Source organism: Microbispora sp. H10830, assembly GCF_014161375.1.
GTDB lineage: Bacteria > Actinomycetota > Actinomycetes > Streptosporangiales > Streptosporangiaceae > Microbispora > Microbispora catharanthi.
In genome coordinates, this window is the sequence record NZ_JABBWX010000003.1 from 569,951 (window position 1) to 625,926 (window position 55,976).

53 protein-coding genes (2 of these 53 running past the window's edge) are annotated in these 55,976 nt (G+C 71.8%); 26 read left to right on the forward strand and 27 right to left on the reverse strand.

Going from position 1 to position 55,976, the window contains the following annotated elements; all coding sequences use genetic code 11:
• The 3 genes from HHX35_RS11850 to map form a co-directional block, all read right to left on the reverse strand.
• On the reverse strand, positions 1-160 hold the start of the coding sequence (locus HHX35_RS11850; protein WP_220505266.1) for a VC0807 family protein. The gene continues 524 nt to the left of window position 1, outside the view; the window shows 160 of its 684 coding nt (coding positions 1-160); its start codon is at positions 158-160; its stop codon lies off the left edge, out of view.
• A gap of 106 nt (positions 161-266) precedes the next feature.
• Positions 267-905 carry a LysE family translocator gene (locus HHX35_RS11855; protein ID WP_182898855.1) on the reverse strand — a complete coding sequence of 213 codons (639 nt, stop codon included), beginning with the start codon at positions 903-905 and terminating at the stop codon, positions 267-269.
• 51 nt (positions 906-956) lie between these two features.
• Complete coding sequence (gene map / locus HHX35_RS11860; RefSeq protein ID WP_182898856.1) at positions 957-1,724, reverse strand: type I methionyl aminopeptidase; 768 nt, start codon at positions 1,722-1,724, stop codon at positions 957-959.
• A 54-nt stretch (positions 1,725-1,778) separates the two neighbouring features.
• Here map and HHX35_RS11865 point away from each other — a divergent pair, with 54 nt between their 5' ends.
• Positions 1,779-2,054 (forward strand): helix-turn-helix transcriptional regulator, encoded by a 276-nt coding sequence (locus HHX35_RS11865; RefSeq protein ID WP_142562592.1) that lies wholly within the window; start codon positions 1,779-1,781, stop codon positions 2,052-2,054.
• 42 nt (positions 2,055-2,096) lie between these two features.
• Here HHX35_RS11865 and HHX35_RS11870 read toward each other — a convergent pair whose 3' ends face one another.
• A complete protein-coding gene (locus HHX35_RS11870; protein WP_182898857.1) occupies positions 2,097-2,966 on the reverse strand; it encodes a hypothetical protein in 870 nt (289 codons plus the stop codon).
• A 63-nt stretch (positions 2,967-3,029) separates the two neighbouring features.
• Here HHX35_RS11870 and HHX35_RS11875 point away from each other — a divergent pair, with 63 nt between their 5' ends.
• Together HHX35_RS11875 and HHX35_RS11880 are read left to right on the forward strand one after the other, a co-directional pair.
• Positions 3,030-3,575 (forward strand): TetR/AcrR family transcriptional regulator, encoded by a 546-nt coding sequence (locus tag HHX35_RS11875; protein WP_182898858.1) that lies wholly within the window; start codon positions 3,030-3,032, stop codon positions 3,573-3,575.
• A gap of 309 nt (positions 3,576-3,884) precedes the next feature.
• Positions 3,885-4,403 carry a hypothetical protein gene (locus HHX35_RS11880; protein ID WP_182898859.1) on the forward strand — a complete coding sequence of 173 codons (519 nt, stop codon included), beginning with the start codon at positions 3,885-3,887 and terminating at the stop codon, positions 4,401-4,403.
• A gap of 6 nt (positions 4,404-4,409) precedes the next feature.
• On the opposite strand, the gene HHX35_RS11885 is transcribed toward HHX35_RS11880, so the two are convergent.
• Entirely contained in the window at positions 4,410-5,624 is a 1,215-nt protein-coding gene (locus HHX35_RS11885; protein WP_259404963.1) for a serine hydrolase, read from the reverse strand.
• 112 nt (positions 5,625-5,736) lie between these two features.
• A complete protein-coding gene (locus tag HHX35_RS11890) occupies positions 5,737-6,615 on the reverse strand; it encodes a LysR family transcriptional regulator (protein ID WP_182898860.1) in 879 nt (292 codons plus the stop codon).
• Between the two features lie 76 nt (positions 6,616-6,691).
• Between HHX35_RS11890 and HHX35_RS11895 the strand changes: the two genes are divergently transcribed.
• From HHX35_RS11895 to HHX35_RS11910, 4 genes are read left to right on the forward strand one after another with little or no spacing between them, the layout of a single operon-like run.
• Positions 6,692-7,642: a threonine/serine dehydratase gene (locus tag HHX35_RS11895; RefSeq protein WP_182898861.1), complete on the forward strand. Its 951-nt coding sequence runs from the start codon at positions 6,692-6,694 to the stop codon at positions 7,640-7,642.
• 33 nt (positions 7,643-7,675) lie between these two features.
• Positions 7,676-8,308 carry a TetR/AcrR family transcriptional regulator gene (locus tag HHX35_RS11900; RefSeq protein WP_182898862.1) on the forward strand — a complete coding sequence of 211 codons (633 nt, stop codon included), beginning with the start codon at positions 7,676-7,678 and terminating at the stop codon, positions 8,306-8,308.
• Position 8,309: 1 nt separating this feature from the next.
• Positions 8,310-8,780: a thioesterase family protein gene (locus HHX35_RS11905; RefSeq protein ID WP_182898863.1), complete on the forward strand. Its 471-nt coding sequence runs from the start codon at positions 8,310-8,312 to the stop codon at positions 8,778-8,780.
• Entirely contained in the window at positions 8,774-9,151 is a 378-nt protein-coding gene (locus HHX35_RS11910; protein WP_182898864.1) for a hypothetical protein, read from the forward strand. Before HHX35_RS11905 ends, HHX35_RS11910 begins: the two co-directional genes overlap by 7 nt.
• A gap of 15 nt (positions 9,152-9,166) precedes the next feature.
• Here the strand turns inward: HHX35_RS11910 and HHX35_RS11915 are convergent, their stop codons facing one another.
• Entirely contained in the window at positions 9,167-9,919 is a 753-nt protein-coding gene (locus HHX35_RS11915) for a hypothetical protein (protein ID WP_182898865.1), read from the reverse strand.
• Between the two features lie 30 nt (positions 9,920-9,949).
• Positions 9,950-11,779, reverse strand: a complete 1,830-nt coding sequence (locus tag HHX35_RS11920) for a substrate-binding and VWA domain-containing protein (RefSeq protein WP_310739037.1) — start codon at positions 11,777-11,779, stop codon at positions 9,950-9,952.
• Positions 11,780-11,946: 167 nt separating this feature from the next.
• On the opposite strand from HHX35_RS11920, the gene HHX35_RS11925 reads away from it, so the two are divergent.
• Complete coding sequence (locus HHX35_RS11925; protein WP_182898867.1) at positions 11,947-12,876, forward strand: hypothetical protein; 930 nt, start codon at positions 11,947-11,949, stop codon at positions 12,874-12,876.
• 86 nt (positions 12,877-12,962) lie between these two features.
• Here HHX35_RS11925 and HHX35_RS11930 read toward each other — a convergent pair whose 3' ends face one another.
• The 4 genes from HHX35_RS11930 to HHX35_RS11945 all read right to left on the reverse strand — a co-directional run bounded on the left by HHX35_RS11930 (position 12,963) and on the right by HHX35_RS11945 (position 18,618).
• The gene (locus tag HHX35_RS11930) at positions 12,963-13,565 is read right to left on the reverse strand and encodes a TetR/AcrR family transcriptional regulator (RefSeq protein ID WP_182898868.1); all 603 of its coding nucleotides are present in this window, start codon (positions 13,563-13,565) and stop codon (positions 12,963-12,965) included.
• 66 nt (positions 13,566-13,631) lie between these two features.
• Positions 13,632-15,980 (reverse strand): YhgE/Pip domain-containing protein, encoded by a 2,349-nt coding sequence (locus tag HHX35_RS11935; protein ID WP_182898869.1) that lies wholly within the window; start codon positions 15,978-15,980, stop codon positions 13,632-13,634.
• Complete coding sequence (locus HHX35_RS11940) at positions 15,977-16,816, reverse strand: ATP-binding cassette domain-containing protein (protein ID WP_220505267.1); 840 nt, start codon at positions 16,814-16,816, stop codon at positions 15,977-15,979. The genes HHX35_RS11935 and HHX35_RS11940 overlap by 4 nt, the downstream gene beginning before the upstream one ends.
• A 314-nt stretch (positions 16,817-17,130) precedes the next feature.
• Complete coding sequence (locus HHX35_RS11945) at positions 17,131-18,618, reverse strand: APC family permease (RefSeq protein WP_220505268.1); 1,488 nt, start codon at positions 18,616-18,618, stop codon at positions 17,131-17,133.
• A gap of 218 nt (positions 18,619-18,836) precedes the next feature.
• Between HHX35_RS11945 and HHX35_RS11950 the strand changes: the two genes are divergently transcribed.
• Positions 18,837-21,236 carry a LuxR C-terminal-related transcriptional regulator gene (locus HHX35_RS11950; protein WP_182898871.1) on the forward strand — a complete coding sequence of 800 codons (2,400 nt, stop codon included), beginning with the start codon at positions 18,837-18,839 and terminating at the stop codon, positions 21,234-21,236.
• 17 nt (positions 21,237-21,253) lie between these two features.
• On the opposite strand, the gene HHX35_RS11955 is transcribed toward HHX35_RS11950, so the two are convergent.
• Positions 21,254-21,604: a carbohydrate-binding protein gene (locus tag HHX35_RS11955; protein ID WP_182898872.1), complete on the reverse strand. Its 351-nt coding sequence runs from the start codon at positions 21,602-21,604 to the stop codon at positions 21,254-21,256.
• A gap of 715 nt (positions 21,605-22,319) precedes the next feature.
• Between HHX35_RS11955 and HHX35_RS11960 the strand changes: the two genes are divergently transcribed.
• Positions 22,320-23,597 (forward strand): pectate lyase, encoded by a 1,278-nt coding sequence (locus HHX35_RS11960; protein WP_182898873.1) that lies wholly within the window; start codon positions 22,320-22,322, stop codon positions 23,595-23,597.
• Between the two features lie 112 nt (positions 23,598-23,709).
• On the opposite strand, the gene HHX35_RS11965 is transcribed toward HHX35_RS11960, so the two are convergent.
• Complete coding sequence (locus tag HHX35_RS11965; protein WP_182898874.1) at positions 23,710-25,062, reverse strand: M20/M25/M40 family metallo-hydrolase; 1,353 nt, start codon at positions 25,060-25,062, stop codon at positions 23,710-23,712.
• A 242-nt stretch (positions 25,063-25,304) separates the two neighbouring features.
• On the opposite strand from HHX35_RS11965, the gene HHX35_RS11970 reads away from it, so the two are divergent.
• Together HHX35_RS11970 and ald are read left to right on the forward strand one after the other, a co-directional pair.
• Positions 25,305-26,687: an aspartate aminotransferase family protein gene (locus tag HHX35_RS11970; protein WP_182898875.1), complete on the forward strand. Its 1,383-nt coding sequence runs from the start codon at positions 25,305-25,307 to the stop codon at positions 26,685-26,687.
• Between the two features lie 67 nt (positions 26,688-26,754).
• On the forward strand, positions 26,755-27,870 hold the full coding sequence (ald, locus tag HHX35_RS11975; protein WP_182898876.1) for an alanine dehydrogenase: 1,116 nt from the start codon (positions 26,755-26,757) through the stop codon (positions 27,868-27,870).
• 16 nt (positions 27,871-27,886) lie between these two features.
• On the opposite strand, the gene HHX35_RS11980 is transcribed toward ald, so the two are convergent.
• The 3 genes from HHX35_RS11980 to HHX35_RS44575 are packed head-to-tail and all read right to left on the reverse strand — an operon-like array spanning position 27,887 to position 30,731.
• The gene (locus tag HHX35_RS11980) at positions 27,887-29,398 is read right to left on the reverse strand and encodes a tetratricopeptide repeat protein (protein WP_182898877.1); all 1,512 of its coding nucleotides are present in this window, start codon (positions 29,396-29,398) and stop codon (positions 27,887-27,889) included.
• A gap of 59 nt (positions 29,399-29,457) precedes the next feature.
• Positions 29,458-30,528 carry a sulfite exporter TauE/SafE family protein gene (locus HHX35_RS11985; protein ID WP_182898878.1) on the reverse strand — a complete coding sequence of 357 codons (1,071 nt, stop codon included), beginning with the start codon at positions 30,526-30,528 and terminating at the stop codon, positions 29,458-29,460.
• A gap of 2 nt (positions 30,529-30,530) precedes the next feature.
• Positions 30,531-30,731, reverse strand: coding sequence for a hypothetical protein (locus tag HHX35_RS44575; RefSeq protein WP_143737724.1), 201 nt, complete (start codon positions 30,729-30,731; stop codon positions 30,531-30,533).
• Between the two features lie 257 nt (positions 30,732-30,988).
• Here HHX35_RS44575 and HHX35_RS11995 point away from each other — a divergent pair, with 257 nt between their 5' ends.
• The 6 genes from HHX35_RS11995 (at position 30,989) to murQ (ending at position 37,798) form a co-directional block, all read left to right on the forward strand.
• On the forward strand, positions 30,989-32,806 hold the full coding sequence (locus HHX35_RS11995) for an ABC transporter substrate-binding protein (RefSeq protein WP_182898879.1): 1,818 nt from the start codon (positions 30,989-30,991) through the stop codon (positions 32,804-32,806).
• 3 nt (positions 32,807-32,809) lie between these two features.
• Positions 32,810-33,817 carry an ABC transporter permease gene (locus tag HHX35_RS12000; RefSeq protein ID WP_182898880.1) on the forward strand — a complete coding sequence of 336 codons (1,008 nt, stop codon included), beginning with the start codon at positions 32,810-32,812 and terminating at the stop codon, positions 33,815-33,817.
• Positions 33,814-34,722 (forward strand): ABC transporter permease, encoded by a 909-nt coding sequence (locus HHX35_RS12005; RefSeq protein ID WP_139578572.1) that lies wholly within the window; start codon positions 33,814-33,816, stop codon positions 34,720-34,722. The genes HHX35_RS12000 and HHX35_RS12005 overlap by 4 nt, the downstream gene beginning before the upstream one ends.
• Positions 34,723-34,724: 2 nt before the next feature.
• Entirely contained in the window at positions 34,725-35,756 is a 1,032-nt protein-coding gene (locus HHX35_RS12010; RefSeq protein WP_182898881.1) for an ABC transporter ATP-binding protein, read from the forward strand.
• On the forward strand, positions 35,753-36,757 hold the full coding sequence (locus HHX35_RS12015) for an ABC transporter ATP-binding protein (protein WP_182898882.1): 1,005 nt from the start codon (positions 35,753-35,755) through the stop codon (positions 36,755-36,757). Before HHX35_RS12010 ends, HHX35_RS12015 begins: the two co-directional genes overlap by 4 nt.
• Positions 36,758-36,823: 66 nt before the next feature.
• Positions 36,824-37,798 (forward strand): N-acetylmuramic acid 6-phosphate etherase, encoded by a 975-nt coding sequence (gene murQ, locus HHX35_RS12020; protein WP_182898883.1) that lies wholly within the window; start codon positions 36,824-36,826, stop codon positions 37,796-37,798.
• 118 nt (positions 37,799-37,916) lie between these two features.
• Here murQ and HHX35_RS12025 read toward each other — a convergent pair whose 3' ends face one another.
• Positions 37,917-38,816, reverse strand: coding sequence for a MurR/RpiR family transcriptional regulator (locus HHX35_RS12025; protein ID WP_182898884.1), 900 nt, complete (start codon positions 38,814-38,816; stop codon positions 37,917-37,919).
• A gap of 243 nt (positions 38,817-39,059) precedes the next feature.
• On the opposite strand from HHX35_RS12025, the gene HHX35_RS12030 reads away from it, so the two are divergent.
• Positions 39,060-40,625 (forward strand): glycoside hydrolase family 10 protein, encoded by a 1,566-nt coding sequence (locus tag HHX35_RS12030; RefSeq protein WP_182898885.1) that lies wholly within the window; start codon positions 39,060-39,062, stop codon positions 40,623-40,625.
• Between the two features lie 153 nt (positions 40,626-40,778).
• Here the strand turns inward: HHX35_RS12030 and HHX35_RS12035 are convergent, their stop codons facing one another.
• Complete coding sequence (locus tag HHX35_RS12035; RefSeq protein ID WP_310739038.1) at positions 40,779-41,498, reverse strand: carboxymuconolactone decarboxylase family protein; 720 nt, start codon at positions 41,496-41,498, stop codon at positions 40,779-40,781.
• A gap of 76 nt (positions 41,499-41,574) precedes the next feature.
• Here HHX35_RS12035 and HHX35_RS12040 point away from each other — a divergent pair, with 76 nt between their 5' ends.
• Together HHX35_RS12040 and HHX35_RS12045 are read left to right on the forward strand one after the other, a co-directional pair.
• The gene (locus HHX35_RS12040) at positions 41,575-42,204 is read left to right on the forward strand and encodes a TetR/AcrR family transcriptional regulator (protein WP_182898886.1); all 630 of its coding nucleotides are present in this window, start codon (positions 41,575-41,577) and stop codon (positions 42,202-42,204) included.
• A gap of 20 nt (positions 42,205-42,224) precedes the next feature.
• Entirely contained in the window at positions 42,225-43,379 is a 1,155-nt protein-coding gene (locus HHX35_RS12045) for an anhydro-N-acetylmuramic acid kinase (RefSeq protein WP_182898887.1), read from the forward strand.
• A 17-nt stretch (positions 43,380-43,396) separates the two neighbouring features.
• Here the strand turns inward: HHX35_RS12045 and HHX35_RS12050 are convergent, their stop codons facing one another.
• A complete protein-coding gene (locus tag HHX35_RS12050) occupies positions 43,397-44,317 on the reverse strand; it encodes an NmrA/HSCARG family protein (RefSeq protein ID WP_182898888.1) in 921 nt (306 codons plus the stop codon).
• A 174-nt stretch (positions 44,318-44,491) separates the two neighbouring features.
• Between HHX35_RS12050 and HHX35_RS12055 the strand changes: the two genes are divergently transcribed.
• The gene (locus HHX35_RS12055) at positions 44,492-45,091 is read left to right on the forward strand and encodes a helix-turn-helix domain-containing protein (protein ID WP_310739039.1); all 600 of its coding nucleotides are present in this window, start codon (positions 44,492-44,494) and stop codon (positions 45,089-45,091) included.
• 51 nt (positions 45,092-45,142) lie between these two features.
• Positions 45,143-45,961, forward strand: a complete 819-nt coding sequence (locus HHX35_RS12060) for a MerR family transcriptional regulator (protein WP_182898889.1) — start codon at positions 45,143-45,145, stop codon at positions 45,959-45,961.
• On the opposite strand, the gene HHX35_RS12065 is transcribed toward HHX35_RS12060, so the two are convergent.
• Genes HHX35_RS12065 through HHX35_RS12080 form a run of 4 tightly spaced genes read right to left on the reverse strand, consistent with a single transcriptional unit; the run spans position 45,958 to position 50,651 of the window.
• Complete coding sequence (locus tag HHX35_RS12065; protein WP_182898890.1) at positions 45,958-48,399, reverse strand: DUF4132 domain-containing protein; 2,442 nt, start codon at positions 48,397-48,399, stop codon at positions 45,958-45,960. The genes HHX35_RS12060 and HHX35_RS12065 overlap by 4 nt on opposite strands.
• Positions 48,399-48,791, reverse strand: coding sequence for a hypothetical protein (locus HHX35_RS12070; RefSeq protein ID WP_182898891.1), 393 nt, complete (start codon positions 48,789-48,791; stop codon positions 48,399-48,401). Before HHX35_RS12070 ends, HHX35_RS12065 begins: the two co-directional genes overlap by 1 nt.
• Before the next feature lie 43 nt (positions 48,792-48,834).
• Positions 48,835-49,497 (reverse strand): response regulator transcription factor, encoded by a 663-nt coding sequence (locus tag HHX35_RS12075; RefSeq protein ID WP_182898892.1) that lies wholly within the window; start codon positions 49,495-49,497, stop codon positions 48,835-48,837.
• A complete protein-coding gene (locus HHX35_RS12080) occupies positions 49,494-50,651 on the reverse strand; it encodes a histidine kinase (RefSeq protein ID WP_310739040.1) in 1,158 nt (385 codons plus the stop codon). Before HHX35_RS12080 ends, HHX35_RS12075 begins: the two co-directional genes overlap by 4 nt.
• Positions 50,652-50,822: 171 nt before the next feature.
• On the opposite strand from HHX35_RS12080, the gene ggt reads away from it, so the two are divergent.
• Positions 50,823-52,595: a gamma-glutamyltransferase gene (ggt, locus tag HHX35_RS12085; RefSeq protein WP_182898893.1), complete on the forward strand. Its 1,773-nt coding sequence runs from the start codon at positions 50,823-50,825 to the stop codon at positions 52,593-52,595.
• Between the two features lie 5 nt (positions 52,596-52,600).
• Here ggt and HHX35_RS12090 read toward each other — a convergent pair whose 3' ends face one another.
• A complete protein-coding gene (locus tag HHX35_RS12090; protein ID WP_182898894.1) occupies positions 52,601-54,076 on the reverse strand; it encodes an NAD(P)/FAD-dependent oxidoreductase in 1,476 nt (491 codons plus the stop codon).
• A 226-nt stretch (positions 54,077-54,302) separates the two neighbouring features.
• Complete coding sequence (locus HHX35_RS12095; protein WP_167538797.1) at positions 54,303-54,476, reverse strand: hypothetical protein; 174 nt, start codon at positions 54,474-54,476, stop codon at positions 54,303-54,305.
• 138 nt (positions 54,477-54,614) lie between these two features.
• On the opposite strand from HHX35_RS12095, the gene HHX35_RS12100 reads away from it, so the two are divergent.
• Both HHX35_RS12100 and HHX35_RS12105 read left to right on the forward strand, forming a co-directional pair.
• Complete coding sequence (locus HHX35_RS12100) at positions 54,615-55,415, forward strand: SURF1 family protein (protein WP_182898895.1); 801 nt, start codon at positions 54,615-54,617, stop codon at positions 55,413-55,415.
• 44 nt (positions 55,416-55,459) lie between these two features.
• Positions 55,460-55,804 carry a DUF3817 domain-containing protein gene (locus HHX35_RS12105; RefSeq protein ID WP_240809292.1) on the forward strand — a complete coding sequence of 115 codons (345 nt, stop codon included), beginning with the start codon at positions 55,460-55,462 and terminating at the stop codon, positions 55,802-55,804.
• A 70-nt stretch (positions 55,805-55,874) separates the two neighbouring features.
• On the opposite strand, the gene HHX35_RS12110 is transcribed toward HHX35_RS12105, so the two are convergent.
• A protein-coding gene (locus HHX35_RS12110) for a hypothetical protein (protein ID WP_139578541.1) crosses the window boundary here: on the reverse strand, positions 55,875-55,976 show its 3' portion. The gene runs 93 nt beyond the window's last position; 102 of the gene's 195 nt are visible here — the last part of the coding sequence; its start codon lies off the right edge, out of view; its stop codon occupies positions 55,875-55,877.

The following is a 55,976-nucleotide window of genomic DNA, read 5'->3' on the forward strand; positions in this document are numbered from 1 at the left end:
CGGCCAGCGCGGTGACCTCGCTCGTGCCCAACGCGCCGTGCAGGAGGTAGTAGCACGCCATCGGCGCGGCGACGTCGACCGCCAGCGGCATCAGCAAGGTGCGGAGGGTGCCCCGCCGGGGCTGCGCGGCTCTCACCGGGGCGGTCAGGGTCTCGGTCATCGGCTCCTCCAGGGCGTCTCCGTGTGCGTCAAGCGTCTCGGAAACCGGAGGAGCCGGGCAGATTCAGCGATCCCGATTGCGGCAGTACAAATGTCCCGGGTAGCCGTCAGAGCTTCTTGGCACCCTCGGTCGCGAGCGCGGCCACGGCGCCGAGACCGAGGTAGACGACGCCGCTGCCCTTGTCGAGCCGCCGCCGGGCGCGCGCCGAGGAGCGCAGCCGCCCGGCCAGAACCGAGGCCAGCAGGGCGTACGTGCCGTCGCTGGCCATGCCGAGCGCGACCCACACGGCCCCGAGCACGAGCACCTGCGGCGCCACGGGACCGCGCGCCGGGTCGACGAACTGCGGCAGGAACGCGAGGTAGAACATGGCCGTCTTCGGGTTCAGCACGTTGACCACGAACCCCTCGCCGAACAGCCGTCGGGGCGAGGCCACCTTGACCTCGGCCTCCTCCGCCTCCGTCCGCCGCACGAGCTTGCGGACGCCCAGGTAGAGGAGGTAGGCCGCGCCCAGGTACTTCACGACGGCGAACGCCGTGGCCGAGGCGGCGAGCAGCGCGGTGATCCCGAACGCCGCGGCGGCGATGTGGACGAGCGAACCGGTGTGGACGCCGAGAACGGACACCAGCCCCGCCGCACGCCCCTGGGCCACGCTGCGGGTGACGATGTAGAGCACGGCGGGTCCCGGAACCAGGAGCAGCGCCAGCGTCGCGGTCGCGAACAGGGCGAGCGTGGGCAGAGTCGGCATGGCTCGGATGGTACGGACACCGCGCCGTTCGGGCACGTGGATTTTCACGCCCTAGAGCAGGGTCAGCACGCGGGGGCCGTCCTCCGTGATCGCGATGGTGTGCTCCATGTGGGCGGCCCGGCTGCCGTCCACGCTGTGCAGCGTCCAGCCGTCGGCCGCCGTGTGGTAACCGTCCCGGCCTCCGGCGATGAACATCGGCTCGATGGCCAGCGCGAGGCCGTGCCGCAGGGGATAGCCCCGGCCGGCCCGGCCGTGGTTCGGCACCGACGGGTCCTCGTGCATGCGGCGGCCGATGCCGTGGCCGCCGAAGTCCCTGGGCATGCCGTACCCGGCCTTCTGGGCGACCGCGCCGATCGCCGCCGAGATGTCCCCGATGCGGTTGCCCACGGTCGCGGCGGCGATGCCGGCCTCCAACGCCCGGCGCGTTGTGTCGACGAGCTCCAGGTCGCCGGGCCGAGGCGTGCCCACGATGAACGTGACGGCGGCGTCGGCCGCCCAGCCGTCCAGTACCGCGCCGCAGTCGACGCCGACCACGTCGCCGTCCCGCAGCCGGTAATCGGTCGGGATGCCGTGCACGATGGCGTCGTTGACGGACACGCAGATCACGGCGGGGAAAGGGGTCGGCGCGAAGTGCGGCCGGTAGCCGAGGAACGGGGAGCTCGCCCCGGCCTCGCGCAGCACCGCCCGCGCCGCCTCGTCCAGGTTGGTGAGTCGCACTCCCACGGCCGCGGCCCGCCGTACGGCGTCGAGCGCGCGGGCCACGACGCGTCCCGCCTCTCGCATCGCGTCCAGCGCGGCGTCGGTCTTGATCTCCACCATGACATGCCCTCCCGGGGTGGCACCAATAACTATACCGGTATTAGTATCACGGTCATGGTTAGAGTGCCCCTGACCCCCGAGGAGCGGCAGCGGGGGGAGCGGTTCGGCGTCCTGCTCCGGCAGGCGCGCGGCGAGCGCAGCATGGTCGAGGTCGCCGCGGCGGCCGGGCTGTCGGCCGAGACGCTGCGCAAGATCGAGACCGGCCGCGCGCCGACCCCGGCCTTCTTCACCGTCGCCGCGCTCGCCGCCGCGCTGGGCCTGTCATTGGACGAACTGGCCGCGGCCTGTGCCGAAGGTCCTCAGGCCGCCGAGTTCCGCCAAGCCGGCTGACGGCTCGCCGGCGTCGCCCGGCAAGGGTGCACGGTGCGGCCCCTACGGCGGGCCGGGTGCCAGGCCCTTGCCGAGCGCGCGGCGCCGTACCGCGACGAGCATGAGCCTCCTGATCAGGCCGCTGCCCGGCCGGATCACTCGCCAGTATCGGCGCATGGCCCGGTGCGCGGCCGGGCTCGTCGTGACCACCCTCGTCTCGGTCACCAGCAGCGTTCGCCCGCCACCCAGGGTGTGCAGGGTGAAGGAGAACGTGCCCTTCGCGTAGCCCGGTCGCGCGAAGGCCGTGAAGTCGGCCGGCCCGGCGAGGCGGGGCTCGTTCACCCTTGCGGGTGGTCGCCACCACCGGCCGGCCAGGCCGACCGTGACCTCGTGTCCAGGCCTCTCCCGCAGGGGGACGAAGCCGCGCGTGAACCGCAGCGACGCCAGCGCGGCCCACACGCGGTCGGCGCTCGCCTCGATGGCGACGGCGTGCCGTTCGGCGAACTCGGGGTCGGGCAGGATCGGCGGTGCCCCCGAGACCTCCCGGTCCAGGTTGTCGAGCAGGGCCTCCACCACCGCGTTGTGCTTGCGCCGGATGGCGAGCGGCCACAGCAGGCGCATCGCCCCCAGCGTGCGTCCTGTGATCTCGTGCCGGACCAGCGTGCCGCCCTCGGCCGGAGCAAGGGTGAATCCGTGGCCCCCGCTGAAGGCGTCCGGGGTGTCGAACCAGAGCCGGCTGCCGGGCTCGACAACCCCGACCCGGTATCTCATCGGGCCGTGCCGTACGGGTGCGCCCTCGGCGAGGCCCTCCGGCAGTGCGAACGTGCCGGGGAGCGGCCAGAGGCGGTCGCGCTCGGATCCGAGTGTGCCGAGCACGCTCCATACCTGGTCCGGAGTTGCGGAGACGACTCGTTCGTGCACGTTGTGCACCATCGCTGACCTCCATACGGTTGCGTATGGTCTCGACTATACGCTGGCGTATGGAAGACTGGCGGGATGGGGAGGGTGAGCGCGCAGGACTGGGCGAGGGCGGCGCTCGACGCCCTCGCCGAAGACGGCTTCGCCGCCGTGGCCGTGGAGCCCGTGGCGGCCCGGCTCGGGGTGACGAAGGGCAGCTTCTACTGGCACTTCGCCAATCGTCGGAAACTCATCGAGGCCGCGCTCGCGCTGTGGGAGGCGGACTCCGAGCAGATCATCGCGAATCTGTGGGAGATCACCGACCCGGCCCGGCGGATGCGCACCCTCCTCGGGGCCGCCTTCGGTGACACACGTGACGCCGCGATCGCCTTCCGCCTGATCGGCGCGGCCGACGACCCCGCTGTCGCCGAGGTCGCGCGCCGCGTCACCGCGCGCCGCCTGGACGTCATGCGGCAGACGCTCGAGGAGCTGGGCCAGCCCCCCGACCTCGCCCGGCGGCGCGTCCTCGCGGGGTACGGCGTCTACGTCGGCGTCGCCGCGCTCCGCCGGATCGGCATGCTCGACGACCCCGCCGAGTTCGTCGAGACGGCCGTCGCCGAGATGGGTCTCGACCTCCCGCCGTGATCCCCCGGCCCCGCTCGGAAGGAGCCGGTCCGCCGCCTCACGCGGCATCGTCGTCGACGGCCGCGAGTCCGGCGGGCCGGGATGCCGGCCGCTGAATCTTTCACCGGTCGTCGCCGGCTGGGCGGTCCGTGTCCGGCGGCGTTTCCCTCAGGTAGACGGCGGGCGGCCGGTCGCGCGCCCGCGGTCTCGGGCCGCCGCCGCAGGGGCGGTTCCTGTACAGGCCGCGAGGCAGACCGGACGCTGGGAGCATCGCCGGCGAGTGGTGGCAGCCGGCCCGAGGCGGTTGGTCAGCTCACCATGGAGGTGCCGATGCGATTCCCCCACGGCCGGTTACGTCGCTCGGCCGTCCTCGCGGTCGTCGTGGCCACCGCGTCCGCGGTGACCGGGCTCGTCCCGGGCACGGCCGACGCCGCGCCGCGCGGATCGGCCGGCGAGGTACGCCTGCTGCCGAGCCCGGTTCCCACTCCCACGCCGAGTGTGAGCGCCACGCCGAGCGTCATCGTCACGCCCGCCCAGGTGGTCGTGCCCGAAGGAGGCTCGGCGCTCATCTACGTACGGCTCAGCCAGAGGCCGTCGTACGGCTGGGTGACCGTCGACAGCCAGCGGCTGTCCGGCGACTCGGACCTGCTGATCGGCCCCCGGCTGCTCTTCCCCGCGGACCGGTACAGCGAGTGGCAGTCCCTCCTCGTCTTCGCCGAGGAGGACGACGATGCGACGGACGGCACCGCCACGTTCGAGTCCCGGATCAGTCAGCTGCCGGGCAGCGGTGTCGCCGAGTGGAGCGCCGTGGAGCTGGACAACGACGCGCCCACGCCGAGTCCCAGCTGAGCCTCGTCAGAAGTAGCGCGAGCCGAGGTCGCCGGCGGGCCAGGAGCGCACCTTCCCGATCTGGGTGTTGAACAGGTCGGCGAGCACGTCGAAGTCGGGCGAGCCGCTCTCCTCCCGCCGGTTGAACAGCGCGGCGTAGGTGACGCCGTTCTGCAGGCGCGCGATGTAGGTGTAGGTGCCGGGCTGTGAGCCGTCGTGCCAGGTGTTGACGTGTCCCGTCACCTGGCGCACCCACAGGCCGGCGCCATACCAGGAGCCGTACTGGTTCGCGCCGATCTCGGGCTTGGCGAGCATCCTGGCGATGGAGGTCGAGTTGAGCACCGTGTTCGGCGCGTCGAGCACCTTCGCCAGGCGCACCAGGTCGGCCGCGGAGGCGATCCAGCCGCCGTTGGGGCCCTGGCAGGCCATGCTGAACCCCCCGCCGTACGGCGCGGGCAGGACCTGGCCGGACTGGTCCAGGATGGTCTGACCCGTGTAGCGCGACTCGTAGATCACCTCACCGGAGGCGGCCTGCGTCCGGAGCGTACGGCCCAGCCGCGGACGCGTGATGCCGAGAGGCGCCAGGACCTTCTGCCTGACGTAGGCCTCGTAGCCCATCCCGGAGACCTTCTCGATGATCCGGCCCAGCAGCAGATAGCCGTAGTTGCTGTAGGCGAACTTCGTGCCGGGGGCGAAGTCGAGCGGCCGGGCGCTCGCGTACGTGACGATGTGGTCCTGGGTGATCGGCAGCGGCACGCCGAGCGCCTTGGCGATGGTGAGGTCCATGTGCAGGTAGTCGCCGGAGACGTCCCGGTCCCAGCCCCCGGTGTGCTGCAACAGCCGCCACACCGTCACGTTCGCCAGCCGGGAGTCGGCCGAGGTGGACAGGCCGAGGAGCTTCGCGGCCGAGGCGGTCAGGCTGAGCTTGCCCTCCTGGGCGAGCCGCATGATCGCGATGGCGGTGATGTGCTTGCTCAGGCTCGCGATGCGGAACAGCGACGTGGGCGACACGGCGGGAACGGCATGGCTGCCGTCGGAGTATCGGTAGCCCCTGGCGAGCACCAGCCTGCCGCCCTTGGAGACGGCGAGCTGGCCGCAGGTGATCCCTCGCTCCTTGATGTAGGTCTTCATCAGCGTGTCGAACCCGGCGAGCGAGGCCGGCGCCACCCCGGTGGCCTCCACGACGGGCGCGGGGAGCATCCTCGAACCGAACGTGAGGGCGGGCACCGCGATGGCGCCCATTTGGAGGAAGTTCCTCCTGCTCAGACCTCCCTGATCCTCAGATGTGGACGCGAACAGCGACATTTTCTGCATGTCCAATTTCTAGTGGATCAACGTCGTCGCCGCAGACATATCACGCATCTGTTTGGGGCAGGAGGGCCGCGACCAGGGCGGCGACGGCGGGCGGGTCGGGAGGCTCGCCGTACGTCGCGGCGTAGACCCGGCGGTCTGACCCCGGCAGCTCGGACACCCGCACGTCCGGGTGGCGGTGGGCCGACAGCGCCAGCCGGGGGAGGAGCGCCACGCCCAGCCCGGCCGCGACCATGGCCTGCACGGCCACGTAGTCGTCCGTGGTGAACGAGACGCGCGGCTCGAAGCCCGCCTCGGCGCACAGCGCGAGCAGGTGCGCGCGGCACCGCTCGCACCCCGCGATCCACGGCCCGTCCGCGCACGCCGCCAGAGTTCCCGCGCCGCCGTACGCCGCGGGGGTGACGAGGAGACTCGGGTCGTCGAGCAGGTGGACGAGGCGGACGCCGTCGTCCTCGGGAGCGGTCTCGCCATAGCGGAAGACCACGGCGACGTCCACCCGGCCGGCCCGCAGCAGGCGCAGCGCCTCGGGCGGCTCGGCCTCCATCAGCCGCAGGTCCAGCCCCGGATGGTCCTGCGCGAGCCGCGCGGCGGCGGCCGGGACGAACGTGCCGAGAGCCGAGGGGAACGCGGCCAGCCGTACGCGTCCGGCCCGCAGCCCGAGGTGCGCGGCGAGCTCCGCGGACGCCGCGTCGAGGCGGCCGAGGATCTCCGCGCCCCGTTCGGCGAGCAGGCGGCCCGCCTCGGTGAGGCGGATGCCGCGCCCCACGCGCCGCACCAGCTTCGCGCCCGTCTCCGCCTCCAGCCGGGCGAGGTGGTGGCTCACCGAGGGCTGCGAGTAGTGCAGCTCCCGCGCCGCGGCGGTCACCGTGCCGGTCCTGGCCACGGCCACGAGCACCCGCAGTCGTACGACGTCGAGCGGCATTCATCAATCCCGTCTATGGTTTCGCCTCGGAACTTCAGTTGGACCTATTGTCCCGTCGGCGGCCAGGCTGGGAGCCATGACCGACATCCGCGACATCCTGGACGCCCGGCGGCTCATCGCCCCGCACCTGCCCGAGACTCCCATGTGGTCCTATCCCGTGCTCGACGCGGCGGTCGGCGCCGAGGTCCATGTGAAGCACGAGAACGTCCAGCCCACGGGGGCCTTCAAGGTGCGCGGCGGCATCACGCTGCTGGCCCGCATGGCCGATCGCCGTCGCGGGGTCGTCACGTACTCGACCGGCAACCACGCCCAGTCCGTCGCGTACGCCTCCCGCCTGTACGGCGTGCCGTGCGCCGTCCTGATGCCGGAGAACCCGAACCCCGCCAAGGTCGCCGCGGTCGAGGCTCTCGGGGCGACCGTCGAGGTCCGGGGCGCGACGATGGTGGAGGCCGCCGAGCACGCGCGCGACCTCGCCGAACGCGCGGGACGCAGGCTGATCAGCCCGGCCGACGAGCCGGACATCCTGGCCGGGGTGGGCACGCTCTACGTCGAGATGTTCACCGCCCGGCCGGACCTGGAGGCGGTGTTCGTGCCGGTGGGCAGCGGCAGCGGGGCCGCCGCCGCGTGCCTCGCCGCCGCCGCGCTCGCGCCGGGCTGCCGGGTGATCGCCGTCCAGTCGGCCCAGGCTCCGGCCGCGCACGACTCCTGGCGGTTGCGGGAACCGGTGACCAGGCCCATAAAGACCGTCGTGGAAGGGCTCGCCACCGGTTCCGCGTTCGCGCTCCCGCAGGCCGTGATGCGGGATGGTCTGGCCGACTTCGTGCTGGTGGACGACGACGACATCCTGCGGGCCCAGCGGCTGCTGCTCACCGAGGCCCACACCCTGGCCGAGGGGGCGGGGGCCGCCGCGCTCGCCGGACTCCTGGCCCGGCGCGAGGAGTTCGCCGGGCGCAAGGTCGCCGTTGTGTGCACGGGCGGCAACGCCGGCCCGGCCGAACTCGCCCGTCTCCTGGTGTCAGCCGAGTAGACGACCGACCGGTCGTTCGTATAGTTTGCCCGGGTGACACAAGACGGCCGGCGGCTGCGCGGGTTGCGCAGCCGCGAGACGATCCTCCGGCAGGCGGTGGAGCTGTCCTCCGTCGAAGGGCTCGACGGGCTCTCCCTGGGGCGGCTGGCGACGGCGACCGGCGTCAGCAAGTCCGGGCTCTTCGCGCACTGGCGTGACAAGGAGCAACTGCAGCTCGACGCCGTGGAGTGGGCCGTCCGGCAGTGGACCGAGCAGGTGGTGGGGCCCGCTCTGCGCGCCCCCGCGGGCGTACGGCGCCTGTTCGCGCTGCACGAGGCGCGGCTGGCTTTCTACGGCGATGGCGTGCTGCCCGGCGGGTGTTTCTTCTTCGCCGTGCAGGCCGAGTTCGACGACCGTCCCGGAGCCGTCCGCGACCGGCTCTCGCGCGCCATGCGCGAGTGGCAGGGGCTCATCCGCCGGCTGGTCGCGGAGGCCGTGACGCTGGGCGAACTGACCGGCGGCGCCGATCCGGCCCAGCTGGCCTACGAGATCGACGCGCTCGGCGAGATGGTGATCATCCATTCCCGGTTGCACGACGGGGCGCAGGCCCTCGTCCATGCCCGCCGCGGCGTGCTGCAGCGCCTGCGCGCGCTCTGCCCCGACCCCGCACTTCTCCCGGAGGACTGACATGACCGCAGGTGGCGTCCACGAGACCGTCCAGGTGTATTTCGACGACCTCGACGCGATGGGGCTGCTGCACAACTCGCGCTACGCCGTGCTGGTCGAGCGGGCGATCGGCGCCTACTGGCACCGGCTCGGCTGGGCGGCCGACCCCGCCCGGTCGGCCTTCAGGGACGTGCTGATGGCCGTACGCGAGTTCAAGGTGACCTACCACGTGCCCATCGCGGAGCCGGGCGAGCAGCTGGTGCACTTCTGGCTGGAGCGGATGGGACGCACCAGCGGGGTGTACGGCTTTCGCGTGCTGTCCGCGGACCGCGCCCCGGACCAGGCCACCGTGCACGCCGAGGGCTACCGCGTCAACGTCAACCTGGATCCGGCCACTTTCCGGCCGACGCCGTTCAGCGACGAGATCCGCGAGGCCGCCGCGCCTCTGCTGCGCACGGCGCTCGCGGTGCTGCCGGAGGCGGCGCCGTGCTGAGGTCGCGCTGGATCGCCGGGCCCGCGGCGGAGCGGCCGGGACCGCTGGTGGCCGCGCTGACGGACTTCCGGACGGACCGGATGCTCGACCTGCCCGGCATCGCGCGGCGCGGCCTGTCGCTGAGTCGCCTGTGGCCGTCGCTGCCCGGCGCGGTCGGCATGTGGTTGTGGGCGGACATCCCCGGCCGCCGGGTCGGTTCGCTGTCGGTGTGGCGCAGTGAGAGCGATCTGCGGGAGTTCGTGCGGTTGCGCGCGCATGTCGAGATCATGCGCGCGTACCGGCATCGGGGCACGCTGCGTTCCCGCACGTGGCAGGTCGGCGCAGTGGACAAGGCGGTCCTGTGGCACGCGATGACCGCCTCCTCGGGCTGAGCGAGGAAACAGGGCTCAGGGGCCGATGTCGTGCCGGGCGGACTCCTCGACCTCGTGCAGGCTCTGCCGGGTCAGTTCGAGCTCCGAGGTCAGCTCGTCGAGCGCCTGGGCGCCGCCGCCCGCGCCGTCGGAGGCCGCCGTCATGGCGGAGATCTCGACGGCCCGTGCGACCAGGCCCTCCAGGCTGATGGCGCCCGACTGCAGCCGGGCCAGCACCCGCTCCCGCGCGCCCGACAACCTGTCGTACACCTCGCGCTGCGCGTCCAGGGCGGCGATCGACCGGTCGAGCTCGCCCGCGACCTCCTGCCGGGCCGTCCGCCGCGCCTGCGTGAGCCGTTCGCGCTCCTGCTCCAGGAACCGGGGGTCGAAGCGGGCCAGCGCCGAGCCGGTGACGGAGGCGTGCCCGGCCAGCCGGCGCAGCGTGCCGATGGTGTCGTCCACCTGCGGGCGCATCGCCGCGATCCGGTCGAGCAGGAGCTGCCCGCGCATCGAGGCGGTCAGGTCGGCGAACGACGCGGCGGCCCGCTCCGCCCGCCGCAGCCACGCCTCCTCGGCGCTCCCCTTCGCGACCGGCGGTGCCTGCGGTTCCGTACGGCTCTCGCCTCCGGTGGACTGCCACGCGGAGGCGAACGCCTTGATGAGCCAGGCCGCGACCCCGGCGACGGGCACCCCCACAACAGGGACGCCGACCGCCCAGGCCGCGCCCGCGGCGGTGGCGCCCAGGAGCAGCGCCCAGGGGTCGCGGAGTTCCTCGGTGAAGCGGGACAAGGGGGCTCCCAGGTCGGACGGTGGGGTCGATCAGAAGTTGGAGATGACGGCGGTGAACACCTCGTCGATGCTTCCCGGCTTGCGCGAATCGTAGGCCGCCGCGTCCGTGGCCTGCGAGATGCGCCGCAGGACGTTGAGGTCGGCGTCGCCGCCGTACGCGATGGTGAACATCCGCACGGTCTCCTGCCCGGCCTCCTTACGCAGGTCGGGCAGCAGGTTCTCGAGCGAGATGGAGTGGTTGTCCTCGTTCTTGCCGTCCGTCAGGAACACGACCGCGTTGATCGCGTCGCCGCTCTGGTGCCGCATCACGTACTGGTACGACGCGAGGGCCGTGTCGTACAACCCCGTGCCGCCGTTGGGGATCAGGCCGTTGATGCGGCTCTTGAGCCGCGACTGGTTGCCCCTGCCAAGGGGGACGAGCTCGCGGTAGTCCTTGTCGCCGTCCTGCTTGAGGCTGAACAACCACAGGCCGACGCGGTCGTTGGGTCCGAACTGCGGCAGCGCGTTGATCGCGGCCTGCTTGGCGAGGTCGAGCTTGGTCTTGCCGGTGCCTGCGACGTCGGCGCCCATCGAGCCGGAGACGTCCATCACCATCAGCACGTTGGCGGGCTTGCGCAGCTCGGCCCAGCTCTTGAGGATCCGGTCCAGCACCTGCGGAGTCGGGGTGCTGAGGGTGGTCGCCGGCTGTTTGGGGTCGAGGCCGTTGGCGGTGGTGATGAGGTCGCCCGGCTTGCTGTCGAACGACCGGAAGGCGTACTTCTCGAACTCCCGCTGCCGATCGGGCTCCCGCAGATACTTCAGGAAGTCCGCCGCCGCGGCCTTCTTCGCGGCGTCCGCCCAGGACAGCACGGCGTACGGGTGGTCGGAGAAGAGCGTGCCCTCCTTTGGGTAGATCGCGACCAGCGGCACCTTCGGCTTGGCGTGGTCGCCGAGTGTCTTGGGATCGCCCGTCGGGTTGCCCCGGTTGTAGTCCCACACCGACTTCTCCTCCACCGTCACGGCGGAGATGTACGACATGGCCGTTCCCGAGTCGTCGGCGTGCTGGAGGTTGGACAGGAAGGTCAGAGTCGTGTCGCCGTAGTGGACGATGGACCGCTCGACCCCCTTCACGAAGTCACGTGTCTTCGCCGCGGCGACGTCCCGTTCCGTCAGGTCGCCCGACAGCCCGGTGGCGGCGAAGTACGCTCCGACGGTCGCGTTGAGACCGGAAGTGGAGAAGTTCGGGTTCGTCTTGCCGAGGCGGAACTTGCCCCACTCCGGGTGGTCGTACTTCGCCCAGCCCTTGGGGTCGTTGGCGAGGTCCAGGATCTCCGACCAGCCGATCTTCTTGGACGGCCAGCCGAGCGCCTGGGCCATCGGCTTGGGCATCGCGATGACCAGCGGAGACGTGGCGATCGTCGGGTTGTCCGCGGCCACCGGCGACGCCTGGTCGCCGCCCTCGACGCGCTGCCGCAGGAGGGTGACCCAGCCGGTGCTCGCCGGCGTCCAGACGTCCGGCTTCGGGCCGTCCTGCCGCTCGTCCCAGCCGCGCGCCAGGGCCTGCATCGCCCCACCGGACGCCTTGGAGTTCACGACCACGTCCACGCACTGCCCGTCCACCTTGTGGCCGTTGTAGGCGTTGGCCATCGTGCGCAGCAGTTCGGCCTTCTCGCTCGAGGCGGCGATGGTCAGCGTGATCCCGTCGTCGCCGCAGGCGCGTCTGCTCGCGTTCCCGCCCTCGTCGTCACCGGCGTTCCCGCCGCCGCCCGAGGCCCCGCCGAACAGCAACTTCAGCCCGACGATGAGCGCTCCCGCGAAGATGACCGCGATGACGAACGGAGCCACGCTGCGGCGGCGCTTCTGCTGCGGTGGGGGGTACACGGTCTCCTCCATTGTCACGGGATACCTGCATTTATCCCGACGAACGGCGGATCACGTTAGTTGCCGATCATCTCGTCCTGCTAACGCCCCAGCCCCGTTCCCGCGCCCATCCACAGAGCTTGGTAATTCTCGGTAATGACTCGAACACTTTGAGTAATGTCTCCCGCGTGCCGAAGTTCATCCATCAGCAGACCGTCGATTTCTTCCACAACCAGCCCATCGCCGCCGTGGCGCTGTTACGTGAGGTCGGCGGCATCGAGCTGCCCCGGTTCGCCAGGGCCACGGCAGAGGCGGTGGACGCCACGCAACTGACCTCCGTGGAGTACCGCGCCGACGCGGTCGTGGTGCTCCGAGACGGCTCGGGAACGGCCCGCCTGGCGGTGATCGTCGAGGTGCAGTTGCGTCGTGACGCGAAGAAGCGCTTCAGTTGGCCTGTGTACGCCGCCGCGCTGCGGGCCCGGCTGCAGTGTGACACCGCCCTGCTGGTGATCTGCATGAACCGGGCGGTGGGCCGCTGGTGCGAGCAGCCCATCTCCATGGGGCCGAGCGGGACCGTCACCCCGGTGGCGATTCATTCGGACCGCCTGCCTCTGATCACCGACCCGGGCGAGGCGCGCAGGCACCCCGAGCTGGCCGTGTTGTCGGTGGCCATGAACGGCGACCACCCCGACATCGATAAGGCGATGGAGGTCATGCTGGAGGGCCTGAACGAGCTGGACCGGAAGGGCGCCCAGCTATATTTGAGTTACGTGTTCGGTCTGGTACCCACAGTAGTGGGCGAGCGCCTGAAGGAGCTTCTGATGACAGCGTCAGCCGACTACGAGAAGGTGATCGGCGCCCGCTACTTCTCCGAGTGGGTGAACAAGGGTCTGGAACAGGGTCTGGAACAGGGCCGGGAACAGGGCCGGGAACAGGGTCTGGAACAGGGCCGCGCGGAGGGCGAGATCGAGGCGATCCTCACCGTGCTCGACGCCCGTGGGCTGGACATTCCCGCCGAAGCACGTGAGCGGATCAGCCGATGCTCCGACCTGCATCTACTGGAGAAGTGGATTCGCCGGGCGGTGACGGTGACGTCGGTGGACGAACTCTTCGTCTGAGGCCGCGCGCTTCCCGACGTCATGCCGGCGGCGAGTCCCGGCTCGAGCGGGAGCCGTCGCCGGGAAGGCCGGTCATCGAGGGGCGGTCAGGGCGAGATGCGGCGGTGGACGAGCTCGGCCAGGGTCGCGTGCACGTCCTCGACCGGCTGGTCGGGGCGCAGCGCGCGACGCTCGATGGCGACGGTGAGCACCATGCCGAAGACGGCCGTGGCCGCGGTGCCGGTGTCGAGGCCGGGGCGCAGCTCGCCGGCCTCGACGGCGTCCGAGAGAACCCGCTCGTACACCGCGAGCACGCTCGTACGCAGCCTCAGGACGGCGTCCTGCCAGGCCGCCCGCCACATCTCGGCCAGCAGCACCCGGGCGAACGGCCCGTACTCGTCGAAGAAGCGGAGCTGGGCGAGCATGAGCGCGTCGAGCACGGCGACCGGCGAGGCGGCGGGGCCGCGCGCGGCCTCGGCGAGGGCGTCGGCGAGCCGCTCGATCCCGTGGTCGAGCAGGCCGGCGAACAGCGCCTCCTTGCTGCCGAAGTTGTAGAAGACGGTGCCCTTGGCCACCCCCGCGCGTTCGGCGATCGCGTCGACGGTCGTGGCGGCGAACCCCTGCTCGGCGATGAGGTCGGCCGCGGCCCGGTAGAGCCGCTGCCGCGTCTCGGCCCGCCTGCCGCCCTGCTCCTTCGCCGGACCGTCCACGGGGCGGCTCACAGGGAGAGCTCCGGCTTGAGGCGGCTCACAGGGAGAGCTCCGGCTTGAGGCGGCTCACAGGGAGAGCTCCGGCTTGAGGCGGCGCATCGACCACGTGCGGCCGCGGTGGACGGCGAGCACGGTGAGGGCGAGACCGAGGGCGACGAACGCGGACAGCACGCCGCAAGCCTGCCACACCACGGCGGTGTCGCCACCGCTGACGAGGCGGCGCATCGCCGACACCACCCAGCTCATCGGCAGCCACGGCGAGATGGCCTGGAAGAACCCGGGGGAGGTCTCGATCGGATAAGTGCCCGCCGACGAGGTGAGCTGCAGCATGAGCAGTGCCAGCACCGCCACCCGTCCGGGCGGCCCGAGCAGCGCGTTGACCGCCTGCACGACGGCGAGGAACGCCGCCGTGACCAGCACGAGGAAGGCCACCGTGCCCGGCCAGTTCGCCGCCTCCAGCCCCAGGCCGAAGCGCAGCACGGCGAGCAGCACCGCCACCTGGAGCGTCCCCATCGCGAGCCCGGGCAGCCAGCCCGCGAGGGCCGTGCGCCACGCCGGCGCCGACCCGGCGAGCAGGCGCGGGTTGAGCGGCCGCAGCAGCATGTACGTCACCATCGCGCCGACCCACAGCGCGAGCGGCACGAAGAACGGCGCGAACCCGGTCCCGTAGTTGGGCACCTCGTTGTCCACCTCGGTGGCGAGCCGGACGGGGTCGCTCATCATGTCCGTACGGCTGTCGCGCTCCCGCGTGCCGTAGTCGGGGATCCGGGCGGCCCCGTCGCCGAGCTTGCCGGCCAGCTCGCCCGAGCCGTCGGTCAGCTTGACCAGCCCGGAGTCGAGCTTGCCTGCCCCCCGCTGCAGCTTGCCGATGCCGTTGTCGAGCTTGCCCGCACCGGAGGCGAGCGAGGCGAGCCCGGTGTTGAGAGTGGTCGCTCCGTTGTCGAGTCCGGCCAGGCCGGTGGACAGGCTCCGCGCGCCGTTGTCCAGCGTGGCGAGACCGCGCGACAGTGAGGAGGCTCCGTTCAACGCCTTGCCCGCGCCGTCGCGGAGGGCGGACGCTCCGTCGGCCAGTTGCCTGAGCCCCTTGTCCAGCTGGTTGAACTTGTCGCGGGCGTCGTCCAGCGCGCTGCCGACACCGGGCGCGGCGGCGGCCAGTTCGCGGGCGTCGTCCGCCACCGCCCGAGCCGTGCCGGCGAGGCCGTCGAGCCTGCCCGTTTGGGCGCCGAGGCGGTTCTGCAGCCGTCCGGCGGCCGACGCGAGGTCGCCCGCCGACCCGGCGGCCCGCTCGACCAGCGCGCGCAGCTCGGGGTCGGCGTCGGGATGGGCGCTCAGCCAGCGCTGGACCGCACGCAGGTCCTGCCTGGCCGTGCCCGCCGATCCCTGCACCTCTCGGGGCAGACCGTCGAGCGCGTCGGCGAAGCCGTCGGCGCCCTCCGCGAGGGTGAGCGCGGCCTGCCGGATGCGGTCGCCGTTCTTCTCCAGCACGGGGACGTACTTGTCGGCCGCTCGGTTGACGGTGGGAGACAGGGTGTGGACCTGGCGGTAGACCTCGCGGTTGCCCTCGGCCAGTTTGGCCGCCCCCTTGTCGAGCGCGGACAGGCCCTTGCGCAGGTCGGCCGCGCCCGTGGCCGCCTTCGACAGGCCGGCGGACAGGGAGGCCGAGCCGGTCCTGGCCTGGTGCAACCCGCTCGTCAGCTGCTTCGATCCGCCGTACAGGGCGTCCGCTCCGGACGACAGCTTGCCGGTCGCGTCCTGCGCGGACCCGAGCCCCTTGGCCAGCGAGGCGGCGCCGTCGCTCGCGGCGGCGGCTCCGTCGTGCAACCGGTCGGCGCCGTCGGCCGCCTGAGAGGTCTTGTCGTGCAGTTCGCCGAAGGACAGGAAGATCTGGTCCAGGTAGTCCTTGACCGCACTTCGCCCGGCCGCCTCCTTGACCTCGCGGAACACGGCGTCCGAGATCGTCCGCATGATGTAGCTGCGCCCGGTGTCCACCCGTACGCCGAGCTGGGCGGGGCGCGTCGTGCCCTCACCGGAGGGGGAGGCGAGGTCGGCGCTGAAGTCGGCCGGGATCGTGAGCGACAGGTAGTAGCGGCCATCGCGGACACCCCTGTCGGCCTCGGCCGCGTCGACCCGGTGCCAGGCGAAGACCTTGCGCTGCTCCAGTTCGGAGGCGAGTTCGCGGCCCGCGTCCACCGTGCTCGGCGGGCCTCCCGCGGCGCCGGCTGCGGTGGCGGGACGGTCCTCCACGACGAGGGCCACCGGTACGCGGTTCAGGTTCGCCTGGGGATCCCAGAACGACCACAGGTAGAGCCCGGCGTACAGCAAAGGCAGCATGATCACGGCGACCAGTGCGGCTCTGGTGAGCCGCGAGCGCATGAACCTGCGCAGTTCGAGCCGGCCGGGGATGGGGACCCTCATCGACGTTCTCCTTCCTCCGCCGCATCGCCGCGCGCCGCGCCGGTGTCGTCCGCCGCGACAGGCGGCGGGGGAGGCGGCGGGGGAGGCGGCGGGGGAGCGGGGACGGGCAGCGGCAGCAGCGTGGTGGCCGCGCCGGTCGCCTCCTCGGCGTCGGTGCATGCCGCGACGACGGTGAGCCCCTGGTCGGCGAGTCCGCGCAGGATGTCCCACAGCTCGTGCCGCCTGCCCGCAGGGATACCGGTGCCGGCGTCGTCCACGAGGAGCAGGCCCGGCTGGTCGAGCAGGGCGAGCGCGACGCCCAGCCGCACCGCCTGGTCCCGGGTGAGCTCCCTGGTCAGGGTCCGGTCGCCGTGCGGCAGTTCGTCCGGGTCGAGGCCGGCGTGGGCGAGCGCCGACCGCGCGGCGTCCGGGTGCCGCCTGCGCCACAGGAACCCGTGCGGGCGCAGCCGCTCCTGCAGGTGCTCCCATACGGTCAGGGCGTCGTCGAACGGGTTCACCTCGGTGAAGAGCCCGAGGGCGGCGACCTGCCTGATCCTGTGGGGCGTCGCCAGGCCGCCGACGGTGAGCGTCCCCTCGGTGGGCTTCATCCGTCCCGCGAGAGTGAGCAGCAGGCTCGTACGCCCGCTGCCCGCCTCGCCCGTGACGACGGTGAGCGTCCCGGGGGCCGCGCGCAGTGAGACGTGCCGGTAGACCCAGCCGTGACCACCCCGCAGGCCCAGTTCCCGCGCCTCCACCTCGACGCCGCCGAACACGCCGCCGATCATGCCGCCGCCGGACGGCCCGGCGGGAGTTCCGGCTGAGGGGGTGACGTCCCCGGCGGTCCGCCCGGCATCCACGTCTGTGCTCCATTCTTTTGCACTGACCAGTCGGTACAAAAGAGTAGCGCCGGAAACGTGCCGCCTTTGCCCGGAGAGAGTGTGATCTCACCTACACCGCGAGGTCCGCGAGGAGGAGAACCCGGACCGGGCGGGCCCACGGATGGGTCGGCCCCTCGCAGGGGTCAGGTCGCGCTGTTCAGGGTGAACGCCGACACCTGGCCCCCGGGCCGGTGGACTCGGTGTCGTTGCCGCGCCAGTGGCGTACGTCGTCGCGGGTGCCGAGGGCCGGGTGGGATGTGCCGGAGCGGCGGGATACTCCCGCGCGGTCACGGTTACGGTCCGGAGGGATCGCCGGGCGCGGGTGCCGGAGGGGAGCGGACGTCCTGGCCGCCGATCAGCGCGTGGATGTCAGGGCGGTGCCTTTTCAGGTGAAGAGCCCAGCCGATGCCGACGATCAGCACTGCCGGCACCAGGCCGACCAGGAACGCGTTCTGGGCGGTCCCGGCGCCGGTCAGCAGGCCGATCTGTGCGACGATGAACCACAGCGCGAGGGCGAGCAGCGCCATGGCCAGCGCCGCGAACGTCGACGCGGTCGTGGCCCCCCGGAGGCGCCGGCGCCGCAGGAAGTAGGCGAGCACCGCGGCCGACGTCAGCGCCTGCAGGGTGAGGACGCCCAGCACGCCGGGGGTGTTCACCATGAGCATGAGCTGCAGGTAGGGATCCGCACCCGCGACCGCGAACGCGCTCACGACGACCGCGGCCAGCACGCTCTGCACCGCACCGGCGTTCGCGGGCGATAGGAACCTCGGATGCGATCGGCCCAGGACAGGCGGAAGCAGTCCGTCGCCGGCGAGCGAGAAGGAGTACCGGTTGATCGCGTTGTGGAACGCCAGCTGCGAGGCCAGCACGCTGGTCAGCACCAGCACGTACATGACATCGCCGGCCCAGCCGCCCACATAACTGTCCATCGCGGAGAAGAACAGGCCGGGCGGGTCGGCGGCGGCGGCCGCCGCGGCATCGGCGTCGCCGAACGCCTGCACGACCGCCCAGGCGACCAGGCAGTAGAACAGTGCGAGGAACGCGACCGACGCGAACGTGGCGCGCGGAATCGCCCGGTCCGGCCGACGCGCCTCGCTGCGGTAAAGCGCGGTCGACTCGAAACCCATGAACGCGGCGAAGCAGAAGCCGAGGATCGCGAGCATGCCCGGGTGCGTCAGGGCGTCCACGGAGAAGGTCCCCGCGGTCAGCCCGCCGTTGCCGCCCTGTATCAAGACCGCGGCCGCCAGCAGCATCAGGATCAGCGTCTCGGCGACGAGTAGGACGCCGAGCACCCTGGCGCCGACGTCGATGCCGCGCCGGCCGAGCGTCCAGACCAGCGTGATTCCGACCCCGGCGAACAGCCACCAGGGCGCGGTGAGGCCGGTGAGCCGGTTGAACGCGGCGGCGGACTGCGTGCCGAGCAGGCCGTAGGCGCCGATCTGTAACGCGTTGTAGGAGACCACTGCCAGCATGCCGGCCGCCGCGCCGAGCGTACGACCGAGCCCGAGCGTGATGTACGTGTAGAAGGCGCCGGCGCCTCGGGTGTGCCGATTCATCGCCGTGAAGCCGGCCGCGAAGATCGTCAGCACGACACCGGCGGCGAGGTAGCCGGCCGGGGCGCCGATACCTCCGATCGAGATCGCCAGCGGTGCGACGCCGGCCAGAACCGTCAGCGGCGCCGCCGCGGCGACGACCATGAACATGATGCCCGTCGCACCGAGCGCGCCGGCTTTGAGCTGGGCCGACGGGCGAGGAGGCTGCGCCTGAGTGTGGGCGGTCACGCGGACTCCGGAGCGCTGTGAAGCGGGTATCGCGACCATAACCGAATTGATTTCGGTTTTTCCCCAGTGCCGCGCAAAGATTTGCAGAGACGAACGAGGACCGAGCGACGCCGGCCGACGTGGGGGGCGGCGAACGCGGTGGCAGGTGCCCGGGTGCGGCGGCCGGGGTCGAGGTCATCATCTTTGACCTGGGAATTCGTCCCGCCTAGTGTGAAGTGGTGGTCATCGCGGCGTCGCTCGCGCGGCGGGTCGGCAACCTCCCCGCTGATCTGACGAGTTTCGTGGGCCGCAGGCGGGAGCTCGACGAGATTCGCCAGATGCAGAGCGTCTCGCGCCTGGTGACCCTCACGGGAGTGGGCGGCGTCGGCAAGACCCGGCTCGCGCTGCGGGCCGCGGCCGAGCAGCAACGGGCGGTCGACGCGATCTGGCTGGTCGACCTGTCCACCCTCGACGACCCGGAGCTGGTGGCGGAGACCGTCGCGGCGACCATGGGCGTGGGAGACCAGTCGGGACCCTCCCCGCTCGGCTCGCTGATCAAGGCGCTGTCCGCGCAGCGGACGCTGATCGTGCTCGACAACTGCGAGCACCTGCGGGACGCCTGCGCTTCGCTCGTCGAACCGCTCCTGCGGGCCGTGCCCGAGCTGCGGATCATCGCCACCAGCCGCCAGTCGCTCGGCATCACGGGCGAGCGCCAGATGAAGGTCGCCCCGCTCGCGCTCCCCGAGCCGGACCAGGCGCTCCCGCACAAGGCGCTGGAGCTATACGACGGAGTCCGCCTGTTCCTGGAGCGGGCGGCGTCCGTCGTCCCCGGATTCTGCCTGACCCCGGACAACAGTGACGCCGTGGTCGAGCTGTGCCGCCGGCTGGAGGGCATCCCGCTGGCGATCGAGCTCGCCGCCGTGCGGCTGCGGGCGCTGTCGGTGAACGCGCTGGTCGAGCGGCTCGACGACCGGTATGGCGTCCTGACGAGCGGGAGTCCTACCGCGGCGCCGCGACAGCGGACCCTGCACGCGCTGGTGGAGTGGAGCTACCAGTTGCTGTCACCGGCCGAGCGGACGCTGTGGAGCCGCCTGTCGATCTTCCCAGGCCATTTCGACCTCGAGGCCGTGGAGGCGGTCTGCACCGGCGACGGCATCGAGCGCGAAGACGTGCTCGACCTGATCGACGTGCTGCTGGACAAGTCGCTGCTGGTGCGCGAGGAACACGAGGGCCGGGTCCGCTACCGCATGCTGGAGACGCTGCGGGAGTTCGGCAGACGCCGGATGGGCGGACCCGACGAGCCGCGCTCACTGGCCCGCCGCCACCGTGACCACTACCTCCGCCTGGTCGAGCGGGCGGTGGCCGAGTACTTCGGCCCCGCCCAGGCCACCTGGTTCATCCGGCTGCGGCTGGAGCGGGCGCACCTGCGCGCCGCCATGGAGTTCTCCCTGGACGAGCCCGGCGAGGCGGAGGCCGGGCTGCGCATGGCGACCCTCCTGTTCGATCCCCACTGGATCCCCAACGCGTTCTACAGCGAGGGCCGTTACTGGCTCGACCGGCTCCTGCAGGCGGCCCCGCAGCCGACCGCCGTCCGGGCGGAGGCGCTGTGCACCGGCGCACATCTGGCGTTGATGCAGAACAATCCCACAGTGGGGGAGCTTCTCGTCGGCGAGGGCCGGGCGCTGGCGGAGGAGCTGGGCGACATGAGAGTTCTGGCCTTCGCGTCGCTGGTCTCGGGCATAGGGGCGCACCAGAGGGGCGACAACGCACGTGCGGTCGTCCTGCTGGAAGAGGCCGTGGAGGGGCTCACCGCCGCCGGGGACACCGTCAACGTCGTCACCGCTCTGTTCGCGCTCGGGGCCTCGGTCGGCTGCCTGGGCGACTCGGACCGGGCGGGGCGGTTGTTCGAGCGCGGTCTCGCGCTTGCCGAAAGCCATGGAGAGAGCTGGATCCGGTCCTGGGTGCTGACCACGTTCGCCATGCACGAATGGCAGCGAGGGGACAACGCCCGGGCGGCGTGGCTGGCCCGCGAGAGTCTGCGGATCGGCCGCGGCTTCGGCGACCGGCTCGCTCTCGGGACCGCGCTGGAGACGCTCGGCTGGATCCTGCAGCGCGAGGGCCGGCACGCCGCAGCCGTCCGCATGCTCGGCGCCGCGGCGGGGGTGTGCAGGGCGGCCGGAGTGACCGTCCTGTGGATAGAGCATCAAAGAGAGTTCCATGAGCGGTGCGTGAGCGCCCTCCGCGCGAAGATGGGCGACCACGCCTTCGACCGCGTGCTGCGTCAGGGAGAACGCCTGACGCTCGACGACGCCATCGCCGAGGCGCTCGGCGAGCAGCCGGACGAGGGCGGAACCGTGGACCGCGACGAGCACCGGGAGCCGGCCGAACCGGAACCGTCACCGCTGACCCCGCGCGAGCGGGAGATCGCCGAACTGATCGCGCAGGGCCTGAGCAATCGGGAGATCTCCTCGACCCTGGTCATCTCGCAGCGGACCGCGGAGGGCCACGTCGAGCGCATCCTGAACAAACTCGCCTTCAACTCCCGCACCCAGATCGCCGCATGGGTGACCGCGCGCAAGGGCGGCGCCCGGAGCCGCCAGGATCACGACGACCCTCCACCCCCTCCCCGCCCTCACTGAAGAGACGGCGAAGCAGGTCAGGGGCGGTCGTGAACCCGGCGGAGCCGCTGGGAAGAGATCTCTCCCGAGAGCTGGCCGACGCGCTGCCACAGGGACTGGACGTTCGGCGGCTCCCAGCCGACCTGGGCGGTGTGCCCTTGTACGCAGCGGTAGGTCGCGCCGCCGTAGGTGACCGTGTCGCCGGCCGTGTACGTCCGGCCGGCCTGCCAGGTCCCGCCGGGTCCGGCGGTCGGGCTGGTCGTCGGGCTGGCGGACGGGCTACTGCCGGGCGGCGCGCCCGGGACGTTCAGCACGAAGTCGAACGTCGCATCGAGGCCGGCGCCGTTGCTGCGGACGTTCCTCCGCGGCGTCGCGGGCGAGCGAGGCATGGGCCGCCGCCTGGACCGACGCCGAGGACGGGTCCGCCGAGACGGTGTAGTCGTCCGGGGGCGCCGGGCCCTGCCCGACCGCGAGCTTCCACGGCACATACGCGATGCCGTCGGCGTTGCGGTCCAGGGCCGTGGTGGTTCACGTTGGACGGGTAGGTGTCGCACGCGGAGTGGTAGCAGCGGGCGAACGCCTGGCGCCGGAGCTGAGCCGTCAGGGACGGCTGGGAGGTCTTCAGCGCGGCGGCGGCCTTGAAGATGCTCCCGTGGGTCCGCGATGGCGCAGACCGCGCGCAGATGACGCACGTCTAGCTCCACGTCACGAGCGCGTCGCGAGCGTAATAAGTAAAGAAACTTTGCAGTAGACCCGATAGCGGCTCGTCAGAGCTGGTGGCCGCCGTGCAGGGGGATCCTGGCGGTCATCCGGGCACCGCTGCTCGCACGAGTGAGCGCCTCCCCGGCGTGTCCGTGTTTCATGAAAATTTCACCGGCGGACGGCGGGTGCATCGGCTCTCACCTGCCCGAATCGGCGAGTGTCCGGACCGGGTCGTCAACTGGCCGACACGGAGCATTGACCCGGGTTCCCGAGGTCCGTAATTTTGGCCGTGTTCCGGTTCATGGATGTTGTTCACATCTATGAATTCCCCCAGCGGGACCAGAAGTGGCGCCGGCCACCGCCTCGGTCAGGGGTCCTGCACGACCTGCGAGGAGCTCGGCTTTGAGAAGGAGTACCAGAACCGGAGTCGGGGTGATCGGCACCGTCGTCGGGGTCGCCGCCCTGGTCGGCGGCGTCTTCGCCGGCGTCTCCAACGCGGCGCCGAGCGCGGGCGCCTACCGGATCGTGAACGGCGCCAGCGGCCTGTGCCTCACCGTTCCGGGCAGCAGCGGCTCGGACGGCGTCCAGCTCACGGTCGCCGGCTGCAACGGCGCGAGCAACCAGACCTGGAACCTGTCCGCCCAGGGCAGCGGCTTCCGCCTGACCGCGGGCAACAGCGGCAAGTGCGCCGGCGTCGCCGGAGCCTCCACCTCCGCGGGCAAGGCCGTCCAGCAGGAGTCGTGCACCGGCGCCTCGTCACAGACCTGGGAGCTCACCGCCTCGGGATCGAACTACCGCGTCGTCAACGCCAACAGCGACAAGTGCCTCAACACCAAGGACAACTCCACCTCCTCGGGCGCACTGGTGCAGCAGAACTCCTGCGACTCGGTCTCCACCAAGCAGTGGACCCTCCAGCCGGCCGGTTCCCAGCCGTCGTCCACCCCCACCGTCACGCCGACGAAGAGCCCGACCACCAACCCGACGCCGCCGTCGGGCTGGCCCAGCCCGAACGGCTCGCAGGCGGTCACCAGTACGATCAGCGTCTCCGGCACCATGGACGGCGGCCTGAAGCGCTACTACGCCAGCGGCGACATGGGCGACGGCGGGCAGAGCGAGAGCCAGGACCCGATATTCGAGCTGGCCAACGGCGCGACGCTCAAGAACGTCGTCATCGGTTCGCCCGGCGCCGACGGCATCCACTGCCTGGGTAGCTGCACCCTGCAGAACGTCTGGTGGGAGGACGTCGGCGAGGACGCCGCGACCCTGCTGGGCAGCTCGTCGTCGCAGGTCATGACCATCGACGGCGGCGGCGCCAAGAGCGCGTCCGACAAGGTGTTCCAGCACAACGGCCCCGGCACCATGGTCATCAAGAACTTCCAGGTGGACAACTTCGGGAAGCTCTACCGTGCCTGCGGAAACTGCACGAACTCCTACCAGCGGCACGTCCAGATGTCGAACATCGTGGCGACCTACCCCGGCAAGGCGCTCGCGGGCATCAACACCAACTGGGGCGACACCGCGCGCTTCTCGAACATCACGATCAAGAACGACCCCAACCACAAGATGATCGTGTGCCTGAAGTACAAGGGCGTGCCGAAGGGCAGCGAGCCGACCGAGATCGGTAGCGGCGCCGACGGGACGAACTGCATCTACAGCTCCTCCGACATCCACTACCAGTAAGCGCGCCGGCCGGCCCCGAGATCCCCGGGGCCACGTGTGACGGCGGTGCGAGAAAGACGGAAGGCCCGGTGGTCCCCCCAGCCACCGGGCCTTCCCGCATCAACGATCGGCGTCAGGCCGCGCCGTGCCAGCCGCCGTAGTCGGCGAGGAACAGGGCCTCGGTCGTGATGGTGCGGCGCAGCTCCTCCAGCACCACCCGCTCGTTGGGGGCGTGGATCGAGGCGCCGTCGTCCTCGGCGCCGTACAGCAGGATCTCGGCCTTGGGGAACTGCCGGGCGAGGGCCGCCACCAGTGGGATCGAGCCGCCCTGGCCGACCTGGCGCGGCGCCCGGCCGAAGGCGCGCTCCAGCGCCCGCTCCGCGGCGTTCATGGCGGGGCCGCCCGGTTCGATCTGGAAGCCCGAGCCGCTGACGAAGTCGCCGAAGGAGACCTTGACCCCCCACGGCGCGACCTTCTCCAGGAAGGCCGTCACGTCGTTCAGCGCCTGCCTGGCGTCCCCGCTCGCGGGGATGCGGATCGTGACGCGGGCCCGGGCCACCGCCTGAACCGCGTTGATCGCGCCGGTCACCGTCGGCACGTCCAGCCCGGTCACCGTGATCGCGTACGACGCCCAGAGCCGGTCGGCGAGCGAGCCGTCGCCGACCAGCGACACGCCGTCGAGCACCCCGGCGAGCGCGCGGAACTCCTCGTCGGCGAGCGCCGCGCCGGGGAAGGTCCCCGGTTCGAGCCCGGGCACCCGTACGTTCCCCTGGTCGTCGTGCAGGGCGGTCAGCATGCGCATGAGCGCGGCCAGCGCGTCGGGCGCGGCGCCGCCGAACGCGCCGCTGTGCACGGCCTCGGCCAGCGTGCGGACCTCCACGGTGAACGCGGCCATGCCGCGCAGCGACGTGGTGATCGCGGGGTCGCCCACCTCGGGGTTGCCCACGTCGGCGATGACCATGGCGTCGGCGCGCAGCAGGTCGGGGTTGGCCTCGACGAACGCCTCCAGGCGCTCGCCGGCGTACTCCTCCTGGCCCTCGATGATGACCTTGACACCGACCGGGAACCGGCCGTTGAAGGCGCGCAGCGCGGCCACGTGGGTGAGGACGCCGCTCTTGTCGTCGGCCGCACCCCGGCCGTACATGATGCCGTCGGCGACCGTGGGCTCGAACGGCGGAGTGCGCCAGAGGGCGAGGTCGCCGGAGGGCTGCACGTCGTAGTGCGCGTAGAGCAGCACGGTCGGAGCCCCGTCGGGGGCGGGCGCCTCGGCGAACACGGCGGGGAAGCTGCCCTCGATGGGGATCTGCCGGACGTGCGGGAGACCGGCGGCGCGCAGCAGCCGCTCCACAAGGGCCGCGGCCTCCAGGACCGGGGCCTCGGAGTGGCCGGGGAACGCGACGGACGGGATGGCGACCAGGCGCCTGAGGTCCTCGACCGTCTGCGGCATGCCCTCCTCGACGGCGCGCTCGATCTCCTCTGGTGTCACGACGTTCTCCCGGATGTACGCGGATCTTCCCGGCTGGTGGACCCCATTTGACCACAGGTCCGGCGGACCCAGCTCCCAGGTCTGGACGGCCTCAATCTACCGTGACGGATTTCGTTGCCGTTACATGTCGATGTCACGGAATCCGAACTTCTTTCACAGTGACGCCACGTAATCACTTGGCAAAACGCGGAAGTGGCATGCACACTGTCCAACAGCGACGGATCACCTGAGGGAAGGTTGCGATGACGCGCCCCGACGTTCTCAAGGCCGCACACGACAATCTCTGGATGCACTTCACGCGCCACTCCTCCTACGAGGGAGGGGAGGTGCCCATGATCGTGCGCGGCGAGGGCGCCTACATCTACGACATCCACGGCAAGCGGTACCTCGACGGGCTGGCCGGACTGTTCGTGGTCCAGGTCGGCCACGGCCGCGCCGAACTGGCCGAGGCCGCCGCCAAGCAGGCCCAGGAGCTCGCGTTCTTCCCCCTGTGGTCGTACGCGCACCCGAAGGCCGCCGAGCTCGCCGCGCGACTCGCGGAGCTCACCCCCGGCGACCTCAACCGCGTCTTCTTCACCACCGGCGGCGGCGAGGCCGTCGAGTCGGCCTGGAAGCTGGCCAAGCAGTACTACAAGCTCAAGGGCAAGCCGCTGAAGACCAAGGTCGTCAGCCGGTCCATCGCCTACCACGGCACCCCGCAGGGCGCGCTGTCGATCACCGGCATCCCGGCGCTCAAGCAGGTCTTCGAGCCGCTGGTGCCCGGCGCGATCAAGGCCCCCAACACGAACCTCTACCGCGCCGACGAGATCTCCGGCTTCCCCGGCCTGGAGAAGGACCCCGAGGCGTTCGGCCGCTGGGCCGCCGACCAGATCGGCAAGGCCATCGAGATGGAGGGCCCGGACACCGTGGCCGCCGTCTTCGTCGAGCCGGTGCAGAACGCCGGCGGCTGCTTCCCGCCGCCCCCCGGATACTTCCAGCGCCTGCGCGAGATCTGCGACGCCCACGACGTGCTGCTCGTGTCGGACGAGGTCATCTGCGCCTTCGGCCGGCTGGGCACGATGTTCGGCGGCCAGAAGTTCGACTACGTGCCGGACATCATCACCTGTGCGAAGGGCCTGACCAGCGGTTACTCGCCCATCGGCGCCATGATCGCCTCGGAGCGGCTGTTCGAGCCGTTCAAGCACGGCAACGAGACCTTCGCGCACGGCTACACCTTCGGCGGCCACCCGGTGTCGGCCGCCGTCGCCCTGGCCAACCTCGACATCTTCGAGAGCGAGGGTCTGCTCGAGCACGTCACGGCCAACGAGCCGGTGTTCAAGGCGGCCCTCGACCGGCTGCTGGACCTGCCGATCGTCGGCGACGTCCGCGGCTCGGGCTACTTCTACGGAATCGAGCTGGTCAAGGACAAGTCCACCAAGCAGACGTTCAACGAGGAGGAGTCGGAGCGCCTGCTGCGCGGCTTCCTCTCGAAGGCGCTGTTCGACGCCGGCCTGTACTGCCGGGCGGACGACCGCGGGGACCCGGTCGTGCAGCTCGCCCCGCCGCTCATCTGCGGCCCCAAGGAGTTCGACGAGATCGAGTCGATCCTCCGTTCGGTGCTCACCGAGGCGTGGGCCCGCCTGTAGACCATGGAGCTCGTGCGGCCGGGTAGGGGGCGACCGTGACGAGTGACCGCTTGAAAGGACACAACTCATGAAGATCGGCGTGCCCGCCGAGGTCAAGAACCACGAATACCGCGTCGCCGCCACTCCGGCCGGCGTCCACGAGCTCGTCCGTCACGGCCACGAGGTCAGCGTCCAGCGCGGCGCCGGGCTCGGCTCCCACATCACCGACGAGGAGTACCTCGCGGCCGGCGCCAAGCTGGTCGAGGGCGCCGACGAGGTGTGGGCCGAGTCCGAGATGATCCTCAAGGTCAAGGAGCCGATCGCGGAGGAGTACCACCGGCTCCGCGCGGACCAGATCCTGTTCACCTACCTCCACCTGGCCGCCTCCCGGCCCTGCACCGACGCGCTGCTCGCGGCCGGCACCACCGCCATCGCGTACGAGACGGTCCAGGTCGGCAACGGCCTGCCGCTGCTGGCCCCGATGTCGGAGGTCGCCGGGCGGCTGGCGCCCCAGGTCGGCGCGTACAACCTGATGCGCTTCAACGGCGGCCGCGGCGTGCTCCCCGGCGGGGTGCCCGGCGTGGCCCCCGCCAAGGTCGTCGTGATCGGCGGCGGCGTCTCCGGCCTGAACGCGGCGCAGATCGCCGTCGGCATGGGCGCCGACGTGACGATCCTCGACGTCAACATCGACCGGCTGCGCTTCATCGACGCGATCTACCAGGGCCGGCTGAAGACGCTGGTCTCCACGTCGTACGCGATCGAGCGGGCCGTGATCGAGGCCGACCTGGTCATCGGCGCCGTGCTCATCCCGGGCGCCAAGGCCCCGACGCTCGTGTCCAACGAGCTGGTCTCCCGCATGAAGCCGGGCTCCGTGCTCGTCGACATCGCGATCGACCAGGGCGGCTGCTTCGAGGACTCCCGCCCGACCACGCACGACGAGCCGACGTTCCGCGTGCACGAGTCGGTGTTCTACTGCGTGGCGAACATGCCGGGCTCGGTGGCCAACACCTCCACCTACGCCCTGACCAACGCGACCCTGCCCTACGCCGTGAAGCTCGCAAACAAGGGCTGGAAGGACGCGCTGCGCGGCGACGAGGCGCTCGGCCTGGGCCTCAACACCTACGGCGGCGTGCTCACCAACGAGCCGGTCGCGGCGGCGCACGACCTGCGGTACACGCCGGTCGCGGAGATCCTCGCCGCCTGACCGCAGACGTGGGGGATCAGCGCAGACCGAGGCGCCTGCGCAGATCCCTCGCGGTGCCGAGCACGTGCTCGACCTCGGCCGGGGTGGGCCACGGGGCCGTGCCCGGCCGCAGCAGGGTCGCGCGCACCAGGCCGAGGTGCTCGATCGCGGCCCGGTGCAGCCCGCTCGCCCTGGCGAGCCATCCCACGGTGTCCGCCGGGCCCACCTCGTTCCCGGCGGGTAACGCGCCGCTGGGGACGTCGGCGCTCGACAGGCCTCCGGCGACGAGATCCCCGGTGACCGTATTCCCTGTCACCAGATCTGCTGTGACCATGCCCCCTGTGACCAGATCCCACGTGCCGAGGATCTCGACCAGGTCCGCGGGCTCCGCCGCCGGGTCGCCGCGCCTGCGCGCCGCCGCCACGGCGAGTTCCGCGCGCGCGGCCTGCTCGGGCTCCGCGGGCCGGCTCCAGTACGGCGCGGCCGGGTCGAGCAGACATTCCTCGGCCTCGGGCGACGCGCCCAGCAGGGGCAGCAGCGTCCGCAGCTCGACCATGGCGCCGTGGTGCCCGCGTTCGGCCGCCCGCCTGAACCAGTGGCGCCCGCCCTTCAGGTCGTTGTGCTCCGCGACGAGCAGCAGCCCGAACCGGAAGGCGGCCTCGGGGTCGTCGGCCGCGGCCCGTCCGTACCAGTGGGCGGTCGCCGCCTTGTCGTCCATCCGGGCACAGACGAGGCCGGCCATCCGCCGTGCGTCCGGCCGCCCGGTCTTCGCGGCCCGCTCGAAGCAGGCGCGCGCCGTGGGCAGGTCGCCCCGGCACAGCGCCATGTCGCCGAGCCGGAAGGCCGCGCCGGGGTGGTCGGCGCGGGCGGCGAGCCGGTAGAAGGCCTCGGCGCCCTTCTCGTCGCGGGCCGCGTGCAGGAGCAGGGCCATGTGATAGGCGGCCTCCGCGTGGCCGCCGCGCGCCGCGTACTCCCACCAGTGCAGCGCCTCGGCCTCGTCGCCCGCGGCGTAGCCCAGAAAGCCCAGGTCGTGGGCCGAGCGCAGGTCGCCGTCCACGGCCGCCCTGAAGTGCCAGCGCCGGGCGCCCATGCCGTCGCCCTGGTCCTCGCACAGCAGGGCCAGCCGCCGGGCCGCGTGGCGGGAGCCGTCCTCGGCCGCCCGCTCGAACCACGTGCGCGCTCCGTCGGTGTCGCCGCGCCGCTCCAGCAGCAGCGAGGCCAGGTTCGTCGCCGCGTCGGTGTCGCCGGTGGCCGCCGCCAGCTCGAACCAGCCGATGGCCTCCTCGGTCGTCCCGTGCGTGCGGTGCCACAGCCCCAGGTTGTAGGCGCTGTCGACGTTGCCCGCCCGCGCCGCCCGCTCCCACCAGTGCCGGGCGCCCAGTCGGTCGTCGCGCTCCGCGCACAGCCGGCCCAGCCGGTGCGCCGCGTCGCGGTCGCCGTCGCGGGCCCTGTCGACCAGGTTCGCCTCGGCCGGGTCCAGGGGTTCAGGGGTACGCGGGACCGGTATCCCGGGCCACGCGGTCGCCTCCGTCGCTCCCACTAGTGTCATGGGAGACAGGGTGACACGTAACCGAGTCGTCACGGAGGGTTATTGGTAAGAGCTTGGCGTCAAGGGACGCGCTCGAACCTGACGAAGCCCACGTACATTCCCATCCCGCAGGCGTAGCGCAGCCGTCCCTCCGGATGGGCGGCGAGCCGCACCACGCGCTCGCCCGTCACGGGGAGCACGACGTCGCGGTCGTCGATGGCGAGCGTGCGCGTGCAGCCCCGGTTGTCGTCGGTCCTGAAGGCGATTTCGACGGGCCGGCCGGCGACGGCGACGGCGATGCCGGGCCGGAAACCCTCCGGGGTCGCCCAGACGGTGAGCCGCTGGACGCCGTCCGCTCCGGTGAGGGCGCGTCCCGCGGCGGCGGCGGGAGAGCCGAACTGCGGCAGCGAGAAGTCCGGCGACCAGCCGCCGAGCCGCAGACCGGAGCCGACGGTGAAGAGCCCGGCGGCCAGGGCCGCGATCCCCGCCAGAGCGGCCAGCCTGGTCGCGGCGAGCGTGCGCAGCAGCAGTCCCAGAGCGGCGAATGCGGGAGCCGTGCCGAGGGCGAGCCCCGCGAGCGCGGCCGCGCCCCCGAGCGCCGACCCCGCGGAGACGGCCACGACCTCCATGCCGATCGTGACGCCGCAGGGTACGAAGATCGTGGCCATGCCCAGTGCCGCCGCCCGCACGAGAGTCGGGGAACGGGCACCGGTCCCGAGGGCCGCGCTATCCGGTGGCGCGCAATCCCGTCCGTGCCCGCCGTCCGGGCCCGAGCATCCGCTCGGGTCGCGGCTTGCCGAGGCGGGCTCCTTCCTCGCCGGCGTGCAACCCGCCTCGCGGCGCCGGCGGAGCATCCGTACGGCGAGGACGACCACCGCGGTTCCGGCGGCGACGAGCAGCGCGGCGCGGGTGCGGGGGCCGACCTGGACGACCGCGCCCACCAGCCCGAGCAGCGCCCCGAGGGCGGTGTGGGCGGCGAGCCTGCCGGTCAGGAACGCGACCACCGGCGGAAGGCCGCGCGCGGGGTCATGCCGGTTGCCGGAGGGGGAGACGAGGCCGATGAGGAGACCGCCCTGGACCGCAGCGCACGACGCTGTGCCCGCGGCCAGGCCGGCGGCGAGGCCCCCGGCGAACAGGGCGGCCGGGTTCACGGTCAGCCGGTGAGCGCGAGGTCGTCCAGCGCGCCGGTCTTCGCCGCCTCCACGAGCGAGCCGAGCTGGTCGAGGCTCATCTCCACCTTCTGGCCGAAGTCGTCGGTGATGACGACCTGACGCTCCGCCGGGGCGGAGGCGTCCACGAACAGCTCGGGGCAGCCGCAGCTGCAGTTGCCACAGAATCGGGCGATGGACTTCACGCCAGTCCTCCTCGTACGGCGGGGCCTTTTGCTCGCAACGTAATGTGATCGCATGGAGGCGACCAGTAACAGTTCGCTGACCGGCCGGAGAGAAGACCGCCACTCCCGGTGGGCGATCACGGCGCTCGGTTTCGCCGTGATCCGGATGAAGGAAAGTTGCAGAACCCTCACGAGTTTTGCAGATTATTGACCTACGCTTGGGCCGCCGCATAAGGTCCGGACAAGATCCGCATCAGAACAACCCCCCGGAGCGGTCAATGAAACGTCTGACAGCGGTCGCGGCGTTGCTCAGCCTCGCGGCCGTCGCGGCATGCAGCGGCGGCGGCGGCACGAACGGGAAATCCACAGGCGGCGGTGGCGGCGTCTACACCACGGTCGACATCAACAAACCGTCGCTCGACGTCAACGCGCCGATCAATCCGTGGAACCCCAAGGGCAACGCGTTCTGGGGCTACAACGCGATGAGGATCGCCTGGGCGAAGAACACCCTCACCGACCCGAACCAGTTCTATCCGGGCATCGCGGCGAGCTGGGACATCGCGCCGGACAACTCCTCCATCACCCTGCACCTGCAGCCGGGCAACAAGTGGTCCGACGGGAAGCCCGTCACCGCCGATGACGTGAAGTTCTCCATCGCGCTGGCCTACACCCAGGGCAGCACCGCCTTCGCGGTCGACCCCGGCGCGGCCGGCGCCGCCTCGGACGTCGAAGTCGTCGACGACAAGACCATCAAGATCACCCAGGACATGAAGAACCCCAGCGTCACGTTCGTGCGCGGGGTCATGGACGCCTTCGTGGTGCCCCAGCACGTGTGGCAGAGCGTCGTCCCCGCCGACTTCTGGGACACGCTCAAGGCCGCCCGCGGCGACGGCCCGGCGGCGGAGGCGGCGCGCGGGCAGATCAAGGCGCTGTCGGAGAAGGTGCTCGCGTTCGCCCCGGCCCAGGACGTGTCGGCCGGGCCGTTCGTCCTCAAGCGGATGAACCCCGGGGAGGCGTTGCTGGTGAAGAACAAGAACTTCTACAACGCCGCCAACGTCGCGCCCGACCAGCTCAAGCTGCTCAACACCACCGGGAACGAGCAGATCTGGAACTACCTGACCTCCGGCAAGCTCGACAACGCTCCGTTCACCGCGGTGCCCGCCGACGTGATGACGCGCATCAAGGCGACGCCCGGCAACCAGGTCATCAAGGGCTACTCCCCGGTGGCCGTTGCTCTGGCGTTCAACCAGGCGAAGAAGCCGTACGACGACGTGCACGTGCGGCGCGGGCTGGCCTACCTGATCAACCGTGAGGAGGTCACGCAGATCGCCTCTCCCGAGGGCGGCACGGCGGCCGTGACCACCTCGGGCATCCACCAGAAGGCCGCCAGGGAATGGCTCGGCGCCGAGCTCGACGCGCTGGAGCCGTACAAGCTGGACCCGGCGACGGCGGACAAGGAGTTCACGGAGGCCGGTCTCCAGAAGAAGGACGGCAAGTGGACGCTGGCCGACGGCAAGCCGTGGAAGGTGACCATCCACATCCCGGCGCCGTTCTCCGACTGGGTCTCCGCGGCCAAGGCCATCACCAGCCAGCTCACCACGGCCGGCGTGGACGCCGAGGTGGTCACCACCGCCGACTACCCGCTCTATCTGTCGGAGCTCGCCGAGGGCAAGTACGACCTCGGCTTCTGGCTCATCGCGCTCGGCCCCGCGCCGTACAACATCTTCCAGCGCCTGTACGGCACCTCCAACGGCTGGAACATCCTCGGCGGCAAGGTCAAGCACTCGGCTGCCGGCAAGGACGGCAACTGGATGGGCGGCCCCGAGACGATCGACGTCGAGGGCGTCGGCGCGGTCAACCCCGGCGAGCTGACCGCCCAGCTCAACAGCGTCAGCGGCGACGAGCAGAAGGCCGTCATCGCCAAGCTCGCCAAGGCGGCCAACCAGGACCTGCCGGTGATCCAGCTCTGGGACTACGTGAACACCCAGTTCGTCAACACCAACCGCTTCACCGGCTTCCCCGAAGACGACAGCGACCTGCTGCGCCAGCCCTCCGGCGTCTGGATCCAGCTCGGCATGATCAAGAAGAAGCAGTAGTCCATGGCGGTTCTCCTCCGGCGGCTCGCGGGCCATGTGGCCCGCGGGTTCGTCATGATCCTGGTCGTCACGACGATCAGCTTCCTGATCATCAGGAGCGTGCCCGGTGACCCGCTCGCGGCCCGCTACCAGAAGCTCGTCGAGCAGGGCATGGCCCCCGACGCCGCCCAGCGCGCGGTCGAGGCGCTGTACGGCTTCACGCCGAAGGGCGGCCTCTGGGAGCAGTACCTCGATTACATGGGCGGGCTGGCCCACCTCGACCTCGGGCAGTCGCTGTCCGTGCCCGGCGCGGGCGTGTCCACCGTGCTGTTCTCGGCCGCCAAATGGACCGTGATCCCGGTGCTCGCCGGGACGCTGCTGAGCTTCCTCGTCGGCGTCGTCATGGGCGTCTATGCGGCGATCAAACGGACCGGCGTGCTGGGCGACGTCCTCGCGGTCTCCGGATCGCTGCTGCACGGTGTCCCCCAGTACGTGCTGGCGCTGCTGCTGGGGGCGATCTTCACCACGCTGGTCCCGATCCTTCCCGCCGGGGGGACGGCCGACATCATGATCGACCCCGGCTTCACCGCCGACTACATCGGCTCGCTGGTCCAGCACGCCACCCTGCCTGTCGTCACGTACGCGCTGGCCGGCTACGGCGGGTGGATCCTCGCGATGAAGTCGAGCGTGGTCACCGTGCTCGGCGACGACTTCATCCTGGCCGCCGAGCTGCGCGGAATGAAGCGGTCGATCGTCTTCCGTTACCTGGCGCGCAACGCGATCCTGCCGCTGTTCACGATCCTGGCGCTCTCGCTGGGCCTGCTCTTCGGCGGCGCGATCTTCATCGAGCGCATCTTCAACTACCCGGGCCTGGGGCTGATGCTCATCGACAGCATCAACAACCGCGACTACTCCTTGATGGGCGGGGCGTTCCTGCTCATCACGACGGCGGTCGTCGTCGCGAACATCGCCGCCGACCTCCTCTACACGGTCATCGACCCCCGGGTGCGCAGCGGAGGGGAGACGGCATGAGTGCGACCATCGTGCCGGAGGCGGAGGCGGGGGGCGCCGCGGCGGTCCGCCGCAACTTCTGGCGGGGCGTCTGGCGGGTCATGCGGCGCAAGCCGAGCCGGATGGCCGGGGCGGTCATCCTCGCGGTGTTCGCCTTCATGGGGATCTTCGGGCCGATGCTCTACCCCGACCCTCTGCCCCGCGACACGAGCGCGCTCTACGCCCCGCCGAGCCTGCGGCATCCGTTCGGCACCGACTTCGAGGGCACGGACGTGCTCGCCCTCGTCGTCACCGGCTCCCGGTACGTCCTGCTGACCGCCGTCGTGACGGCCGTCATCACGGTCGTGGTCGGCGCGGGTGTCGGGTTGTTCGCCGGGTTCCGGCGGGGGCGCTGGGACACCGTGCTCATGCGGTTCACCGACATGAAGCTCACGATCCCTGGGCTGCCGCTGCTGCTGGTGCTGTCGACGGTGTGGAAGTTCACCGGCGCCGTCGAGATGGGCCTGGTGCTCGGGCTGCTCGGCTGGGGCGGCGTGGCCCGGGCCGTGCGGTCGCAGACGCTCTCGCTGCGCGAGCGCGGCTTCATCGAGGCCGCACGGGGGCTCGGCCTGTCCACGACGCACATCGTCGGCAGGGAGCTGCTGCCCGGCATGGCTCCGTACATCGCGATGAACGCGCTCATCGCGGTGACCGGCGCGGTCTACGCGCAGGTGGGCCTGTTCTTCCTGGGTGTGCTGCCGTTCGAGGCGAACAACTGGGGCGTCATGCTCAACCTCGCCGTCTTCGGCGGCGGCGCGCTGACCACGACGGCGGCGCTGCCGTATCTGCTGGCGCCGCTGCTGGCGATCCTGCTGCTCACGCTCGGCATCGTGCTGGTCGTCGACGCCATGGACGAGATCTTCAACCCCCGGCTGCGGGAGGAGTGAGCATGGCTCCCGAGCAGAGTCCTCCCGGCGTGCGGATCCGCGGGCTGACCGTGGTCTACCGCACCCCGGCCGGCGAGCTGCCGGCGGTGTCCGGCGTCGACCTCGACCTCGCGCCCGGCACGATCACCGGCGTCGTCGGCGAGTCGGGCTCCGGCAAGTCCACGCTCGCGCTGTCGCTGCTCAACGCCGTCCAGCCGCCCGGCAGGATCGCGGCGGGCAGCGTCGAGATCGACGGCCTCGGCGACGTCGTCGCGCTCGGCGGCGAGGGGCTGCGCCGGGCTCGAGGGCGGCACGTCGGGTACGTCTTCCAGGCGGCGCAGAACTCCCTCAACCCGCTCAAGACGGTCGGCAAACAGGTGCTCGACCTGGGCCGCTCCCACGGCGTCGAGAACCCGCGCGGCCTGCTGGCGGACGCCCGCGACCTGCTCGGCCGGATGGGCCTGGACGGCGCCCGGGTGCTCGACTCCTACCAGCACGAACTGTCCGGCGGCATGCGCCAGCGGGTCGGCATCATGCTGGCCCTGGTGCTGAACGCCCGCCTCGTCGTGCTGGACGAGCCCACGACCGCCCTCGACATGATCACGCAGGCGACGATCCTGCGCATCGTCCGGGAGGTGCACGCCGAGCGCGGCCTCACCACGCTCGTCATCACCCACGACCTCGGGGTGGTCGCCGAGGTCGCCGACCGGCTCGCGGTCATGTACGGCGGGCGGGTGGCCGAGCAGGGTCCCACCCGCGAGGTGCTGGCCGAGCCGCGCCACCCGTACACGCGGGGGCTGCTCGGGGCCATCCCGCGCCTCGTCGGCGACATCGGCGAGGCGCACGCCCTGCCGGGCCGCCCGCCGACGCTGGCCGACATCCCGGCCGACGGGTGCGTGTTCCGCGAGCGCTGCCCGCTGCGCATGGACGTGTGCGAGACCGGCCGGCCGCCGGTGGTCGTCTCAGGCTCCGGATCGGCGGCCTGCCACGCCGTACGGGACGACGACGGGGACAGACCGGCCGTGGCCGCCGCGACGGGGGAGGAGCAGGCATGATCGGCGGGACCGGCATCACGAAGACGTTCCGGCAGCGCGGCGGCGTGCTCGGCGCCCGGGAGGTGCCCGCGCTGCGCGGCGTGGACTTCGCCATTCCGAAGGGCGGCGCCGTCTCGTTCATCGGCGAGTCGGGCTGCGGCAAGACCACGCTCGGCCGGATCGTCGCCGGGCTGGAGACCTGCGACTCCGGGGAGATCGTCATCGACGACGTGGCGATGTCGTCGCTGAGCCACCGGAGGCGGCAGCCGTACTTCCGCCGGGTCCAGCTCATCCACCAGGACCCGTACTCCGCGCTGAACCCGACGCGCACGATCCACCAGGCGCTGGCCGCGCCGCTCGCGCTGCGGGCGAGGCAGACCGGCCGGCCGCGCTCGTGGGCGGACGAGCGGGCCGGGGAACTGCTCGGCCTGGTCGGGCTCGACCCGGGCTACGTGCTGCCGCGCTATCCCCACCAGCTGTCCGGCGGCATGCGCCAGCGCGTGGTGATCGCCCGCGCGCTCACCGTCGATCCCGAGGTCCTGGTCGCCGACGAGGCCGTCTCCATGATCGACGTGTCGCTGCGCCTGGGCATCCTCGCGCTGCTGAAGGACCTGCGCGAGCGGCTCGGAGTGAGCGTGCTGTTCATCACGCACGACGTGGCGACGGCCCGCTACATCGGCACCGACGGCGAGCTGTACGTCATCTACCGCGGCCAGGTCGTCGAACGCGGACCGGTCGAGACCGTCATCTCGGCTCCGGTGCATCCCTACACGCAGGCGCTGCTGTCGGCCATCCCGGTGCTGCACGGCCTGGAGTCGCCGGGCGAGCAGCGGGTCGTGCCGGTGGAGGCGTCGGAGGAGCACCCGGACGGCTGCCTGTTCGCACCGCGCTGCCCCTTCAGGACCGAGCGGTGCGAACGCGAGCGGCCCGCGCTCGGCCGCGACGGCGACACGCCGCAGGAGCACGCCTGCTTCCATCCCGAGCGCCGCAGCGTGGTCGCCGTGCCGGCGAGCCGCCGGTGAGGAGTCGTTTCGGACGCGTACGGCGATCGGGGGAGGCCGGAGTTGGAAACCGACGACAGGGACAAGATGACTGACCCACTGACGGGCCTGTCCACAGAGCACGGCGAGCTCGACACCGAGCAGAGCGAGCTCGACACCGAGCAGAGCGAGCTCTACACGGAGCAGAGCGATCCGCGTTACCGCGAGATCGACCGGTTGCCGACCGAGGAGATCGCCCGCCTGATGAACGCGGCCGACGCCACGGTGCCCGGCGCGGTGGCCAGGGCCATTCCGGCCGTCTCGGCCGCCATCGACGCGATCGCCGCCCGCATGGCACGGGGCGGACGCCTGTTCTACGTGGGGGCGGGGACGTCCGGCAGGCTCGGCGTCCTCGACGCCTCGGAATGCCCGCCGACCTTCGGCACCGATCCCGAACTCGTACAGGGCGTCATCGCGGGCGGCGAGGCCGCGCTGACCCGGTCGGTCGAGGGCGCCGAGGACGACCACGACGGCGGGGCGGCGGCCGTCGCGGGCCGCGGCCTGGGCCCGCTCGACTCGCTCGTGGGGATCTCCGCCAGCGGTCGCGCGCCGTTCGTGCTCGGGGCGCTGGGCGAGGCCGCCCGCCGGGGGGCGCTGACCGTGAGCCTGTCCTGCAACCCGGGGTCGCCGCTGTCGGAGCGGGCCGAGCATCCGATCGAGGTGGTCGTCGGCCCCGAGGTGGTGGCCGGCTCGACCCGGCTCAAGGCGGGGACCGCCCAGAAGCTCGTGCTCAACATGATCTCCACGATCGCGATGATCCGGCTCGGCAGGACGTACGGGAACGCCATGATCGAGGTCTCGGCGGTGAACGAGAAGCTCGCGCACAGGGCGACACGGATCGTCGGCGACATCACCGGCGCCGGTTCGGCCGCCGCGCGGGCCGCGCTGGAGGCGGCGGACTGGAACGTCAAGGTGGCCGTGCTGATGGTCGAGCGCGACCTCGGCCCGGACGGCGCCCGTGCGCTGCTGAAGGCCAACGGCGACCGGCTGGAGGCCGCCCGCCACGCCGGAGGCGCCGCCTGACGGATGCCGGTCCTTCCCGGCCTTCCCGTAAGGAGGGGCGGCCGGGCGGGGCAGAGGGCGCTTCGAGGCGGCCGCGCCCTCGCGAGACCGGCGGAACGGATGGCTTACTGCGGGTGGGTCAGGCCGAGCGGGCGCGGCGGTGGGCGTCGCCGAGGTAGTCGGCGAGCGCGTCGCGGGTCGCGCGTAAGGCGGCGTCGGAGGTGTCGAACGTGCGCTGCGCGACGCCGACGAAGACGCAGTCGACGATGAGCAACTGGCTGATCCGGCTGGCCAGCGCGCCCGGCCGGAACGCCGTCTCGCGCCCGGCGGAGACCAGGACGTGGTCGGCGAGCCCGGCCAGCGACGAGCGCGGGTTGTTCGTGATGGCCACGAGGGTCGCGCCGGCCTTGCGGGCGACCCGCGCCGGGCCGAGCACGTCGGGCGTCTCGCCGGTGCAGCTCACCCCGACGGCGACGTCTCCTTCGCGGAGCAGCGCGGAGCTGGTGAGCGCGAGGTGCGCGTCGGTGAAGTAGTGGCCGGGCAGCCCGATCCGCATCAGCTTCTGCGCCATGTCGGCCGCGACGAGGCCGGAGGCGCCCACGCCGTACACGTCCACGCGGCGGGCGCCGGCGACGGCGTCCACCACCGCGCCGAGCCCGTCGGGGTTGAGCTGGGCCGCCGTGTCGGCGAGCGCCTGCGACTCGGCCCGGGTGACTTTGGCGATCACGTCGGTCAGGGGGTCGTCCGGGGCGAGGTCGCCGGGCACGAGCCGCTCGGGGGTGTCCCTGGCCACGGCCGCCGCCAGGGCGAACCGCAGCTGGGAGTAGCCGGCGAACCCCAGCGCCCGCGCGGTCCGCACGATCGTCGCCTCGCTGATCCCCGAGACCGCGCTGATCTCCGTGATGGTGCTGCGGGCCACCATGGCGGGGTCGTCGAGGATGAGGCGCGCGATGGTCTGGGCGGCGGGGGTGAGCGAGGGCAGCACCGCACGCACCGTCGCGATCGGGTTGACCGGTGCGGCGCCCTCGTTCTCGTTCATCACCTGCAGCCTCTCCTGTGCGCGATCAGCTTAGATCCATGCGCCCGCCGGTGCGGGACAAAGGACCAGAAGTCCACATGTCGAGATATATGCGGCGTGACCTGGACGCCCGCCGTCGTCTCCCATGAGGACCTCTTGGGGCAGATTACACGTCAATGATACTTTCTTTTATCCGCATTGATCTGAAAGTAAGTTTCTGCCAGTGTCGTGATCGCCGCATCCCCCCGGCCTTCGGAGGTCCGATTGAGCTCCCCCTCCCGGCGTGCCGTGCTGCGCGGCCTGGCCCTCGCCGCCGCGGCGTCGGCCGTCCCGCTGCCGGCTCTCGCCGCATCCCCCGCTTCCGCCTTCTCCGCCTCTCCCGCCGGGTACGTCCCGCCGCTGCGCCAGATGCGCGGCATGTGGATCGCCTCGGTCGTCAACATCAACTGGCCGTCACGGACCGGACTGACGCCCGAGCAGCAGCGGGCCGAGTTCACGGCCTGGCTCGACCTGGCCGTGGCGCGCCGGCTCAACTCCGTGTTCGTGCAGATCAGGCCGACCGCCGATGCCTTCTGGCCGTCGCCGTACGAGCCGTGGTCGCAGTATCTGACCGGGGTCCAGGGGCAGGACCCGGGCTACGACCCGCTGGGCTTCGCCGTCGAGGCGGCCCACCGGAGGGGCCTGGCGTTCCACGCCTGGTTCAACCCCTACCGCGTGTCGATGCAGGCGGACCCGGCCAAGCTGCACCCCGACCACCCCGGCCGCCGCCATCCCGAGTGGATCGTCCCGTACGGCGGGAAGCTCTACTACAACCCCGGCATCCCCGAGGTCCGGGCGTTCGTGCAGGACGCGATGATGGACGCCGTCACCCGATACGACATCGACGGCGTGCACTTCGACGACTACTTCTACCCGGTCAACACGACGGCGTTCGACGACAGCGCGGCCTACGCGGCGTACGGCGCGGGCTTCCCCGACCTGGCCGCCTGGCGGCGCGACAACGTCGACCTGCTGGTCCGGGAGATGCAGCAGCGCGTACGGCAGGCCAAGCCCGAGGTGATCTGGGGCATCGGCCCGTCGGGCATCTGGCGCAACAAGGCCACCGACCCCCTCGGCTCCGACACCAGCGGCGGCCAGTCGTACGACAACCTGCACGCCGACACCCGCGGCTGGGTGAAGAAGGGCTGGCTCGACTACGTCGCGCCGCAGCTCTACTGGTACATCGGCCAGTCGAACGCCGACTACGCCAAGCTCGTCCCCTGGTGGTCCGACGTGGCCGCCGGCACCGGGGTGCAGTTGTGGATCGGCCAGGCGGCGTACAAGGCGGGGGCGGCCGGGCAGCCCGCCGAGTGGTCCCAGCCGGACGAGCTGTCCCGGCACCTCACGCTCAACCGCGACCATCCGGAGGTCGGCGGAGACATCTGGTACAACGCGGCCGACGTCCGCGACGACCGGCTCGGGTCGATCGGCGCGGTCGTGAGCGGGCACTACACGCGTCCGGCGCTCGCGCCGCTGCTGCCCAGGCTCGCGGGCGGCGAGCCGCCGCGTCGCCCTGTGCTCGCCTCGGCCCGGCGCGTGAGCGGGGGCGTGGAGCTGCACGTCGAGGCCACGGGACCGCGCGCCCCGTTCCGGTTCGCCGTCTTCCGGTTCGACCGGCCAGCCCGCCGGCAGGACTTCACCGACGCGGCGCACCTGGTCGCGGTCGTCCCGGCGGGCAGGCACGTCCGCTGGATCGACCCGGACGGTGCGCCCGGCCACCGCTACCACGTCACGGCGGTCGACCGGGCGTCCCGGCAGAGCGAGCCGAGCCACGAACGCAGGGCGCGTTGAGCAGGCGCGTTGAGCAGGCGCGTTGAGCAGGGTCCACTAAGAGCACTGAGCGCAGGGCCGGATAGTCCTCCGGCCGGGCGGGACGCCGTAGCGCACCGGCGTCCCACCCGGCCGGCCCGCACGGTCAGGCGGTGCGGGCCGTGGCGTACGGCGTCAGCGGGCGGGGGCGAGCTCGGCGAGACAGGCGTTGAGCGCCTTCCACGCCTGCCATGCCCGCGTCACCCCGAACTGCGCGTTGAAGCGCAGCACGGCCCGCACGTCCTCATGCGACGCGCCGCCCCCGAGGGCGCGGCCCACGTGGATGCGGAACGTCTCGTCCAGCGTCTGGTAGTGCACGTCGATGCTCATCGTCGTGAACGCCCGCTCGCGGACGCTCAACGTGCCCGGGCCCTGGACGCCCCGCATCCGCGACTGAAGGTCGAAGTACTCCAGGAAGTACGCGTCGAGCTCGGCCAGCTCGGCCCGCACCGGCGCGGGCAGCGGGGTCGGCGCCGCGCCGGGACCGGTCTCCAGCAGTTCCCGGGGCAGCGGTTCGGCGTCCGGGCGGGGCAGCCCGGCGGCGGCCTCGATCTCGGCGAGCCGCTCCAGCGCGGCCAGCGCCGCGACATACCCGCTGTCGTAGGAGATCAGGCGCAGCAGCGCCCGTATGTCGGCGGTCGACACGCCGCGCTGCAGGCCCGCGCGGACGTGCATCTCGAACGGGAACCCGAGGGCCGGCTGGCAGACGTCCGCCACCAGGGCCAGGAACACCTTCTCGCGGTCGGTCAGCTCGGGCACCGCCCAGCAGTGTCCGACGCTGGCGGCCGCCATCTGGGCGAACACCGGGTCCATCTCGTTGATCGTGTCGAAGTCCGTTGAAGCGTGGACGGTCACAGGAATCGCTCCTTTGGTGAACGGGTGTAGCGCTACGACTGTAGCGCGATTGCCGTTCTCGTACAATGGGCCGGTCATGGAAGCCACCACGCCCCCGACTCCCGCCGCCCGCCGCCGTCCGAACGCGCGAGGGCAGGGCGAGCGGCTGCGCGAAGAGATCGTCGCGGCGGCCATGCGCATGCTCGACGACCTGGCCGACGACGAGGCGCTGTCGCTACGGGCCGTGGCGCGCGAGGTGTCGATCGCCGCCACCTCGGTCTATCTGCACTTTCCCGACCGTGACGCGCTCGTGCTCGCGGTGCTGCGGCGTTGTCACGAGGAACTGGTGCGGACCGGCGACGAGGCGGACGCGGCGCAGGAGGACCCCGGGGAGCGGCTGCGGGCGCGCATCCTCGCGCAGGCCGCCTGGGCGCATGAGCATCCGGGCCTTTACAAGGTGCTGCACGAGAGCGCGGTCCACCGCCGGCTCGGCATGCCGTTCAAGGAGGTGCTGGTCGCCAGGACCACGGAGGCGGTCCAGCGCTGCATGGACGCCGGGGTCGCCCCGCGCGACGACGCGACGACGGTCGCGATCGACCTGCGCACGGCGGTGAACGGCATGCTGTCTCAGCGGATCAACGAGCCCGACCTGCCCTGGCCGCCGGCGGAGGAGCAGATCGACCGTTTCCTCATCAAGCTCGTCGGCCTCCCGCCGAGAGCCGGCTGAACAATCCTTGCGGGGCAGGTGTGCGCGTACTCGGGCTGATGTCGGGGACCTCCCACGACGGGATCGACTGCGCGCTCGTCCACTGGACGCGGGACGGCGACCTGCTCACCGGTGTCGTGGAGCACACCGGCACGGTGCCCTACCCGCCTGACCTGCGGGCCGCGATCGTGGCCGCGCTGCCGCCGAACCGTACGGACATGGGCGAGGTCTGCCGCCTCGACACACTCGTGGGCCGGGCGTTCGCCGAGGCGGCGGCGACCTGCCCGGCCGCCGACCTCGTCTGCTCGCACGGGCAGACGATGTACCACTGGGTGGAGGACGGGCGCGTGCGCGGGACGCTCCAACTCGGGCAGCCCGCCTGGATCGCCGAACGGCTCGGCGTGCCGGTCGTGTCGGACCTTCGGGTGCGCGACGTGGCCGCGGGCGGCCAGGGCGCGCCGCTCGTGTCCGCCTTCGACCTGCCGTTGCTGTCCGGGCTGCCCGCCTCCGCGGGCCGGGCCGGCGCGCTGAACCTCGGCGGAATCGCCAACCTCACCGTGTGGGAGCCCCCGCTCGCCTACGACACCGGCCCGGCCTCGGCGCTGACGGACGCGGCCGTACGCGCCGCCACCGGCATGCCGTACGACGAGGACGGCAGGCTGGCCGCGGCGGGGAAGGTCCACGAGGGCCTGCTGGCCGAGTTGCTCACCGAGCCGTACTATCACCGGCCGCCGCCCAAGACGACGGGCAAGGAACTGTTCCACGCGGGCTACCTGGACCGGGTCGCCGGGCCGTACGCGCTGGGCCTGCCGGACCTGGTGGCGACGCTCACTGCGCTCACCGCCGAGACGGTCGCGGCGGAGATCCGGCGGCACGGGCTCGGCACGGTCGTCGTCTCCGGTGGCGGCGTGCGCAACCCGGCCCTGATGAGCGCGCTGCGCGAGCGGGCCCGAGGCGTGCGGCTGCTGCCGAGCGACGACCTCGGCGTGCCCTCGGGCGCCAAGGAGGCCGTCGCGTTCTCCTACCTCGGCTGGCTGACCGCGCACGGCCTGCCCGGCACGGTGCCCGCCTGCACCGGCGCGGCCGGATCGCGGGTGCTCGGCACCATCACCCCGGGCCGCGGGCCGCTGCGACTCCCGGAACCGCTCGTCGCGCCGCCCCGCCGCCTTCGCGTGAGCGCCGTCGCGCCCGGGTGAGGCGCTGGAAGCCCTGGTCAGCCGCCAGTTTGGCCGAGAAGCTTGGAGCGGTGCGTCTCCGCCCACCTCCTGAAGCCGGTCAGGGCGACGCCGTAGGAGGCGAGCGCGTCGATCGGGGCGTGATAGCCCACCTCGTTGAGCCATTCCTCGCCGCGGACGACCGCCGGTGGACGACCCGCGGCGACGGCCTGCGAGGGGGTGAGCGAGACCGCCCTGACGGTCCGCCGCGTGACGGCGCCGATTATGGCGGCCACCTCGTGCATGGTCAGCGCCTCGGCGGCCAGTTCGACGCTCTGTCCGGAGAAGCGGCCGGGCCGTTCGAGCGCCGCGACGGCGAAGGCCGCGATGTCGTCGGCGCTGATCATCTGCACTCTGACATGCCGCCCGACGGCGGTGACGATCTCGCCCCGGGCCAGTTCGGGGAACATCAGCGGGGCCTTGGGCGGAAGGAGGTTCTCCATGAGGAATGACGGCTTGAGGATGGTGTAGGCGGGCAGGCCGCCGTCGCGAACGGCTTCCTCGATCCGGCGCTTGGTCTCCCAGTACTCCTCGTTCCAGTGGCCGCTGCCCCAGCGTGGCATGCGGGGGAGATCGCCGGTGCCGGCCACAGAGGTCTGGACGAAGTGCCGGACGCCGGAGCGCTCGGCCGCCTCGATGAGGAGGGTGGCGTTTCTCAGCTCGGCGGTGTCGTCTCCGGGATCGCGGAGAGGCACCGCGAACACGGCGGTCGCACCGTCGAGAGCGGCTTCGACCGCGGCCGGGTCGCCGAGGTCGCCGACAACCACCTCGGCGCCCAACTCGGCCAGGTGGCGGGCGCGGGCGGGTTCGCGGGTCAGGGCGCGGACCCGGTGGCCGCGGCTCGACAGGCCGCGCACCGCGGCCGATCCCTGGGTGCCGGTCGCTCCGACGACCAGGACCGAGTGCCGTCTGTCGTCCATGACCTGACCTTCCTGTCCACCTCGTTGTGCGGCCGCTCACGCGGCCGGTAGGGGCGCCGACCCGGCAGGCCGAAAACCGGACCATGCGGTCACGTTAGAGCCTGACATAACCGGACCGCACGGTCAACTTGTGCTAGGGTCCCCGGAGAGAACCGTTGGGAGGCGAGGCGACACGTGCCGACCCCATCGCAGACGCGCCGCCTGCGAGCGGACGCCGTCCGCAACCGTCAGTCGTTGCTCGACGCCGCGCGTGAGGCGTTCGCCGAACACGGCATGGAGGTGTCGATCTCCGAGATCGCGCGGCGCGCGGGCATCGGGAAGGGCACGGTCTTCCGCCACTTCGCGACCAAGGAGTCGCTGGCGGCCGCGATCGTGTCCGACCGGCTCGACGAGCTCGCGGTCACGGGGCGCACGCTGCTGGAGGCGGCGGACCCGGAGGCGGCCCTGCTGGCGTTCATGACGGCGGGGGTGGAGCTGCACGTGAGCGACCGTTCCTTCTGCCAGGCGGCGACCACGGACGTCCGGAGGGATCCGGTGGTCCGCGCCGCCGCCGACCGCCTGTCCGGGGTCGCGGAGGCGCTCACCGACCGAGCCAGAAGGAAGGGTGTCATCCGCGGCGACATCACCGGGGAGGACGTGATCCGGATGCTGACGGCGGCCTGCCAGGCCGCCGCGCCGGACGAGGACGTCACGGGGGCCTGGCGCCGATACCTTCACCTGATCTTCGACGGCTTGCGATCCGAGGGAGCGCGCCCCCTGCCACCGGCGGCCTGAGAGACGGCGCTTGACCCTGACACGGTGTGAGGCGCTGGAATCGGCCACATCATGTTCACCATCGGAGACTTCGCCAGGCACGGCCGCGTGTCGGTCCGCATGCTGCGCCACTACGACGCGATCGGGCTGCTCCGCCCGGCCCGCGTCGATCCCGCGAACGGCTACCGCTTCTACGAGGCGGTCCAGCTTGCCCGCCTCAACCGGATCACCGCGCTCAAGGACCTGGGCTTCACGCTCAGACAGGTGCGGGGAGTCCTGGACGAGCAGGTGAGCGCCGAGGAACTGCGCGGGATGCTGCGGCTGCGGCAGGCGGAGCTGGAGGCGGCGATGGCCGCCGCGGCGGCCCGGCTGGCCCAGGTCGAGGCGAGGCTCCGGACGATCGAGAGTGAGGGACACATGAACACCGACGACGTGGTGGTCAAGCGCATCCCAGCCGTCCGGGTGGCGGAACTCAGCGGCGTGGCGCGCAGCTACGAACCCGAGGACATCGGCCCGGTCGTGAGCCCGCTGTTCCAGGAGCTGTGCCGCAGGCTGGACGAGGCCGCGGTGACCCCGGTGGGACCGGCGATCGCCTATTACGAGGACGCCCCCGGCGGCGAGGGGATCCTCGCGCACGTGGCGATGCCGGTCGCGGTCGCGCCTGAGGACGGTCACGACTTCGCGGTCGTGGACCTGCCCGCGATCGAGCAGGCGGCCACCATCGTGCATCGCGGCCCGATGGACGACGTCCTCCCGGCCGCGCAGACGCTGGCCCGGTGGATCGCCGACGGCGGCCACCGCTCCGCCGGGTACGCCAGGGAGCTCTACCTGGAGGCCGGGGAGGATCCCGCCCGTTGGGTCACCGAACTCCAGGAGCCGCTCGCCGGCTAAGGGCGGATCTGCCGGGTGATGCTCGGCTCGGTGATCTCCGTGTCCCGGGACAGCAGCATCGCCTTGCTGAGGATGACCGCGAGCACCCGGTCGCCTTCGAACGGGAGGAACACCTGGCCCGCCCCGGCCTCGGGGGCCTGCTTGGGGACGATGCACAGATACTGGTCGTTCGGGGTCATCAGGATGTTGCCGGAGCCAAGGTGGATCTTGTATGTCCTGATGTCTCCGCGGACGTGTAGGAAGCGTCCCTCCAGGGTGCAACGATCGGCGATCGCCAGCCGGGGCACCAGCCGGGCCAGCAGGTCGCGGCGGGTCCGGGCGGTGCCGGACAGCTCCCCGAAGCTGTAGGAGGTCCAGTATTCGCGGAAGCGGCCGTCCGGTCCGCCGTCCTGCCAAGTCGGGTCGTTGCCGACGCTGGAGACGCCGACGAACAGGTCGACGTCCCGCATGATCTCGCTGAACACCAGCGGCGGCACCTGGTTCAGGGGAATCGGCCACACGGGATCCGCCCCGCTCCGCAGCCATTGCTCGTACCCGCCGCTGTAGGCGTGGGCGAGGTTCTCCGGCGCCCCGAGGGGATAGAACCGGACCTGGTCGGTCGACAGGCGCAGGTAGGCGCCCGAGTCGAGGGTGTCGGCGCCGTAGTCGTCCCCGACACCCTCGATCCAGAACTCGGCGCGTAGGCCCCACCGCGGCAGCTCCCGAGTGGCTGGAGGGTAGCTGTCGTCGACCATCAGCCGCAGCTTGTCGTGCCACCCGCGCGCCGCGGCCAGCGCGTGGAACTGGTGCTGACGCAGGATGTGCGCCGCATATCTGTTGGAGTAGAAGCGCGTGTTCTCCTCGGCGGCCGTGAGCAGGTAGACCTCGCGGTGGGCCTGCTTGAACGGCTGGGTGATCCCGTGCCGCTCCAGCCAGTCACGCCACGCGAGCACCTCCTCCACGTCCCGGCCGATCGGATGCCACAGGCGCACGACCGCGTCCTCGGTGGGGGTGAGGGGCGCGTCGTCGACGCGGCGTAACGTGCCGTCCGCGTACGCGCAGGGCACGTCGCCGACCAGCCAGATCAGCCGCCTGCCGAGCGTGCCGACCAGCGGGTGGTCGAGATAACGCTCCCGCCAGGTCGCGTACGGCCACGAGCGCTGCGCGAGGAACAGCTGGTCGAGCCGTTCGGCCTGGGCCGGCAGCATCTTGTCGATGTCCTTCGCCGACGTCTTCATCTCGGCCAGCGCCGCGGCGTGGTCGCGGCGCACGCTCGCCGGAGGAGCCTTGACCTCGCGGCCTGCGGCGTTCCTCCACACCATGGACGTACGGGTGCCGGTCACGCGCAGTTCCGCGGCGGCGTCGCCGATCACCCGGCTACCGCGGCCGACCTCGGTCAGCCCGTACGTCGGGACGGCCAGCTCCTCGACCTCGTCGCGGGACAGCCCGAGCGTGGCGGCCCGCGCGTCGAGGGCGGTGCCGAGCACCTTCAGCGTGCCCTTGTAGGTGACGCGGGCCGACAGCCGGGCCAACTGAGCCGGCGCCGCCTCGCCGTCCATCCGAGACAACGCGTACACGGCGGCGTTGGCCAGCATGGGGTTGCGTGGACCGATGCCGGGGACCTTGCGCAGGGCCGTCTCGACCAGGTTCCCCAGCAGCCGCGCGCCCTCCGGCCGTGAGGGGAGGAAGGCCAGCATCCAGGCCAGGCCGCGGACGCCACGAGCGTTGTACGGATCGAACTCCGCGTCGTCCAGATACATCACGGGCATCGTGCGAGGCGAGCCCACCAGGGCGAGCCACCCACTGATCGTGTCCCGCGCCCGGTCGTGCCCCACCGCGTCGAGAAGCCGCCGGGCCTGTTTCTCCCACCTGGTCGACGGCTTGGCCGAGGTGGCGGTCACCGCGTGTGCCACCAACGCGTCCCATTCCCCGCCCAGAGCGGGGAGATCGGCGAGCACCCGATCGGCCCACTCCTCGCCCGGGTTGAGCGCCGGGTAGCCCGGGAGGGTGAGGATCTCATCGAGGCGGTCCCTCCCGTACGCGTTGTGGGCCGTACGCCGCATCACTCCGACCATCGCCGGGGGCAGCGTGCGGCCCGCGCCCAGCCATGCGTCGGCGAGGCGGATGAGAAGGGTGTGGGCGTAGTAGGTGCCGAAGCCCGCGGCCCGGGCGAGCAGAGTCTCGACCGCGTCGAGGTGCCGGTCGAGCGGCAGGCCGTCGAGGATGATCTCCGCGACGGAGTCCGGGATCCAGCTGTCGGCGGACCGCACGACCGTGAGCGCGACCTGAATCCTGAATTCCTCAGACGAAGAGTCGAGGATGCCTGTGATGAGGCTCCAGTCCCGGACCTGCGGGTCGTGTGTCTCGGCCAGCCGTAGCAGTTCGGCCGCCAACGTCTCAGAGTCTCCGGCCTCCACGAGTTCGCGCACCCGCACCGCCGTGTTCGTGAGCCCGAGCATCAGCCACCGACCAGGGGCACGAGCTTCAGGAAGGTGATCTCGGTGCTCATCCGCAGGGTGACCTCGGCGTCCAGGTCCTGCACCTGCCGGTCGTCGATGAGGACGAGGAACCCGTTGCGGCCGAACGCCTCCACGGCCCTGGCGAACTGCTCCTCCACGTCCACCCGCCTCGGAGCGCGCACCGGGTGGCCGTTCAGCGTCCGCTCGGTGTCGCCCGGCTGGACCGGCCCGCGGAAGATCTCCGGACGGGTCGCGTCGTGCTCGGCGACCTCCTGGAGGATGCGCTGCCGGATGATCTCGCGCAGCGTGGTCCGCTCTTCGGAGATCTCCAGATGCCGGGCTTCACGCCGCTCGCCGGACGTCGTCTCGTCGACGAAGCTCACTCTCACCATGGTCGCGGAGTGTAGGGATCATGCCCGACAATCCGGCGGCGGGTCAGAGCCAGCCGGGTTTGACCAGGCCCGACTCGTACGCGATGACGACGAGCTGGGCCCGGTCGCGGGCGTGGAGTTTGCTCATCGTGCGGCTCACGTGGGTCTTGGCCGTCGCCGGGGACATGTAGAGCCTGGTGGCGATCTCGTCGTTCGTCATGCCGGTGCCCACGAGCGCGAGCACCTCCCGCTCCCGCTCGGTGAGCGGGTCGAGGCGGGTCACGATGCCGGGCTCCTTGGCGCGGGCGACGTACTCCGCGATGAGCCTGCGTGTCACGCCGGGGGACAGCAGCGCGTCGCCGGAGGCCACCACCCGGACGGCCTGGATCAGCTCGGCCGGCTCGGTGTCCTTGACCAGGAAGCCGCTCGCGCCGCCGCGCAGGGCCTCGAAGACGTACTCGTCCAGCTCGAACGTGGTGAGCATGACGATCTTCACGTCGGTGAGGGCGGGGTCGTCGCCGATGCGGCGGGTGGCCGTCAGGCCGTCGGTGCCGGGCATGCGGATGTCCATCAGCACCACGTCGGGGCGCAGGTCCCGGGTGAGCAGGACGGCCTGCTCGCCGTCGCCGGCCTCGCCGACGACGGTCATGCCCTCCTGCGCGTCGAGCAGGGCCCGGAACCCGGCCCGGACCAATGCCTGGTCGTCGGCGAGCAGGACGCGTATCAATTCGGCTCCTTGTGGGTTGCGGATGGGGGCAGGGGGAGGCGGGCCTCGACGCGGAAACCGCCGTCGGGCCGGGGGCCGGCCGCCAGCGACCCGCCGAGCGCCGCGGCCCGCTCGCGCATGCCGGGGATGCCGTTGCCGCTGCCGAGGCCCGCCTCGGCCCGCGCCGTTCCCGCGCCGTCGTCCTCGATCACCACGGTCAGCTCCTCGGGCGCGTACGCCACGCGTACGGTCACCCGCGAGCCGGGCGCGTGCCGCGAGACGTTGGTCAGCGACTCCTGCACGATCCGGTAGCCGGCCCGGTCGATGCCGGCGGGCAGCGGGCGCGCCTGCCCGGTGACCTCCAGTGCGACCGGCAGGCCGCTGCGCTCGGCGAGGTCGGCCAGGTGGGCCATCCCCGCCGTGGGGGAGCGCGGCGCGCCGTCCCTGAGCAGGCTCAGCACGCCGCGCATCTCGGTCAGCACGTCCTTGGACGCCTGCTTGATCGTGGTCAGCGCGGTGCGGGCCTGCTCGGGGTGGTCGTCCAGGATGTGCAGGGCGGTGGAGGCCTGCACGTGGATCAGCGAGATGTTGTGGGCGAGCACGTCGTGCAACTCCTGGGCCATGGTGAGCCGTTCCTCGCTCGCCTGCCGCCTGGCCTCCTCACGCGCCACCCGCTCGCGTTCGGCGAGGCGCTCGCGGCGCATCCGGTGGAACTCCGCCACGGTGAGCGTGAGCAGCAGGTAGGCCGCGACCGCGGTGTGGTGGAAGAGGCTCGCCCGGTGGGGGATGAACCAGGTGGCGTAGACGACCACGAAAAGGAAGAACGCCCCCGACGACAGCCACGCCGCGCGACGGTGCCCCGACAGCACCGCATTGAAGATCACGATGATCGGGCTGAAGAACACCGGCCCGTACGAGTAGCCGAGCAGCATGTAGACCGAGGTCGAGGTGAGCGTGACGACCAGCGCGGCGACCGGCGCGCGGCGGCGCACCGCGATCGCGAGCGGCCCGACCAGCAGCAGCGCGTAGCCCCACCCGGTCAGCGGCACCCGCCCGAGGTCCGGGTTCCGCAACTGCCAGTACTGGGCGCCCATCGTCAGGAACACCTGGAGGATCCCGATGATGACCGGCAGAACGGGATCGATGCGGTGGTACATCGCGGAACGGGAACGCACACCCGCACGCTAGGCCATCGCCGCTGGTCACCGCATCCGCCCGGCGCGGCAGTCCGCCGTACGCCGGGAGTAGTAGCCCGCATCGGCGTCCAAAAGCGGACAAGACCGCAGCGATATTGACGTCCGTGAGTCATGCTGGAGTGATCGCTCAAGTGGTGGAGGTGCCGGGGCATGAGGAGCGTCGTCGTCACGTCGCTGGGGCTGGTCACGTTCGCGGGCTTCCTCGCGCCGCCCGTCCACGCCGCACCGGTGGGATCCGCGGCGGAGGTCAAGCGGCCGGTCGCGGAGGGGTACGGCGGGGCCGTGGCCACCGTGGACCTGGACGCGAGCACGGCCGCGCTCTCGGTGCTGCGCCAGGGCGGCAACGCGATGGACGCGGCGGTGGCGGGGGCGGCGGCGCTGGGCGTGACCGAGCCCTACTCGGCCGGGCTGGCCGGGGGCGGCTTCATCGTCTACTACGACGCCCGCAAGCGGAAGGTGACGACGATCGACGGGCGGGAGACCGCCCCGCGGGCGATGACCTCGACGGCGTTCGAGGGCATCCCGTTCGACGAGGCCGTCACCAGCGGGCTGTCGGTCGGCGTCCCGGGCAGCGTGGCGCAGTGGGACACGGCGCTGCGCCGGTACGGCACGATGCCGCTGCGACAGGCGTTGCGCCCCGCGATCGAGATCGCCGAGAAGGGCTTCGTCGTCGACCAGACGTTCCACGACCAGACGCAGCAGAACGCCGGCCGCTTCGCCGACTTCACCTCGACCGCCTCGCTCTACCTGCCGGGCGGGCAGCCGCCGCCGGTCGGCTCGGTCTTCCGCAACCCCGACCTCGCACGCACCTACCGTGAGCTGGGCATCCGCGGCCCGGCCTGGTTGTACGGCGGGGCGCTCGGCCGGGAGATCGTCGCCACCGTGAAGAAGCCGCCGGTGCGCCAGGGGGCCACCAGGAACGTCAGGACCGGCCTGATGGAGGTCTCCGACCTCAGGGCCTACCGGGCGCTCGAACGGCCGCCCACGAAGGTCACGTACAAGGGCCTCGACGTGTACGGCATGGCGCCGCCGTCGTCCGGCGGATCCACCGTGGGGGAGGCGCTGAAGATCCTGGAGGCCCTCCCGAAGGTCGGCCTGCACGAATATCTGGAGGCGTCCCGGCTCGCCTTCGCCGACCGTAACGCCTACGTCGGCGACCCTGCGTACGTGGACGTGCCGCTGGATCAGCTGCTCTCCGACGGGTTCGCCAAGGAGCGCGCCTGCCTGATCGGCCCGCGGGCGATGGCGCACCCCGCCGCGCCGGGTTCGCCCGACGGCTCCTACGCGCCGTGCCCCTCAGCGACCCCGGGGGCCTCGGTCCCGGAGGAGAAGAAGGAGGGGCCTGAGACCACGCACCTCGTGGTGACCGACCGGTGGGGCGACGTGGCGGCCTACAACATCACGATCGAGCAGACCGGCGGCAGCGGGATCGTGGTGCCGGGCCGCGGCATCCTGCTCAACAACGAGCTGACCGACTTCACCTTCGGCCCGGCGCCGGGCGACCCCAACCTGCCCGCTCCCGGCAAGCGCCCGAGGTCGTCGATGGCCCCGACCATCGTGCTCAAGGACGGCAGGCCGCTGCTCGCCGTCGGCTCGCCCGGCGGCTCGACGATCATCACGACCGTGCTGCAGATCCTGGTGAACCGGCTCGACTTCGGCATGTCGCTCCCGGAGGCCGTGGCCGCGCCGCGCGCCTCGCAGCGCAACACCGCCGCCACGCAGGCCGAGCCGGCGTTCGCCGAGCGGTACGGCGCGGAGCTGACCGCGCTCGGTCACACGCTGACGGACGTCCCCGGGCCGCCGGCGGGGGAGATCGGCGCGGCGACCGGCCTGGAGTTCCTGCGGAACGGCCGTGTCCAGGCGGTCGCCGAGCCCGCCAGACGTGGGGGAGGCAGCGCCCTCGTGGTCAGCCCGCGTCGCTGATTCGATCAGCCCCCGAGTCGGCCTCGGGCGCCGATGAGTTCGTAGGCCGCCGGCTTCATCTTCCGGGTCCGCGCCCAGTATTCGAAGGTGAAGCCGGGCCACAGCGTGCGGTTCCTGCCGTGCTCGTCGAGGTACCAGCTCGTGCAGCCGCCGTCGCTCCACACCAGCCGGTCGAGCCGCCGCTGCAGGCGGTCGTTGAAGGCCCGCTGCGCCGACGGCCGTACGTCCAGGGCCTTCGCCTTGGTCTTCGACAGCAGCCGCAGACAGTCCATGACATACCGGACCTGCGACTCGATCATGAAGACGACCGAGGTGTGCCCGAGACCGGTGTTGGGACCGAGCAGGAAGAACAGGTTGGGGAAGCCCGCGGTCGTGATCCCGTAGTAGGCCTCGATGCCGTCGCGCCACGCGTCCTGGATCTTGACGCCGTTCCTGCCGACGATCCGCTGCTCGTTGAGGGAGTCGACCACCCGGAAGCCGGTGCCGTACACGATCACGTCGACCTCGTGCTCGCGTCCTGCGGCGTCCACGACCGACCGCTCCCTGATCTCGGTGATCCGGTCGGTGACCAGCTCGACGTTGTCCCTGGTCAGCGCGGGATAGTAGTCGTTGGACTGCAGGATGCGCTTGCAGCCGATGGTGTAGTCGGGCGTCAGCTTCGCGCGCAGCCCGGGGTCGGGCACCTGCCGGGCCAGGTGCCGCTCGGCCATCGCCTGGTGGGCCTTCATCAGCCGGGGGTCGATCGTGAAGCCCACGGCCCGGGCCTCCAGCAGCCAGTAGAAGGCGTCGCGCAGCAGGCGGGCGCCGACCGGCGTCTCCATGGCCCGCTTCAGCCGCCCGTCGATCGGCAGGTCCGGCCTGGGCTGGATCCACGGCGGGGTGCGCTGGAAGACGGTGAGCCGGCTCGCCTGCTCGGCGACGACCGGGACGAACTGGACCGCCGACGCGCCGGTGCCGACGACCGCGACGCGCCTGCCGTTCAGGTCCGCGGAGTGGTCCCACCGGGCGGAGTGGAACGCGGCGCCGGTGAAGCGCTCACGGCCGGGGATCTCGGGGAGCGACGGCACGTGCAGGGCGCCGACGCCGGACACGACGGCGTGGGTCTCGAAGGTCTCCCCGTCGCCGGTCGACACCCGCCACAGGGCCCGCTCGTCGTCGTACTCCAGCCCGCAGACCTCCTTGCCGAACCGCAGGTGGGGCTCCAGGCCGTACTTGCGGGCGCAGGCCCGCATGTAGTCCCAGATCTCGTCCTGCGGGGAGAACAGCCGCGACCAGCCGGGGTTGAGCTCGAACGAGAAGGAGTACAGCGGCGAGGGGACGTCGCAGGCGCAGCCGGGATAGGTGTTGTCCCGCCAGGTGCCGCCGAGCTCGCCGGCCTTCTCCAGGATCACGAAGTCGTGATAGCCGGCTTCCTTGAGCTTGATGGCCATGCACAGCCCGGCGAACCCGGAACCGATGATCGTGACGCCCGGACTGGGCATGCGTCCTCCCCGTCCTATTGGAAGATTTGTCCAATATATTCCTGCGGGCGGGCTGGGTCCAGGTGCCGATGCGTACGGCCGGAGCAGCCGGGAGTGCTCCCGGGGGCCGTCGTGGGACGCCGGTGGGCACCCCGTCACTGTACGTCGTGGCAGTGAGGGGCCGAGCCGTCGGCGGGCATGACAAAGCCGCCGACGGGCGCGGTCGTCGGCGGCTGGTACAGGTATGTCAGCGAACCAGGAGGTACGCCACCACGGCGAGGATCACGACGAGCGCCGCACCGACGGCGATCCAAATCGGCAGGCGGGACGGCTGCTCCCGGGAGGCCTCCGTGTCCTGCTGCTGCGCGAACGCCCGGAAAGCCTGGGTGTTTCCGGCCGGGTCGATCTGAGGGTCGGACATGGGCATGACTCTAGCGACACATGGTGCAGCCTGGCTGTGATTTGTCGGATTTTGCCCTCTCCTGATGGTGCCTTGGTGTTCACCCAAGGCACCGGCGCGAATACCGGACCGGTGGGGGCGGCGGATAGCGTTGTATCCATGCTCCGCACCCTCCTGGCTCCCCGGCTGGTGGCCCTGCACCTGCTGGTCATCGGGGTGCTCGTGTCCTTCACCTTCCTCGGCCGCTGGCAACTCGGCGTCTTCGAGGCGTCGGGCGGCCCGCGGCGGGCCCCCGACCCCGCGCCCGTGGCCGTCACCGAGCTGACCCGGGTGGGACAGCACGTCGGCGGCACCGCGATCAGCCGCAGGGTGACCGCCACGGGGACCTACGACGCCGCGAACCAGCTGCTGGTGGCCGACCGGGTCGCGGACGTCGCCGCCCCCGGCGGCCGGGCGGCCCGGGGGAGCGGGTTCTGGCTGCTCACGCCGCTGCGGCTCGCGGACGGCACGATCGTCCCCGTCGTACGCGGCTGGGTTCCCGCGGCGGCCGATCCCGCCACGGCCGTGCCCGAGGGCACTGTGACCGTGACGGGCCGGCTGCGGCCGGCCGAGCAGACCGACGACGTGATGCGCAGCGGGAACCTGCCACGCGGCCAGGTGGCGACGGTGTCGACGGCGGAGCTGATCAACGTGTGGCCGGACGCGCGGGTGCGGGACGGGTTCGTCGTCGCGACCGCGCAGGAGCCGCCGTCCCGCGTCACGCCGGTGGCCGTGTCGGCGCCGACCGAAGGCGGCGGCTTCACCTGGCGCAACCTGGCCTACGCCCTCCAGTGGTGGATCTTCGCGCTGTTCGCCGTGTACATGTGGTTCCACTTCGTCCGCGACGCCCTGCGCGGGCAGCGGGAGCGGGAGCGTGAGGAGCCGCAGCCGGCCGAGCCCGCCGCGCCCGTGGACGCCTGATCGGCCCTGCAGCCGGGACCGCCGGATGGCACGGATATCGTGTGGTGACCGTTTCCCCAGCAGAGGTGAAGATCGACGTGGAATCCGCGCTCAACTTCTATCGCGTCATGGCGTACATCGTCGGCGTGATGCTGCTCGTGCTGTGTGCCGCGATGGTCGTCAAGTACGGCTTCGACAGCGGCACGATGGTCGCGGTCGTCGGGCCGATCCACGGCTTCCTGTACATGGTCTATCTGGTGGCCGCGATCAACCTGGGCCTGATCAAGGCCCGCTGGTCGGTGGGCTACCTGCTGCTCGTGCTCATCGCGGGCACCATCCCGTTCCTGTCCTTCATCCTGGAGCGGAACGTCACCGAGCGGGTCCGCAGGAGGATCGCCACCGCTTCCTGAGCGAAGCGGAACGGCCGGGCGCCGCGACGGCGGCCCGGCCGGTGTCCCTTCGTCGGGTCTTCGCGGGGCCTCAGCCGCCGATCTGGCGGCGGCGGATGCGCCGCAGCCGCGCCCGCTGCGACTCGTCGAGCATGAAGTAGGCGACGATCGGCGCCCCCAGCGCGCCGATCGC

What these genes read in the sequence shown, in the direction of transcription:
- HHX35_RS11855 (WP_182898855.1), bottom strand. Translation starts at nt 905, where the DNA reads ATGCCGACTCTGCCCACGCTCGCCCTGTTCGCGACCGCGACGCTGGCG.
- map (WP_182898856.1), bottom strand. Translation starts at nt 1,724, where the DNA reads ATGGTGGAGATCAAGACCGACGCCGCGCTGGACGCGATGCGAGAGGCG.
- HHX35_RS11865 (WP_142562592.1), top strand. Translation starts at nt 1,779, where the DNA reads ATGGTTAGAGTGCCCCTGACCCCCGAGGAGCGGCAGCGGGGGGAGCGG.
- HHX35_RS11870 (WP_182898857.1), bottom strand. Translation starts at nt 2,966, where the DNA reads ATGGTGCACAACGTGCACGAACGAGTCGTCTCCGCAACTCCGGACCAG.
- HHX35_RS11875 (WP_182898858.1), top strand. Translation starts at nt 3,030, where the DNA reads ATGGGGAGGGTGAGCGCGCAGGACTGGGCGAGGGCGGCGCTCGACGCC.
- HHX35_RS11880 (WP_182898859.1), top strand. Translation starts at nt 3,885, where the DNA reads ATGCGATTCCCCCACGGCCGGTTACGTCGCTCGGCCGTCCTCGCGGTC.
- HHX35_RS11885 (WP_259404963.1), bottom strand. Translation starts at nt 5,624, where the DNA reads ATGGGCGCCATCGCGGTGCCCGCCCTCACGTTCGGTTCGAGGATGCTC.
- HHX35_RS11890 (WP_182898860.1), bottom strand. Translation starts at nt 6,615, where the DNA reads ATGCCGCTCGACGTCGTACGACTGCGGGTGCTCGTGGCCGTGGCCAGG.
- HHX35_RS11895 (WP_182898861.1), top strand. Translation starts at nt 6,692, where the DNA reads ATGACCGACATCCGCGACATCCTGGACGCCCGGCGGCTCATCGCCCCG.
- HHX35_RS11905 (WP_182898863.1), top strand. Translation starts at nt 8,310, where the DNA reads ATGACCGCAGGTGGCGTCCACGAGACCGTCCAGGTGTATTTCGACGAC.
- HHX35_RS11935 (WP_182898869.1), bottom strand. Translation starts at nt 15,980, where the DNA reads ATGAGGGTCCCCATCCCCGGCCGGCTCGAACTGCGCAGGTTCATGCGC.
- HHX35_RS11955 (WP_182898872.1), bottom strand. Translation starts at nt 21,604, where the DNA reads ATGCCTCGCTCGCCCGCGACGCCGCGGAGGAACGTCCGCAGCAACGGC.
- HHX35_RS11970 (WP_182898875.1), top strand. Translation starts at nt 25,305, where the DNA reads ATGACGCGCCCCGACGTTCTCAAGGCCGCACACGACAATCTCTGGATG.
- ald (WP_182898876.1), top strand. Translation starts at nt 26,755, where the DNA reads ATGAAGATCGGCGTGCCCGCCGAGGTCAAGAACCACGAATACCGCGTC.
- HHX35_RS11980 (WP_182898877.1), bottom strand. Translation starts at nt 29,398, where the DNA reads ATGACACTAGTGGGAGCGACGGAGGCGACCGCGTGGCCCGGGATACCG.
- HHX35_RS11995 (WP_182898879.1), top strand. Translation starts at nt 30,989, where the DNA reads ATGAAACGTCTGACAGCGGTCGCGGCGTTGCTCAGCCTCGCGGCCGTC.
- HHX35_RS12000 (WP_182898880.1), top strand. Translation starts at nt 32,810, where the DNA reads ATGGCGGTTCTCCTCCGGCGGCTCGCGGGCCATGTGGCCCGCGGGTTC.
- HHX35_RS12005 (WP_139578572.1), top strand. Translation starts at nt 33,814, where the DNA reads ATGAGTGCGACCATCGTGCCGGAGGCGGAGGCGGGGGGCGCCGCGGCG.
- HHX35_RS12010 (WP_182898881.1), top strand. Translation starts at nt 34,725, where the DNA reads ATGGCTCCCGAGCAGAGTCCTCCCGGCGTGCGGATCCGCGGGCTGACC.
- HHX35_RS12015 (WP_182898882.1), top strand. Translation starts at nt 35,753, where the DNA reads ATGATCGGCGGGACCGGCATCACGAAGACGTTCCGGCAGCGCGGCGGC.
- murQ (WP_182898883.1), top strand. Translation starts at nt 36,824, where the DNA reads ATGACTGACCCACTGACGGGCCTGTCCACAGAGCACGGCGAGCTCGAC.
- HHX35_RS12025 (WP_182898884.1), bottom strand. Translation starts at nt 38,816, where the DNA reads ATGAACGAGAACGAGGGCGCCGCACCGGTCAACCCGATCGCGACGGTG.
- HHX35_RS12040 (WP_182898886.1), top strand. Translation starts at nt 41,575, where the DNA reads ATGGAAGCCACCACGCCCCCGACTCCCGCCGCCCGCCGCCGTCCGAAC.
- HHX35_RS12050 (WP_182898888.1), bottom strand. Translation starts at nt 44,317, where the DNA reads ATGGACGACAGACGGCACTCGGTCCTGGTCGTCGGAGCGACCGGCACC.
- HHX35_RS12060 (WP_182898889.1), top strand. Translation starts at nt 45,143, where the DNA reads ATGTTCACCATCGGAGACTTCGCCAGGCACGGCCGCGTGTCGGTCCGC.
- HHX35_RS12065 (WP_182898890.1), bottom strand. Translation starts at nt 48,399, where the DNA reads ATGCTCGGGCTCACGAACACGGCGGTGCGGGTGCGCGAACTCGTGGAG.
- HHX35_RS12070 (WP_182898891.1), bottom strand. Translation starts at nt 48,791, where the DNA reads ATGGTGAGAGTGAGCTTCGTCGACGAGACGACGTCCGGCGAGCGGCGT.
- ggt (WP_182898893.1), top strand. Translation starts at nt 50,823, where the DNA reads ATGAGGAGCGTCGTCGTCACGTCGCTGGGGCTGGTCACGTTCGCGGGC.
- HHX35_RS12090 (WP_182898894.1), bottom strand. Translation starts at nt 54,076, where the DNA reads ATGCCCAGTCCGGGCGTCACGATCATCGGTTCCGGGTTCGCCGGGCTG.
- HHX35_RS12095 (WP_167538797.1), bottom strand. Translation starts at nt 54,476, where the DNA reads ATGTCCGACCCTCAGATCGACCCGGCCGGAAACACCCAGGCTTTCCGG.
- HHX35_RS12100 (WP_182898895.1), top strand. Translation starts at nt 54,615, where the DNA reads ATGCTCCGCACCCTCCTGGCTCCCCGGCTGGTGGCCCTGCACCTGCTG.